Source organism: Pseudogracilibacillus auburnensis (assembly GCF_003201975.1).
GTDB lineage: Bacteria > Bacillota > Bacilli > Bacillales > Amphibacillaceae > Pseudogracilibacillus > Pseudogracilibacillus auburnensis.
Genome location: NZ_QJJQ01000001.1, coordinates 173,015 through 230,685, shown reverse-complemented (window position 1 = coordinate 230,685; position 57,671 = coordinate 173,015). Strand labels below are relative to the sequence as shown.

Here is a 57,671-nt window from a genome sequence, read left to right as displayed (position 1 = left end):
TTTTAGTTTCTCCATCATATCGATTGCTTTGCAATAAGATTTTTCAGCATCTTCTAACATAAATGGATTTGCTAATGTTTCAGCATGTCCTCTTCTCGTATACCCAACTGCTTCAATAAAACCCGACTTTACTGCCTTTCCGATTTCAACACCTTTTTTAGCATTATGCAAGGCTTCATAGACTTCACCCGACATCCCATAAATTAACGATAATAGAACTTCCGTTTCCCTGTGTGAATCTGGTAACGTTTTTCGTATAGCAATATGTTCTTGTAATACTTTCTTCGCTTCAACAAGTTTTCCCATCCGTAAAAAAATACGCGCATCTAAATTTCCTTCCCGTAAAATTGTTACAGGTAATTGTTCTGCTTTCACCCAGGTAAGAGCATCTCTCGCTCTACCTAAATTAACTAAGTTTTCAGCAAATTGTCTTTTGAGCATCGCCTTTTCTTTTTCTTTCATACGATCTGATCGTTGTGCCCAATCAATTGCTTGTTTCAAATGCGTCTCTGCAAGCGCTGGCTGAATCGTATCAAGAAAAATATGTGCAATTCCAGCATGTGAACGACTTAAATAATATGCATCTTCATTTTGTTCAGCGTATACAATGCACTTTACATATGCTTGACGCGCTTGCTCATAAAATGCTCGGTACCTTTGGACTTCACCTTTAAAATAAAAAAGTGCATAAAATTCATTTTTAACTGTTTGAGCTAACTGATCATACATTTCGATAAACCAATCAAACTGTCCAGTGCGAATAAGTGGCAATGCAGTGCTAACTAAGACTTCCGCGATAAAATGATCGTCATTTGTCTGTGACGCGTGATAAGTAGATTGAAAAAAATCGCCTTTTCGATAAAAATAGTTTGACGCTTTTTTATGAAGCAGAGAAAATTTTTTAGGATTGATTTCTAACCATTTATTCGTTAAAAACCGCTTGTACAAGGCATGATATCGGTACGTGTCCTCTTCACCTAAGGATTGGAAGAAACCATGTTCCAAAGCTAGCTTTTCTAATCCAAAAACAGCTTCCTCTTCATAAAATTCGTTGATCAGTTGAACAGAAAATGTCGGAAAAATAGCAAATGATAATAGCCATTCCTGCTCTTTCGCTGATCTTCTTTGAAAAACTTCTTCCGATAAATAATCGAATAGATTTTGATAAACTGGTTTCATCATTTTGCTAAAAGATAAATCTGAAACTGAAAACTGTAAAGCGATCAGATTAATTGCAATTGCCCAGCCTTCTGTAATCTTACCTATTTCTCTTGCTTTTTCTTCTTCGATTTCTATATTAAAATAGTCTTCTAAGTATACTGTAATTTCTTCTTCGGAAAAGATTAAATCATCTTTTGTCATTTCAAAATAATGATTTTTTACTTTTAGTTTTAGTAAGTTAGACCATTTTGGACATGATCGTGTCGCAATAATGATGTTCACATGAGGGGGAAGTAATTCAATCATTTTTTCCATCATAACATTTATCTGAAAAACATGATCAACTAAGTGAAAATCATCAACTATCATCGTAAATGAATCATCTATATGACATAACTCATTGATAAATAACGCTAGCCATTGATGTAACTCTGCCTCTTTTAAGAAAGTGGAGGAACGCGCTAAGTTAGGCAAAGTATTTCCAAAAGTAGGAATGACACGACGAATGCTCTCTTTTAAATAGGAGACAAACGGGATAAAATTATCATCTTCTGCAGTAACGGTATACCAACTATATTGCATAGAAGCATCCTTGAAATATTGTGCGAGCCCTAAACTTTTTCCGAATCCTGGACCACTATGTAAAATGGTTAAACGATAATTGGAAGTTACTTTCATTTTTTTAATAAAGGAAGACCGACGCATATAGGTAGCTGATGGACTTGGAGGGATGAGCTTCGAGTTTATAATTTGAACATTATTCATCAATCGTCACCTCCTAATCTTACTTTTTGTTTAGTATAGCATATATAGAAGATGATTCATTAATAGAAAACTTGGCTTCTCACCAAGCTTTGACAGCGAAAACTAACGTTAACACTTATGCGAGTCAAGTAAAGTTTATACTTTCTTATCTGCCAAGAAACCCGAAGCCTGGTCGTTCTACTCAGATCAACATCCTTTTGATCAACTATTTTAGTCTCTCACTCTCCTTGAATTTCCTTTCTTATTCTTAACGCTTTTTCTGGATAATCTGTAATAATTGCTGGGCAATGTGCCGACATTAACTTTTTTAATTTGTCTTCATCGTTAATTGTGTAGACACGAACGGGAAATCCTGCTTCTTTTGCACCTATTAATAAAGTTGGTTCTGTTACTAATACATTTGGGTGTAGCGATGTTGCCCCTACTGTTTTGGCATAATCCCACGGTTCATACAATCGTTCCATATATAAAATCGCACACTCTATATTTGGATTTAGTTCGTTCACCTTTTTCAGAGCATAATGATTAAAGGAGGAGATAATCACTTGCTCCATCACATTATATTTTTCTATTGCTTGAACTATTTGTTCTTCAAACTGAACATAGTCTAACGCAACATATTTTAGTTCAATATTTAACTGTATATGTGGAACATCTTGTAACCAACTGAATACTTCTTGTAGAGATGGAACCCGTTCATTGCTAAATTCTCCAGAAAACCATGAACCCACATCTAATTGTTGTAGCTCTCTTAACGTGTGGTTCCGGACAAGTCCTATCCCATTCGTTGTCCGATCAACCGTATCATCATGGATTACAGCTAATTGATTGTCTTTCGTATAATGGACGTCTAACTCAATTCCATCTGCACCAACTTTTTCGGCTTCGATAAAAGCTGCCATCGTATTTTCCGGATGTGTTCCTGAACTTCCTCGATGCCCAAATATTTTTGTTTTCATCTTATGTACCTCTATTCTTTTAAAAGATTATTTGTTTTTTGTTCTATTGTTTCGTTGTTCGCACTTTGTAATTTGTTCATCCCGCCTCTAAGTAAGAAAAAGGCAATGACAAAAGTTACAGCCGCACTATAAAAAAGTGCTGGATGACCAAATAAATCCATCGTAAGCCCAAGTATTGCTGGAGCAAAGATGGAGGATGCCATCGAAAACAGATAATACATCCCAGTAAAAAAACCAATTTTAGTCATTCCACCTAAATCCGCTACTAAAGGATATGCTTGCACATTGATTAGCGCCCATGCAATACCACCAATAAACAATAAAGCTTTCAACCATAAAAGAGACGTAATCCATGGCATGATAAGAAAAATAGCGGGTAACAGTACTAACCCAAGAAGCATTGCCTGGGACTTCCCTAAACGTGTCCCAACTAAACCAGCTGGTATGGCGAATATAACGAATGCGAGGCTAAAAAAGCCCAGTGTAAACCCAGCTTCCCCACCTGTTGTTCCAAGATATTCTGTCGCATACACACTAAACTGTGCCTCTAATCCACTGTAACCGATAAAATAAAGAAAAATCGCCATTAAGATGAGCAAATGTCCACGAAAAGAACGGCGAAAAAGTTTTCCAATATCATGTTTCAATGATGTAAGTGCCATCGCTTCTTCACTTGCTTCCGATTCCACATTTACATATTTCGGTTTTCGATCCACAATAAAAAACAATAATATAAAAGCGAGAAATAGTAAAATACCACCAATAATAAATGGATACGTTCCTGATATATCGTAAAGCGGTGCTAAAGCAAACAATGCTAAAAGTGCGCCGACACCACCCATAAAGTTAATCATCCCATTGGCAGTAGAACGCTTTTCAACTGGGGTATGATCAGGCATTAATGCGATAACAGGAGCTCGATAAATGGTCATGGCTAGTAAAAATACAATATCCACACCGAGTAAAAGCCATAAAGTAAGTTCACTTGCAAAAGGAAGTAAAATAAAAAATAGTGCTGCAAGTGGCATCCCAACCGCTAGAAAGGGTAAACGTCCCCCAAGAGGATTGTTTAGCTTATCTGACCATGCACCAATAATTGGGATTAAGAGTACAGCCATTAAATTGTCTAACCCCATAATCGAACCACGAGCGGCCCGACTTTCTATATATTCACCAAGAATAAGTGGCATGTATGTATTATAAACTGTCCACACAAGGGTAAGGGCAAAAAAGCCACTTCCTATCGCTAAAATTTTTCCATACGAAAAAGTCTCTTTATTCACTCGTCTCCCCCCATTCGTTTAGTTATATTCATTATTTCAGAATAGTTTGTTAGTAGCAAGGATGTTTATGTTAAATTAAGGTTAATTAAAACGGTTTAAGCAAACAGAACGATCGAATTTTCTCATCGTCAATAGACGAATGATATTCACTCCTCCAAAACCGTTAAGATACTAGCTATCTAAAGTATTTGTGCTTATTTCCGTTACGAAGCAAGAAAGGGGTAAAACGGGATGGCAAGAAGCATATATTCATTGCAAATACTATATTGAACTTTTAGTCTGAAGTTTTTTCCTATTCATGTTACGATAAAAGGGATGAATCTATAAAAAGGGGAAAGAAAATGGAAAAAAAACAGACACTAAAAGAACGAAACTATACTCCTATCATTATTACTTTGACGATTGTCATCAACGTAATTGTCACCATTTTATTTTTCTTACCAAAACAGGATCGTGATATTCCGTTTGACTTGACAATTTTACCTAGACTTAACGCAGTTTTTAACTCATTTACATTTATTTTTCTAGTTGCGGCATTATTTTTTATATTACGTAAAAACATCCATATGCACCGTAACTTTATTTTTGCAGCATTTACTACGACCACATTGTTTCTCGTCACCTATTTAACCTACCATTATTTAGCGCCTAGCACGACGTATGGTGGTGACGGATTTTTAAAATCATTTTATTACTTTATTTTGATTTCACATATTTCCCTTGCGCCAATTGTCGTTGCCCTAGCACTGTTTTCGCTCACTTGGGGACTTACAGGAAACATTTCAAAGCATCGAAAAATTGCGCGTTGGACAATGCCTATTTGGCTCTATGTGAGCTTATCTGGTGTACTCGTTTTTATATTAATCTCTCCGTATTATTAACAGAAAAAAAAGGCTACCATCCTATTGCAGGGTTAGTAGCCTTTTAGCTCTTCTTTATTTGTTCTTTACAACTATTTATAAACCGATGTGGAGAAGATTTTACCGTATAAGAATATACACTATGATTCGTATGTAGAAACAATATCCCTCCAGCAACACCAATTTTTCGATAAGATAGATCTAATACGTCAGTAAGGGAAAATTCACGATGTTCCGTAACGATTTTATCTGAAAACAAATACATCGTTCTTTCGTGTTCAATCTCCATTTTCTTAACACTGCTCACTTCTCGGATAATTTTGATATAAGGTTGCTCTGCAATAATAGACATTTATTCTAGCCTCTTTTCAAATAAATGTATTTTTGACCATCCCCTAATGAAGATCTTTTATTACATCATTACGATACCATGAAGGTAGGAAAACATTCAATTGAAAATTATACGATCATGTAATGAAAAAAGAGATAGTTATGTATACTTAGCTATTATTAACTTCGTGCAATTAAAAGTTTATGAATTGTATAAAATTTACGTTACATTGTTTTCCTGCCATAAAAAGAAAAATATGCTAATCTAGTATTACAACAATTATAAATGGGTTGATACAATGGATAATGAACACAAATTGGAATTAATTAGAAATCGAATTATTGAACAGGTTGCAGAAAACATGAAGTATTATGGTTACGCGAAAACAATTGGGTTAGTAATTGCTATCATTTATTACGAAGGAAAGCCGATGAACTTGGATGAATTAGCCGAAACTACAGGAATGAGTAAAACAAGAATGAGCCAAGTGTTAAGGGAGATGGAACAATTAAACATTGCAGAAAAAATTTTTATAAAGGGATCTAGAAAAGATACATATATTGCAGAAAAAGATTTATACGAAACTTTTCTAACTTTATTAACACAAAATTGGCAAGATTTAGTTCATCGAAATCGGAAGGTAGATGAAAGACTTATACGTGATTTAAAAGAAATCATAAACGATGAACATGCAACGGAAGAAGAGCTTCAAAAGGCTAAAGACTACTACAACGATTCATTAAAATCCCTTCAATATTTTGATTGGATTGAGCGGTTAGTTCACTTTTTTGAATCGAAAGAAGTATTTAAACATGTTCCAATACAAGATGAGAATGAGTAATGATTTTTAGTCTGGGACAAAAGTGATTTTTCTTCAAGAAAAATCTAAACAATGATAGCGGTAGCTACAGATAACCCGCTCCAGAAATATACTTCGCGCATCCTAAAGCGGCTGGTGAGCCTCCCGACGTACGTACAATGTTTATTTTTGCACCAAGTAATCGCAAGTGCAAATCTTTACAGTGGGACGAGCATTTAGCGCAGTCCCAAAGGTCTCCGATGAGACGAGTTTTATCGCAGTCCCAAAAGCTTTTGGTGGGACAAACGAAGGACTGACGGTTGTCATCGACCTCGTACTAAAGCGTCTTTAGGGGGCGCACTGATGCCTTTCCTTCTGCGACGCACAATGTTTATTGTGACGAGTAATCGCAGTCGCAAATGTTTTCGCCGGGACGAACGAAGGGTAGTCCCTGGACATGCTAAAGTCGGCTAGAAATGGTCACATGGAAGTGATCGTTTCTAGCCGACTAAGCGTTTTCTATACTCAGGATTGCATCGTTTTAATTATGTTCAAACCTCTTCTTTTATTGTTGCTGTTCATCTTACAAAAACGATTAATTTTCATTTGCATCGATAATAAATTCATCTGTATCAATTACTTCACGATTTCTAAAGATGAAAATTTGAATCGGTGTTGAAAAACCAATCGTAATAATGGCAATAACGATATGTAGTGTTGGATTATCCGAATATTTTTTCGCGATAAAGTAAAATGCATACAAATACATCGCAAATGGAATTAAGGAAATGAATGCAATAAAATAACCTAAAATGAACGATAATACGACTGCGATTCCATAAAGTAACGTAAATTTCCCACGAAGTCCTGGGTGCACGTTACGCTCTACTAATAATGTCACTAAAAACTGACTAACAATCGGGATCCATGCAAGCCACGCGATATCGCCCTTTCCTTCTCGTTTTGCCATTTTAAACAACCCGATAGCTTGAAAAATAAACAAGATAAGTCCTACAAACAGTAAAACGACAAAAAATGCCAAAAACGCAAAAATAAGCCCTAATAGAAAATCATCCTCCATCATTTTCCTACCTCCTTCCTATTTATTTACTATGTAGTTCAATCCAATAATAGCACCCTTTTTATAATAATTCTAATCATTCACTTTGATTTCACATACTCTTTACACACAACAATGCTTTAAATCTACGATGCGGGTTAAGTTCGCGACGTCCTTGTCGCAATACCCACACTAGCACGTCCTGTGCGTCGGAGGCTGAAGCCGTGCCCGCGGAAAGCGACTGTCCGAAGCGCAAATCAACGTTGCTGTAACTAGGTTTGTAGATGAAAATTAATCTAAGTTACTGCACAGTTCATGGAAATAATGAAAAGTTCAATACGAGAGTGGGCAGTTCCAGCGAATAATGTAGAGTTCTATACGGGAATGCGCAGTTCATGCGAATAATACAGAGTTTAATACAAGAATGCGCAGTTCCAACGAATAATGCAGAGTTCAATACGAGAATGCGCAGTTCCAGCAAATAATGCAGAGTTCTATACAAGAATGCACTGTTCTAGCGAATAATATAGAGCTCAATACGAGAATGCGCAGTTCCAACGAATAATGCAGAGTTCAATACGAGAATGCGCAGTTCCAGCAAATAATGCAGAGTTCTATACAAGAATGCGCAGTTCCAGCGAATAATGCAGAGTTCTATACAAGAATGAGCAGTTCCAGCGAATAATGCAGAGTTCTATACCAGAATGAGCAGTTCCAGCGAATAATGCAGAGTTCTATACAAGAATGCGCAGTTCCAGCGAATAATGCAGGGTTCTATACAACAATGCGCAGTTCCAGCGAATAATGCAGAGTTCTATACAAGAATGCGCAGTTCCAGCGAATAATGCAGAGTTCTATACAACAATGCGCAGTTCCAGCGAATAATGCAGGGTTCTATACAACAATGCGCAGTTCCAGCGAATAATGTAGAGTTCAATACGAGAATGCTCAGTTCCAGCAAATAATGCAGAGTTCTATACAAGAATGCGCAGTTCCAGCGAATAATGCAGGGTTCTATACAACAATGCGCAGTTCCAGCGAATAATGCAGGGTTCTATACAACAATGCGCAGTTCCAGCGAATAATGGGTTCTATACAAGAATGCGCAGTTCCAGCGAATAATGCAGGGTTCAATACACGAATTCGCAGTTTATTTCTTATATGTAACAACAAATCTTTTTAGTAGGAGAAGTATTGGAAATCGGTTAAATTATATTATGGTTGTCAAAGATATAATTAGAAGCACCCGAACCTTACCCAAGCGAACTGTTTGCACTCATTTTATTGGTACGAAAGTTGAGAATAATGATTATGTCATTAGAGATATTTTTTTATTAATAGCGATAGTAAATATAAAATAACTCCAATTCCTGCAAAAGCAATTGTTGGAATACTGACTGACCTTCCAAACTCGGGCATCAAGTAAATAACAAGCATAAACAATCCAATCGATAGTGTACATACTAGCCACATCTGAATAAACTCTATCCACTTATTTTTCTGTTTATCTGGTTTAAATGCGGTGGACTTTAACCATTTTAAAGCTCCTAAAATAAAAAGATAAAGAATGTTTAAATCAATTAAAACAATCGCAATGCCAGAGCCAAGATGAAATGTGCTTAGACCAGTTCCAAACTGAAAAAAATAATGGAATCCAAATCCAACGATACCATTAAGAAAACTTACTATAGCTAAAAATAGCAAACTAATGTATCCTGCAAATTTTATTTGCTCTTTTCTTGTTTCACTAGGAATTTCCGCAATTAATTCCTGGCAATATGCTTTCGGATTTTTACCAAATACCTCTTCTGCAATTTTTCCTTCTTTCTGAGCCTCTAGTAAATGCTCGAGTAACTCTAGTAATATTTCTTCCGTGTGCTGCTCTGATTTAGAAGAACTTAAGCGAATATACAACATCATCTCCTCGTAATATGCTAAATTAGGTTCATTCAGTTGTTCTCTTTTTACATTGTTTAATTGAATCATGTCTTTCACCTTCATCTCGCCTTACCTCCTTTAATAATTCGGTCGACTGGACTTTTGATCGCCTCCCAATGATCTTGAAATTCTTCTAGCGCCTTAAGCCCCTCTTCTGTCAAATAATAATATTTTCGACGTGGTCCAGTTTCTGATTTCCTCATTTCACCTTCCACTAAATTTTCTTTTTGTAATCGTAGTAAAATCGGATAAATCGATCCTTCACTAATATTCGTTAGTCCAAATGCTTGTAATTTGAGGGAAAGTTCATAGCCATATGTTGCTTCTCGTTTAATCATGGATAAAATACATCCCTCTAATATTCCTTTTAATAACTGACTTCTTATCGACATTCTTCCACCTACCTTGTATAACAAGATACTTTTTCAAAAAAAGATGCTACCTTGTTATACAAAGTAGACTTACACTAAGTATATTTACTATTTTTATAAATGTCAATGTTTCTTTTTTCAACTTCATGGTACCCTAATGTAAAAGGGAGGTATTTTTCATGTATGAACCAATTGATCAATCGTTTTTTGAAAAAGACACATTGGAACTTGCTCAACAATTACTTGGTCACTATATCGTTCACGAACAACAAACTGGATTACTCGTTGGGCGTATCGTTGAAACCGAGGCATATCAAGGTCCCGAAGATAGGGCAGCTCATAGTTTCAGAAACCGAAGAACAAAGCGCACGGAAATTATGTTCCAAAAGCCAGGATATGCTTACACATATCAAATGCATACACATACATTACTCAATGTTGTTGCAGGATCTATCGAAACTCCCCACGCCGTATTGATTAGAGCAATTGAGCCTGTACTAGGGATGGAACAAATGCGATTAAATCGTGGAGCACATGTAAAAGAAGTTAACTTAACGAATGGTCCTGGCAAATTAACAAAGGCACTGGGGATCACGATGCAATATTATGGTCATCATTTACTCGATCGTCCGCTCTTTATTTCACAAGGGGAAGGTAGGAAAGAAATAGCTGTTAGTCCCAGGGTTGGTATTGGAAATACTGGTGATGCAGTTCATTACCCATGGCGCTTTTATGAAAAAGATAATCCATTCGTGTCAAAATATCGATTGTAATAAACGGAGATTCATGATGACAACTGCATGTAAAAGCCCAAGCAACTAATCTGCAAAAGATCCATCAATCATGTAAATAAGTAAATTTCATACATGTTCAATTCAGCGACCATCTCTAGAGTGGAAACTAGTCACTAATCCGTTGTTCGGATTTTTTAACTGAAATATTGAATGATGAAATTGATTCAAATAATAAAAAAGCAAAAACCTTCCACATTTTATCATGAAAGGCTTTTAAACAAACTTTTATTGGATGTCTCGCTAAACATTTATAACTTTTTATTTGAAGTAACTTTATTTTTCGCTTGGTAAATAACGATTTTTTAAACGAGTCGATAACATTTCTAACAAAATTGCTACGAGTAAAATGGCATAAGTGATAAAGCCAACCTCGCGCAAATCGAAATAAAACCCGGATGCCATGAATAGTTCAAAACCAATTCCACCAGCTCCAGCTGCAGCACCCATTGCGACTGCAACACCGAAATTAATTTCAAACCGCAAAAATGTCCAAGACATAATATAGGTCGATGTAGATGGAACGATTCCATGTTTGACAATATGCCACCAACTCGATCCAGTGGCACGTAATGATTCAATAATACCTGGACTGACTTCCTCAAACGCCTCAGAATATGCTTTTACTAAATATGCAATGGAATGGAACAACATCCCAACAACTGCCGCTTCACTACCAAGACCTGCAGATATGGCAAAAATAAGTACCCATAATACTGTAGGTACTGCACGTATAAAGGCAACAATCACGCGAACAGTGCGTGAAATCCATTCCTTTGATAAATTTGTCGCAGCGAGCAATGCTAAGAAAAAAGCGATTAATGCTCCTAGAATGGTCGATAAAACAGCCAAGCCTAATGTAATGGTTACTTGAAAAATTGCTTCACCAAAACCAAAATGACTTAATTTGGGCATAAAAAACATTACTTTTAAATTATGAGCTGTTTCTACTATCGCTTTTTTAAATTGAAAGCCAGTAAAATCGAAAAAGAAAAAAGCTGCAATCGTTAAAACGACAAACGAAAGAACCGTCAGTTGAATCACCTTTTCAGACTTTTCACCTGATTTTAAACTGATTTTTCCTGTTCTCGTTCGTTTCATATGTGTAGCAAGATCATATTGCATTATATAATCACCTTTCGAATGTAGTTTGACATCAACTCAATTAATATAACCGTAATAACGATGGTGAAAGTGATTAATGCGACCGTATTATAATCCATTGATTTATAATATAAATCAAATGAATAACCGATCCCGGTACCTGTTAGTATTCCAACGAGTGTAGCACTTCTAATATTTGTCTCAATCATAAACAACGTCCAACTAATAATTTGAGGTAAACTTTGTGGTATAACGGCTTTACTTATAATTTGAAAATATGTTGCCCCTGTTGCGGTCAATGCTTCAACGGAACTTTGATCTGCCTCATCAATCGACTCGATAAAGGCTCTCGTTAAAAACCCAACTGAACCGATAAATAAAGCTAAAAAACCAGTAAGTGAATTTTGACCGAACGAAATTAATAAAATTAGTGCCCAAGCTACGATGGGAATGTTTCTTGAAAATGATGCAATCACACGAGCAATGACACTAAAAACATTGTTTACTTTCGTCGTTTTCGATCCCATGACACCGAGAAAAAGGGATAAAGCAGCTGCGGTAGTTGATGCTGCGATCGCCATAAAGATCGTTTCGTTTAATTTTGTAAGGATCGTTGGTAACTTTTTAAAGCTTTCTTCTGTAATCATTAAATTGGAGAAAATCCACGTAAATGCAGATGGAAAAGTTGTCATGCTATGAATAAAATTAAATTTAGTGATAGATGAAGATATGAATGTGACGACAATAATAACGGTAAAAAATAATGTTGTTTGCCATTTTTTTTGACGAAACTTTTTTTCACTCACTTCGATTACCCCTTATACTGTTATTAATTCACGTGTTTCCATTCCATAAACATGATTCATTCGCTCTTCTGTTAGTTGCAAATGCGATCCGTCAAACACGACAGCGCCTTTATTAAGAGCAATAATCCGGTCGGAGTATTCGCGAGCAACATCTACCTGGTGTAAATTAACGATACAAGTAATATTCATGTCCCTCGTAATTTGCTTTAAATAAGTCATAATTACTTTTGATGCATTCGGATCGAGAGATGCAATTGGTTCATCACATAAAATTAATTTAGGATTCTGAATTAACGCGCGCGCAATTCCAACCCGTTGCTGCTGTCCACCACTTAATTGGTCACAGCGTTTATATGCATGCTCTACAATGCCTAACGTATCAAGAAGAGAAAAAGCATTCTCTTTTTCAACTTCAGTAAACATGCTTAGGAGTCCTTGAATAGTAGATTTATAACCTAAACGTCCATGGAGCACATTTTCAATCACTGTTAATCGCGGAACTAAATTATAATGTTGAAATACCATACCAATATCCGTACGCAATTTCCGTAGTTCTCTTTTTTTATAATGGGTCGTATCTTTCCCATCAAAAATAATTTTCCCGTCATCAAAATTGACCATTCGGTTAATACATCTTAATAACGTTGATTTTCCCGCCCCGGATGGGCCGATAACTGAAACTAAATCTCCGCTTTCAATTTCGAAATTAATATCTTTCAACACGTTCGTTTTGCTATCATACGATTTATTGAGATGTTTAATTTCTAATAAAGACATTTTCTAGGCTCCTTTTTTAATGATTAGAGTATGCAACAAGTGCACACTCTAATGATTTAATACATATTCACTAGATCTGGTTAGAATCTACTAAACAACTAAGTTGCATATCATCCTACCGTTGTCTTCCGCGAAAGGTGACAGTGCTTTTTAGCGGGCACGACTTCAGCCTCCGACGCACAGGACGTGCTAGTGCGGGTGTTGCGACAGTGCTTTCCGGTGGGGCGAGCATTTAGCGGAGTCCCATGGACGTCGCGTACTTAACCCGCCTCGGAAGAAAATCACTTCCTGCGGGGTCTTCAGATTCGTGCTTTTCCCGCAGGAGTCAGTCACTTTCGCTCCAGACAATTAGAGTAGTTCATTTCAATGGGATTGATGTGCAAAAGGTTTATTGGTAAAACAGTCAAGCCCTTTACACTTCTATCACGTTCGGTATTGCTCCAATTTATCTTGGTAATACCCTTCATAAACATGTTCTAGTTATTTTTATCTTAGCATTGCTATCGTACGGCTCCCTAAAAATCACCTTGCACTTTATAACGATAAAAACGAGTAAAAACTATTGATTTAGATGGAATTTCTGTTTATTAAGTAGACTCAACCAATCTTACTTGTTAGACAACTCACGGATTGGGTTAAACCAATCATCCTCTACAGGAACAAACCTCTCTTGATCTGATTTAGAAAATAACCCTTTTTCCTCTGAATCCTCAGGAACGAAAATTCCTTCATTGTTTGCTGTATCATCAGAGGCAAGTGCTTCTTGTACTTTCTTAAAATCTTCTTCTCCAATCACTTCTAAATTAGCTGCAATCGGTGCGTTTAATACTGGTGTCACGCTCATTAGGATGAACTCTTCTCCTTCAACTGTATTAAATGGCTCAGCCGCTCCTTCTATCACACGGTAAACAGCGCCTGCTGTGTTTTCTTCCCCTTCCGCTACTTCCACATAGTTTTCAACACAACCATCACAAAATGCTGCAACATCAGCATTGCCATTGATTAAATTTACAGCCGATCCTTGGTGGGAATTACCAAATAAAACTTGAGAAAAAAGAGATCCACCTTCCATTAAATCTTCAGGAGTTAAATCTGAATAATCCGAGCTATCTGCAAAATAGTCAATAATAGTGGAAGAAGGTACGACAAACCCTGAAGTAGAACTATTTGAAACAAATGACATTCTTTTATCTTCTAACGTATCAAGTGAAAATTCTCCATCTATTTTAAAATCATCTTGTGCATCTACATCCACTGCTAGCCAGCTGTAGTAAATGGCATCATCTAATGTACCCGATGCTCCTGATTGGACTACTACAGGCTCAATGGAGTCATTACCATTTTTAGCTTCAATATAGCCAACTGCACCCATAAAAGCTAAAGCAGCATTATTATTCACTAACGTTTCAATGGCAATCGCATAATCCGTCGTTAATTGATGTTCGACTGTTTTTCCTGTTGCCTCTTCAATAATTGCTCCTATTTCGTCTCTTGAAGCTTTCAAATCGTTTCCAGACTCATTTGGATACCAAACGATATTAATCACATCATCAGAATTACTACTACCAGAATCCGAACCTGAAGCATCTGTCTTTTCTTCGGCTCCACCTTCACCACATGCAGCTAAAATGACTAAAAAAATGGTTAGTACAAGAAGAAAAATCGATTTGTTTTTCATTAATGTAAACGCTCCTTCATCATTTTAAATTTATGAACAAATTTACTAATTCCATAGCTCGTATTATTCGATGAGCATCCCCCCCTTAAATGAACAAACAACAGCTTCAGAGAATTTTTCTAGGTGGCTGGGACAAAAGTGTTTTCACCAAAGAAAAATCCCAATGGTAGCTACATATAACCCGCTCTGGAAATATACTTCGCTCATTTTATGCATTGTTCGTCTTTAGATTGCCGTTTTAGTTTTGTCTCAGCCTCCTAGAGCAAAGCGTTGCAAACGTACAAAGCAATTAAATTTTATCGCTTAATAACTCAGGACTTCTTATTTCCCCTACCTCAATGTCTTTCCCATATAACCCGTGAAAATCAGATCCACCCGTCATGATCAAATTGTATTTAATTGCTAATTCCTCTGTATGTTTTAAATCATGCATTGTATGGTCATGGTGGTTTCGTTCAATGCCTCTTAGACCGTGCTGAACTAGTTGTGGAACAAAGTCAAACGAATCTAGTTGACCAGGATGCGCCAGTACTGCAAGACCACCGTCCGCGACAATTGCCTCCACTGCCTCAATGGCACAGACATACGTAATATCTCCAGCTGCCACACCATTTCCTTTAAAAAGGGATCTGTATAACTGTTGGTAGGAAGATGAGCTATACGGTGCGCCAATTAATGCACGCATAATATGTTGTTTATAGATGACTTCGCTATATGCCGCATAGGACAAAACTTCATCTAGATCAATGTCATGTGCAGCATCTTTAATTTGCTCAATTTGTTTTAACGAATGTTCATGCCTTCTTTTTAAAATGATTTCACACAAATCTTGAATGTTTTGGGCTCTTCCATCGTACCCATATCCTAAAATATGGACTTTCCGATTTCGTTTAAAATCATAAGCTGATATTTCAATGCCGGGGATAATGGCAATATTGTATTTTTCGCTCAAAAGTTTTGCTTGTACACGATTTGTCACACAATCATGGTCAACAAAACTAATTTCTGTTACTCCTTTTCTTTTAGCCCTTAAAACAACGTCTTCCATTGAATGAAATCCATCAGAATAGTAACTGTGAACATGAAGATCAGCCGCCATCTCATACACGATCCTTTACGAATGTATTCGTTTGTTGGGCTTCCATTTCAAAAACTTTATCACAAAGTCCTTCCATAAATGCTAAGTCATGAAAAATTCCGACTAAAGTTGTTCCTTGTCGCTTTAACTTTTCAATGATTTGTCGCACTTTTTCTTTAGAGATCGCATCTAAACTTGCTGTCGGTTCATCTAGTAATAGTAATCTTGGTTTCTTTACCGTTGCAATGGAAATATTAAGCCGTAATTTTTCTCCGCCTGAGAAAGTATTCGGGTATGCATCCCATAATGCCTCATCAAGATCAAAATGACGTAATGTCTCCTCAGCACGATCTTTTGCTAATTCAATTGGGTAATCGACTTCCAGTAATGCATTTTCGACGAGCTGGCGTGAGGTAATTCGGGGCATCACATTTAAAAACTGGGACACATAGCCAATCTCATGTTTTCGTAAATAAATGATTTGCCTTGCGGTTGCTTTTGCTAAATCTAAACAACCAAAACGGGCTGATTCGTACAAGATTTCTCCCTCTTCAGGTAAATAGGTTCGATAAATACTTTTTAAGATCGTCGATTTTCCACTACCACTTTTTCCAACAATCCCGATAAATTCGCCTTTATGTAACGAAAAATGAATATTTTTTACTGCTTGCATCTTTTTTTGTAAATGGTGAATCTGAAAAGACTTACTCAACTGTTTCACTTGTAAAATAGCCACTTTTTTAGCTCCTTTACTTTTAAATACGATAATTCGTTTCCGTGATAATGACACCATCCACCATCGTTGTTGTCAGCATCGGATATCCATCATTCATTTTTTCAATAATGAGTAGATCTGCTTTTTTTCCTTCTTTGATCGAACCAATTTCGTGATCCATTTTAACTGCTTTTGCAGGATTGATTGTCACCATTTGAAACATATCGTGCAAATCATAGCCATATTTCTCATGGAGATGGAATACTGCATGTAATAAGGCAACTGGATAATAGTCACTACATAAAATATCTGCACAACCTTGTTCAATTGCTTCAATTGCCGATAAGTTTCCCGAATGAGATTTACCTAATAATACATTTGGTGCACCGACAATCGTATATAAACCTAACTTTTTCGCTTCTCTAGCCACCTCAAGCGTAATTGGAAATTCACTTATTGTCGTACCAAACGATCGAACTAAATGAAGTTTTTCAATATTATCATCATCATGAGATGCAACAGCTATCTGTTTTTCAGTAGCTAGTTTTGTTATCCTTTGAATATCTTTAAAAGAAATCGTTTCAGCCGTTTGTTTTTCAAGAATGATCGTTTGCACTTCATCGTATGTAGCTCCACGATAGCCTCGTAAGTTTTCATAGTATTTTTGTAAATTTCGGTATTGTCCTTGGCCTGGTGTATGATCCATAAAAGATAATAAATGCACTTTATTTTGTTCAATATTGTCAATTAATTGATCGACTCCAAATGTATGATCGATTTCAAAACGAGCATGTAGTCGGTGACGAATTAAATGAAGTTCATCACTCGTTTCATGAATCATTTCGACCATTTGTTGGACATTTTCCGGGGTACGCATCGGGTTTTGGGTAAACACATCTTCCTTATGAAGGGACAAAGAATGAAACATCGTCGTTATCCCGTTGTTAACAAGAATTTTCTCTGCTTCTCGTAAGCTAATATTAAAATCCATCATACTCGTTGGGCGAGGTGATGCGATCGTTTCAATATAATCGGAATGAATATCGATAAACCCTGGGGTCACATAACCACCTTGGGCATTAATCAATTTTGCTTCTGGGTATTCTTTCATTTGGGTAGCCGGGATAATAGAATGAATATAGCTTCCTTCCGTTACGATCGCCTGATCATCTACTATTCCTTCTTCCGTTACAATGAGACCATTATGGATAATGTACATCGTGCGAAACCTCCTGTATGACAGTTAAATTAATGAATAAACTAATTGCTGGGTATATAGATGTTGCGGGTCTTCTAATATTTGATCTGTTAATCCTTCTTCAATTACTTCACCGTCTAACATCACTAATGTTCGATCAGCGAGCATTCGAATGACAGCTAAATCATGGGAGACGACGATCATACTAACCCCGTATTCCATTTGGATATTTTTAATTAAATCTAAAACATTTGCTTGTACAGATAAATCAAGTCCTGTCGTTATTTCATCCAAAAATAAAATCGGTGGATTATTCGATAATGCTTTCGCTATTTGTACTCGCTGTTGCATACCACCTGAGAAATGAAGTGGCTTTTCTTTGGAACGAAATACTGGAATTTCTACTTCCCTGAGTAGCATATTGCCGATGCTTTCCATTTTGGCGACGTTTCGGTCTCCAGCTGCGATTAGTTTTTCGCCAATATTACTAATGGCTGAATAGTGCATTTTCAATCCATGGATCGGATTTTGATAGACCATGCCAAATTTTTTATGACGGATAAGTCTTTTTTGCTGTGCAGATAAATGGAATAAATTTTTCTCTTTCAGCCCAGGATGATCAAAATACATGATCCCTGATGAAGGTTCAACGTCAAAATATAAACATTGCATTAAAGTTGATTTCCCGCTACCACTTTCACCAACAATACCGAGAATTTCTCCAGTATATAAATCAAATGAAACGTTGCGACATGCATAGACCGTTCGACATGTAGAGCAATAATTTTTAATTAGTTTAGTAGAACAGTAGGACATGCATTTTTGACAGCCGGCACCATATTTTTTTGTTACATTTTTCACTTGTAGAAGCGGTTGTTCAAACATACTCTCCCACCTCTTCTGTCGTTTCGTTGTTTAATCGTTCCAGACAATAACTTGTATCATTACACTGGTATTCCGTTTCTTTCGTTGTTTCATTCACTAGTTCATCTAAAAAAACATCTTCCGCACCACATAAGCGACATGTTTTCCCCTTAAAATTTTCGACTAAAAATGCATAATCATCAAAAGCAAGCGATCTTACACTCGTGTATGGCGGTACTGCGTAAATTTTCTTTTCCCGTCCAGCACCAAGTAAAATTAATGCTTCTGATTGATGCAGTTTTTCATTATCAAAACGGGGAATTGGACTTGGTGCCATGACATAACGGTCATTAACGATAACTGGATGGTTTGCATTAGTCGTTGTCCTTCCAAACATCATAATTTGTTCGAATAATTGCAGCCATGCACCACTATAATCTTCTTCCGCGTGCAACGTTTTCGTTTTATGTTCGCTTTTTTCTATACTTCGTAAAGGTTCTGGCTCTGGTACTTGCAGCACAATAACTTGCTCCTTCGTTAATGGGACTTCTGGGATACGGTGACGTGACTGAATAATCGTTGCTGCACTCGTTTGATCTGTACATCCCACTCCAGTTGTTGATTGAACGAGTTTTTTGATACTAACTGCATTCACTGATTCATCAGAGCCTTGATCAATTACTTTTAGTACATCCTTTTTTCCAATTAATGATAAAGTGATTTGTAATCCTCCGGTACCCCACCCTCGGCCAATCGGTACTTCCCGTGAAGCAAAAGGGACTTGATACCCAGGTATAGCGACTGCTTTTAAAGTCGCTCTTCTTATTTCCTTTTTTGCTCCTTCATCAAAGTAGGCAAAATGTTTAGTTAGCTTCATCACTGGCTTTCTCCTTTTTCACATTTCGTATCGCATCTAGCTTAGATTGAAACGTCACATAATGTGGTAATTTTAAATGCGAAATGAACCCTGTTGATTCAACAGTATCAATATGTAGTAGCACATACTCTTCGTCATGGGTTGGAAAAGCTACTTCCGGATGTTCCAAACATTGGTCTAAAATGCTCATTGCAATTGCTTTCGTTTCATTTTTGCCAAAACATGCCCCATACCCGATTTCGAATTGTAATTCATCGACCCCGTCTTTATCTTTAGCTGTAATAGGCACGAACGACTCAACTTCCGTAAGATTAATTTCGCCAATATAATATTGATCCTCTATATCAGTTGATGTTTCTGTCGGTACATGAACATGGATTGGCACTTTCCCATAACGAACTTCGCCAACAGTAGGGTGTATCGCACCGTATCCCCGCAAAGATGCATAACCTAAAGACGTCACTGCCCCTGTTTGCCCACGAGTTAATATTTGCAAACGGGCACTTCTTTCAATTGGAAACTGAATATTTTCTTTCGTAATATCTATTGGATTTTTATTATTTAGTTCATATGTCGGAAATAGCCCTTCCGCTCGTAAGTAACTAACTACTTTCGGATAATGAATGAGTTGTTTTTCATTCTCTATTACTGGTAAAGCTTCTTTAAATGTATTCAACCATTTTTCATTTTCAATGAATGATTCATCGACTAAATCAAAATCAAGTAAACGGTGTTTATAATCTGTCGTTGCTCCTAAAACTTGCCCACCAGGAATATCTTTAAAACTAGCAGATATGCGGCGTTCCATGAACATATCCTTCGTATCGATTACTTCACTATGATAAAGTCTAGGCATTGTAGATCGATGTGCACGCAAAAGAAATACCGCTTCTTCCATACTTCCTTCTGCTTGCTTAATGGCTAGTGCCGCTAAAAATGGAGAATATAAACTACTTTCAGACATGACTTGATCTACTAGACTACGCATCGTGGTCATGATTGTTTCAACCTCAATTATTTTTCCAGCTTTTATTCGCTCATAGTTTAAAAGATTGAGCGAAGCTTCTATCGCTTTGGTTCCACCTTTTACAGCTACATATGCCATTATTTGATCCCCACTCTTTCAACCATTGTCGTTCTAGGTATGCATGTAATTTCATTTCGATTATTTGTAAAAACACAATCTATTCCTAGTGGAAATTCTTTATTCCGTTCCTCTCGAAGATCCCAAAAAATGTTGGGTACTTGAAGTTGTATCGTTGCTTCTGTCTTTATTCCTGGCCCCGATAAGGTTAACTCATCTCTAGAAAATCGATCTGCTTCGAAAATCCAAGTCGCTGATAAATGTGGATCTCTTAATGTACCAACTTTACATTTTTTTAACGCATGTTCCATCTTAGCTTGATCGCCGTTAGCAAGGACAATAATAAAGTCCGCCTCTTTGGCAGGTACATGGTTTGCTAATGTATAAGCAGTAATTTTAGTCGAAATATTAATTGAATCTTCAGATATAAGATGATAAGTAACATCTTGATCTAATAGGGTCAACAGTAAAGATGATGTTGAAAGATAACAGTTAAATGATTGTATGAATCGATTTTCTCCATCTGTTAAGGTAGTAATGTCACCCGGTCGAGACATCGAGTCCAATAATTTACGGTATACATGTTGAGTAAAATGTACTTGCTCTAAAGTCATCATATCCTCCAAATAACGAGTTATTTACACTTCCATCGTGTCGAAATTTACCTTTGTATCCAAAAATAATGCTTGTTTTTTTACTTTCGTTTCATTTATTTTTTCTTGCGCGATGTGTAATGGTTCTTTCCAATTGACTGTTTCAGGGAGATTTGCTTCATATGCAGCATCAATGATCGCTAGATGTTTCGCTAGCTCATTTTTCATGCCGACTACTATACCAATACCGATATGACTTTCAATTTCTATTTTGCATTCTGTCACGAGAACTTCACCAATATAAAACAAACTATTTTGTGCAGATTCCCTCATTTTCATCATCGTCAGGCCGTAATGTGGTGCAATAATTTCAAAACAATCGTATCGATCCGTAATTTCAGCTGCAAACTGTGCTGCTAAACAAGAATCATATTGAATGAGAATTTCCGTCCTTTCTTTCCGCCTCAACATCCATCACTCTCCTTACCATTTACAATACTTTACAATTATTGAATTAAAGTAAATTCAAGATGAAATACATGTAAAAAACTCCCTCAACGAAAGGAAGCTTTACATAATCATGCGTATTTATGAAATAGTGTATATCAAATAAGATAAACACCTCAAACAGACGTTGCTTTATAAGTTGTCCCTCCTAATGTTAATGATCTTGCTAAGTTGCAATGGCTTCTTATGCTCTATACAATCATTAAACATATCCATATGCTTTTTAAGTTTTAACCTAACGATTTCATTCTAAAGACCAAATTTACCTTCCATAGTTACTCTCTTTTAAATTAATAATAAAATCGTACGAATGGAAAGGGGGCAGATTTGGTTATAGATAAATACTGTCTTTTTGTTAGGTGGATGGTGGACACATTCTATTTTAATTTCGGTAGAAATAACGATGGAAAAAATAAAGGAAGAAATGTCCTATTCCTATTATCTGCTGGTACAAAAACAAAAAAAAGATGTACTACTATATCGAATCAATGGACACCCATTTTATATTTGTGAAGGGCTAGGACAAACTAGGATAAATATTCGAATTGGAAGTAGGTCGGAATCACCTTCCTTCATTTGTATGTTTATTATGAAATGCAAGGAAAAAATGAGACAGTCAGAGTAATTTGTTTAAATTGAGGAGGTACTACGCATTAAAAAAACAGCTAGCAACTAGATTAGTGCTATCTGTTTTATATGTGCAAGCATCAGAAATTATTAGTCTATTCCTTCTCCTTTTTTTCAAGTACTTCTTTTAGCAATTTACGGAGTTTCCTTTCCACTGACCATTGTTCCATATTTTTCGTTTTACAAATGACACGAATAACGACTTCAGCTGAATCAACCGCCTGTACACCAACAACATCAGGTCCTTCTAAGATGGTTCCTTCACTAGCTGCTAATTTATTACATGCATCTTGCATCACTTTCATTGCTTCATCAATGTCATTTTCGTAAGGTATCGAAATATCAACAAGTGCACGCATATTTCCTCTAGAGTGGTTACTAACACTTGCAATTTCACGATTCGGAATAAAGTAGAGTGTTCCATCAAATCCTCTTAATTGGGTTGTTCTTAATCCGACATCCTCAATAATGCCATCATAGGTTGCGACAGTCACATAATCGCCAACATCTATCTGCTTTTCTAATAAAATAAAAAATCCAGTCACTACATCACTAACTAGACCTTGGGCTCCAAATCCAATAGCAAGCCCTACAATCCCAGCTCCAGCAATGAGCATTTTAATATCAACACCGAATAAATCGAATAAAATACCAACAAATATAAATAATAAGGAATAAGCCAAAATATTATTGGAGATTGATTGAAGTGTTTTTCTCCTCCCTGGCGAAAGCTGATCATTGGTATTTTTCCGATCAAACGCTTTGACAATTGCCTTTTTTCCAATCGCTTTGACCACTAAATAAATAAAAAATAAAACAATTACCTTCACTATAATGATTCCCCAGTTAACAAATAACTGATACCAGTTAATTTGGTCGATCCATTCTACCATCTACATCACCTCTGTACAATTTTTGATGAATAATGAAACAATACAAACACTTTACCCTTTTTTGTCCTCTTTAAAAACAAAAATACCTTTCTAGTAGAAATTATGATACACTACTTTTGTCTTATGTACTTTGACACTATCTTTTTTTCGTCTATTTTGTTTTGATTAGTATAGTATAGTAGGAGATTTTGTGCATGAATGAAAAGGAGTTACCCAAAAAAATGAAAAAAATGTTTGTAAGTATGTTTGCTTTTATAATGATTTTATCAGGTTGTAGCTATTTTTTAAAAGAAGACCCCTTATTTTCAACTGGCTTTTATGCAGAAGAATATTACAATGAAGGAAATTATCATGAGGCTTTAGAGCATGTGAATAAACGATTAAAAAGGTATCCGAAAGATCCATACTTATTAAATGAAAAAGGGTTAATTTATATCGAACTTAAAGAGTATGAAAAAGCTCTTGACGTATTAGATCAAGCATTACAATTCGATGAAAAAATCGATAGTATATATAATAATAAATCCGTTGCATACAATGAACTTGGTAGATTTGAAGAAGCAATTGATCAAGCGAAAAAAGCAATCGATTTAAAACCTGATGCTCCTGAAGAATTTATTAATATGGGAAATGCTCTACTTAATTTAGATCGTTATGAGGAATCTTTGACTTATTTTGAACTTGCGCTTGATCTCGAACCCGAAGAGCCAATCAGCTTTTATGGTCAAGGTGCATCCCTTTATTTTCTTAACGAATACGACGAAGCGAAAGAATCTTTTACAAAGTATTTAGAGAAGGTACCGGATGACATTGACGCTTTTTGGTATTTCGTTCATATTCATGAAGAGCTTGAAGAGTATGAGTCAGCCATCGAATACTTGGATCAAATTATTGCATCATCCGAAGGAGAAGATTATGATGCACTAAATTACAAAGGAGTATTTCTCTCTTATATAGACGAAATGGCAGAATCGCTAGAAGTGTATGAGCATCTAGCTGAGCAATATCCAGATGATGGATATATATTTTACGGAAAAGCGATCGCTCTAATTAATCTAGATAAAACAAAAGAAGGGTTAAATGTATTGGAACAAGCGATTGATTTAGAACCTTCTATTATAGATTGGGCATATGAAGATCCACTATTAGAAAAAGTATCTAACCATAAGCGATTTGTTGAAATGATGGAATTGGATTAATTAATCATTTGCTATCTATCCGTTCAAAGGGGCTGGGACATAACTAAAACGACCAAATCTAAAGACGAACAATGTATTACCTTAGCGGAGGAAATATACGTAGACTCCTGGTCGGCTAAAAGCGGTCACCTCCTGGGACTGCACTTCGTTCGTCCCATCGAAAACATTGTGTGTCGGAGGCTCACCAGCCGCCCGCGGTAAAGGAGACACTGTGAAAACAAGCGATAGCGCAGGTTGAACAGATGTCGCTTTTATGCCCTGTGGTAAAAGCGTAGTATATTTCCAGAGCGGGTTATATGCAGCTACAATTGTTCGGGTTTTTCTTTGTTGAAAACACTTTTGCCCCGGCCTCTACTTTCTTTTATTTTCGTAAAAAATGATCGCTTTATTTCTAGTAATTTCATTTCGGTTTGATATAATATGTAAGCATGGGATATTTTTTGTTTACGTTCGGAGGCTTACGATGGCAAAATTATTTTTCTATTATTCAACAATGGCAGCAGGAAAAAGTATGGAAATTATTAAAGTGGCATATAATTACGAAGTACAAGGAAAAAAAGTGGTTGCAATCACTTCCAAATTAGATAACCGATACGAATCAGGGAAGATCTGGAGTCGAGCAGGTTTTGAAATGGATGCGTACACATTTGATGTTCATACCGATATGAAAGATCTTGTCCTATCAATGGAGACGAGACCAACTTCTGTCTTAATTGATGAGGCACAATTTTTAAATAAAAAACAAGTAATCGAACTTACTGATCTAGCAGATGACTATCATATAACCGTTATGTGTTACGGACTAAAAAATGATTCCTTTAACAATCTATTTGAAGGATCTGAAAGTTTGCTTATTTACGCAGATAATATTAAGGAATTAAAGACGGAATGCTGGTTTTGTCACAAAAAAGCGACGATGGTGCTACGTTTTGATGAGGAAGGCTATCCTGTCTATGAAGGAGCACAAATTGAAATTGGTGGCAATGAAAAATATTTACCCGTCTGTCGAACATGTTATAAGTCTGTGGAACATATTAATCAAAATAACGCCTAGACAAAGTCTCGGCGTTATTATTTTGATTAGATGGTTTTTCTGAATTATTCAATATAAATGGCAACTGTTTCACCGTCATCGGATTCGATGTCGACAATTTTTCCTTCCATTTCTTGATCGATTGCATGCATAATGAGATCAACATCAATATCTTTTACATATTCCTTTGCTTCTGGAATATTTGCTGCGATTCCATGACCCATTTTAAGAAGAAATCGGACAAATCGAACCGGAATATTTACTCTTACATTTTCTTGTGTATCTGATTTCACGCGAATTTTTAACATTTTTCCTAAATAACTTCCACTGGAAGATGCTGGTGATGAATCCTCCTTTAATGCTTGAATTAATTCCCCTGCCTCCTCCGAATCAATTTTCCCCTCTTGAACCATCACAATAATTTTTGCAATTTCATCCTTCATATTGATCATCCTTTCTTATTTTTTAGTAATTCAATTGCTTCTTGAGTAGAAATTTCATCATTTTCCAACATGTTGATTACTTGTGATTTACTTACACTTGTTTCATCTTCTGTTTGTTTATCATGTCCCAGTATCGCAATAATTTCATTTAACTTGCCCCGAACAGTCGGATAAGAAATACCAAGAGCCTTTTCCACTTCCTTGATATTTCCTCTGCTGACAAGAAACACTTCCACAAAATTCATCTGCTCTAATGTAAGAGATGTAAATTTTGATAACGTAAAATCATTTTCGATTGATGTTTGACAATGTGAACACGCTAATTTTTTTACATGTAATGTATGATGACAAACTGGGCAAGCATGTAAAACTGGATATGACATGGTAAATCCCCTCTTTCTAAATAAAGTATATAACAAAATATAAATATAATCAATAGTATAATCATTATAATTAATTTATTTTCATTAAAAAGTAAATATATTTAATTAACAAATTAATTTATTTAATCAAAAATGTCAAAGAAAGTTGTATCTTAACCAACTTATGTAACTTTTTCATTCTTTCTCCCTTTATCTCTATGTATGTTCTTAGGGGAAGAACGAAAAACCCCTTATGATAGGGGCCTACTAATTTAAAAAAATTAACGTACTATTATGTTCTTTCCTTTTGCCAACGCTTGTTTTAATTCTTTTTTACTCGGTTGTTGATAACGAAACAGATTAGAGTTTGCTTTGATAAACAGAATTTTATGACAAAAACGAACTCCAATGTAAATAAAGAAAATACCGAGCAACAACCATATAAACGCCGTAATATACTCTGCAAATGGATTATTTTTTACGTAAAAGTGGTAAAATGAATACCCATTGCTCGGCAGAAAAAGCAGTATAACACCTAAAAAATGTAATAATTTACTTTCCATTTCACGCTTTACATCCGAAAAACGACGATAATAATAATAAATAAAATAAATAATAAATCCTACATACAAAAGACTGGAGATAATGAGAAACGCATAAGATGTCGCTCCAGCATCAGCATAAGCAATTTTCTGCGCAACGATAAAGTGACAATATAAACCTACTAAACCATTTGCGGCAATAAAATAAATAGTCTCCATTTGAACAGAGTAAAAATTCCGGAAAAGAATCGCCAAACCCCATATATTAAGTATGGCAATCGGAATAATTACCGCTAAAAAATAACTTTTTACAAACGTATTTCCAACAACAGGTAATACACAAAATACATTCAGCCAAATGAAAGTTAAAGAAATAATCCATGTTTTCACTTCACTTACATTAATAGTACTTATATGTGTCCAGACAAAATGTGGTATATACTTCCTTGTAATTGATTGATCTATTTTTAACATGATTTCCTCCGTAACTCTTAAAAAAGACATTTGCTTGCATAATCCTCATGATTGGACTACTTTTTAACTCAGGAATTTGATGATGAAAATATCCCGATAAATAATGCTGGGCATCATCGATCCGTACGCGGAATGAATGATGACGGATAAAGAACCCATCTAATATTAATTGTCGATTTTTCATATACATAGCAACCTCTGGATAGAAAAAACCAACTCTTTGATATTCGGCGCGATGATCGGTCGTATTTCTAATAATGATCCGTCTATATATTGTAATAAATCTTCTCTTTGTTTTCATCTGTACTATTCTCCTTGCCAAAGCTTGGACGATGTTTTTATCTAGTAAAGCCTTTTAAACGAGAAAAATATACAACTTAATAGCTTTCATAAAAATTCTACAAACGAGTGATTGTTGGAACTTATCAAATAATTAGAACTAAGCCTAATAATAATCTTCAGCGGATTTAATTTTACATACTCTTATCATCAAATTTGCATTCCTTTTACAATGATAATTTAAAATGAGAAGTGTAAGAAGAAAAAGAAGGAGAGAAGTAAATGGAGCGAATAAAGAAGTCGTTTTACGAAATGGAATGTCAATTGTTCCGCAACGTTAATCAATATTTTGACAGAAAATACTGGAACACTTTCTTTCGTACCATAACACATTGTGGTGGAGCAACATTTACTATATCAACATTGTTACTCATGATGGTATTTGGAACGCAAGCCGTTCAACTTACAGCTTTTGCTGGTGCAATTTCTTTAGCAGTAAGTCATATTCCTGTGGCGGCTCTAAAAAAAATGTACCCACGAAGAAGACCTTATTTAGTACTTGAAAAAATTAATGTGACAGATAACCCTTTAAAAGATCACTCTTTTCCATCTGGTCATACAACAGCAATTTTTTCAGTCATCGTCCCATTTGGACTCTTTATGCCGGCATTCATGATCGTTTTAATGCCACTCGGTTTTACTGTTGGAATATCCCGTATGTATCTTGGTCTACATTATCCATCTGATGTCTTAGCAGGAATAGTATTAGGAAGTTCAATGGGTTTATTCTCCTTTTTAATGATGAAACAGTTTTTTCCGTATGTTTTCTCGTAAGTTTGGTTTAATGAAATCATGACTATTTAATGGAGGTCCAACATGAAAATTGCTATTTTTACAGATACTTTTATTCCTGAAGTGAATGGGGTAGCAAGAACGTTAAAACGTTTTACCGATTATTTAGAAGAAAATAAGATCGAATATCGAGTATTTGCACCGAAAAGTTCAAACAAGAATATCTTTACAACACATGTTCATAGCATTACTAGTTTCCCCTTTTTCCTATACCCTGAATGTCGGGTTGCCTTACCAAATTTGCTCCAACTACGCGATGAAATCCAACGATTTAATCCAGATATTATCCATGTGGCCACCCCTTTTAATATGGGACTGAGTGGTCTACATCTCGCTAAAAAACTAGCCATTCCTGTTGTAGGCTCCTATCATACTGATTTTGATAAATATTTAACGTATTATGAATTACATTTTTTATCTGAAATGCTTTGGAAATATATGCGTTGGTTTCACCATCCATTTAGAAAGGTATTTGTACCGTCGTCTGATACATTGAATCGCTTAAAAAGTAGGGGTTTTTCTAATTTATCTATTTGGCCACGAGGGATTGATCGCACTATTTTTCATCCTCATTATGATGAACAAACAGTAAGAAATGTATATCAGATTGAAGAGAAATACATTTTAACGTACGTCGGAAGAATCGCCATGGAAAAAGATGTTTTACTTTTACCTGAAATAGCGAACATGCTACCGAACAATATAAAAAACGATGTACATTGGCTTATTGTTGGTGATGGACCATTAAAAAAAGATCTTGGAAAAATGGCACCTCCTAATATGACTTTAACCGGATTTGTTGAAGGAATAAATCTTGCAAACATTTATGCAGCATCTGATGTATTCGTCTTCCCGTCCCCATCTGAAACATTTGGGAATGTCGTATTAGAGTCATTAGCTTGTGGTACTCCTGTTATTGGTGCCAATGCTGGTGGTGTAAAAACAATTATTCAAAATGGAATAACTGGTATTTTATGCACCGAAAAGGATATAACAGAATTTGTTCATGCTATTACTAGTTTATTAGGTCGTGAACAAACGAGAAAAATAATGGGTGAAAATGGCAAAATACATGCCCAAGCACAAAGTTGGGATACTATATTTAATAACCTCTTATTAGAATATGAAGAAGCATTAGAGATCGAATCATTTCAAGAACTTGCTTAATGAATGATCCGTAAAATAAACTCTTTTAAATTGATTATCCGAGGATATATTGGTGCCTCTACTGTCCCAGCAATGATAAGTGGTACGAGTGATTCTTGTTTATGTAAAGATCCGTGTGCTGCGCGAAAATGAGGAGGCGTATGCTGTGCTTTAAAATCATAACCCGGTTTGGCATTTACAACGAGAAAGCGACCAGTATGAGAATGTAGTGCACCATGGAGTCTAGCCAATACATCTGGATAATCATCAAAAGAGATCTTATTTCCTTCTGTTATATCTAAATCTAATAAATCAAGATCTCCTTCTATATTCCAGTGTTGCTCATATACATCCGTAATCGCACATCCTCGATCATAACGTAAAAATCCTTTTTTTGACCCTGAAGTAACATTAACCCCATCTTTTCCTTTCCATGCAATAATGTCTATGCGATCATCTTGCCTTAATTGTTTGATGATCTGTTCAAATGATATCGCTTCATCTAACAAATAAATATAAGCCATTCGCTGATTGACACAAAAAACAAGTTGATCTTTCCGACGAATAGGACGCTCGATTTTTGCAACTTTATAATCTTTTAACACTTTTCGCAAGTCAATGATTGCCTCTTTATACTTATGACGCATTGGAGCATGGCCATTATCCCCCATCACTAACCATACCACTTCATCGATCGCTTTTTCCCAGGTTGAAAACATATTTAAGATTTTTTGGATTTCTTTATCTATTTTACTAATCCCTTTCATATCCATCGGCCCTTTTAAATGAATACGTGCATCTAAATCTTGAAAGGTGCATAATGTAAATTTAGGGAGATGCCGTTTTCGAATAAGATGACGAAGTTCTTTCGCCGTATATTTATAGTTTCCGGCTGCAATTTGATATGTAAAGCTCCTGGAGCGGATTTTTGAAAAGGCTCCTAACGATATAATAGGTGGTGCTTCTGCCGTCCATTTTCCGTCTTTAAATGTTGTTAAGGTTTGAAAAAGGCGTGGAACTTTCATTTTTTGGGGTGTATTACCACGATAAACAAACGTATTAATAGATGCCGAACTGATTCCTTTTTTGGCCAACTCTTCATAAATCGTTGTTACTTCATTACTTAAATGCTTGTGATTTAAATCATAAAGCATTTGATGAATGGTTTTTCGCATCCCAAGGCGAAACGTTTCAGTAAAACCAGTTCCATAATTGACAATCTTTTTCTCTTTATCATCAAACCATGTTAACCCTGGGACCTGATGTTTATTCGCATATGTTCCTGTTAACAAACTACTATCAATGGTAACGGACATCGTCGGAAATGAACTCACCATGTTTGGATAATAACTTCCTTTTTCCATTAAAAATTGTAATGCGGGTGCCCGCCCTGTTTGTATCGCAATTTCAAGGGGATTGGGCATTAATGAATCAATATTTAGTAAAATAACTGGTTTATCACTCATATTTATAATCATTCCTTTCACTCACTATAATTTTTACTAAAAAGGGATTTATATACTTTTAGGTTGCACTAACATGGGATGTTAATGCTCGTCATGAGCGAAAGCGGGTTTTAGTATTTGAATTTTTGCAAAAAAGCCAAAAAATCTCCACCATTTACGAGTCAATGTAAACTGGTGGAGATCTTTTTACTCAATTATTACTGCCGTTCCATATGCAATTACTTCGGCAGCACCTGCCATCACTTGAGCTGTTTGGTAGCGCATGCCAACAATCGCGTTCGCTCCAAGGTTCTCTGCTTCTTTGACCATTCTACCCAAGGCTTCAGTTCTTGCTTCTTTCATAAGATCAGAATATCCTCTAATTTCACCACCGACTAACGTTTTGAAGCTGGCACCAATATCACGTCCAACATGTTTCGCCTTAACTGTACTTCCTTGTACAAGTCCTTTTACTTCGACAATATTTTGATTGGCAATTTCATTCGTTGTTACTATAATCATCGTCCATTCCCCTTTTTATATTTTTTAACATGTACGAACCGTCTTTTGTTCATATCGAAATAACCATCATCCCACTTTTTATTTTATCATTCCTGCATTGAACTACAACAAAAAAATTGGATTTACAGTAAAGAAAGTTAAATAATCGGTAGTTTCGCTATCCATAAACTTTAAAGGCAGTTTTATCGAATTTATCGTTTGATCAGGACTACCCTTCGCAATTATATGGCGAATGTTCACTTTGATATGGCGGAGTTACGACGTTATATGGCGAATGGTCGCTCTTATATGGCGGATCTGCGGCGTTATATGGCGAATCCAAGCTGTTACTGCAGTTTAGTTCTAATGGGCAACATCGTGTACCAAAGTAGTTAAATGAAAAATCCGAACTTATAAACAAATTTTCATTGAATAAATTTGAATATAGTTCGGATTTTTCTATGGCTATAATGCTTATGTGCCTTTTTATTTAGTCAAAGTTATTTTCATTTTTTTCAGAATTACATACCTCTAATCCTCTTCACACCACTCCACAATCGTCGCAGCAATAATTTTTGCTGCTTCAAATATCTTCTCCAGTTCGATCGCTTCATTTGGAAAATGGGCTAAATCGGTTATACCTGGACCGAAAACGACGGTAGGGGTTTCCGCAACTTGCGACAGTAATCCACCATCTGTCCCCCAGGGAGAAGCTACAAGTGTCGGTTTTTCACCCATTACACTTACAAAATTATTCACTAATGATGCTACGAATGGATGATCTGTTTCAATCTCACCAGGAACCCAGCGCGCTCCAAACCATTCGACTTTTACTGGATGTTCCTGAAACCAAGGATCTATTTCCGACAACGTTTTTATCCAGTCTTCCATCTCCTGTTGAACCTCTTCCATCGTTTCACCAGGTGCAATACCAATTCGTCCTTCCAACTGGACGACATCCGGTACAGATGAAGGCCAATCTCCCCCATTCATACTGCCGATATTAATTGGCACCGGGACTGGAATCGTATCATAAAGCGGATCAGTAATGCGGTCATTTCTTGTTTTTTCCAATTCCTTGACATGTTCGTTCACGATAAACGCTTTGTCAATCGCACTTACACCTAAATATGGTGTTCCCCCATGTGCAGTGCGACCTGTCACAATTATTCTAAACCACTTAGATCCTTGCTGTTTTGGAAAAATTTTCATATTCGTTGGTTCAGGAATAATGGCGGCATCTGCTTTATATCCTTGTAAAATGGTATCTAATGTCCCAGCTCCACCACTTTCTTCTTCAACAACGCTTTGAAAAATAACGTCCCCTTTTAAACGAATATGAAGCGCCTGTATTGCTTCAATCGCCATTAATAAAGCAATGTTTCCGCCTTTCATGTCTGTGGCTCCACGCCCAAACATCTTTCCGTCGATCACTTTTCCGCTATAAGGACCATGATCCCACTGCTTGTGATCCCCTTCAGGAACAACATCGACATGTCCATTTAAAATGATCGATTTACCGCCACCAGTCCCCTTTAAAACCCCGACAACATTTGGACTGCTTTCAAAAGTTTCTCGATTTGAATAGAAGTATGGATGCTTTTTTAATCTATCACCATCTAAATCCCACATCTCGACTTTTAGTCCTAATTCATGTAAAAAGTTCGCAACTAATTGTTGAACTCCTTTTTCATTTCCTTGGGTACTTGGTTGTTGGACTAATTTTTGTAAAAAATCAATATATCTCTGCTCATTATTCTGAATCCAATCGTTTAATTTATCCTTTATAGACACGTAATCAAACTCCTTTCTTTCATAGAGTCATATTTTCATAAATGACAGTAATCCCCATGCCACCAGCCATACACATCGTTACAAGCCCGTATTTCGTTTTTGATCGAATCATTTCATGGATCAGTGTAACGGAAAGCTTTGCACCTGTTGCACCTACTGGGTGACCAAGGGCAATGGCACCACCATTTACATTTACTTTACTTTCATCTAAATGAAGTTCTTTGATGACGGCAAGTGCTTGAGCGGCGAAGGCTTCATTGAGCTCAATTAAACCAATATCATCAAGTGATAATCCCGCTTTTTCAAGCGCTTTTTTCGTGGCCGGAACTGGTCCAACTCCCATGACGGAATGATGTACTCCAGCACTTGCATATGCTTTTACTTTTACGAGTGGATTGAGTCCTTCTTTTTCTGCCCGTTCTTTTGACATCATTAATAGTGCAGCTGCCCCGTCATTCATCGGACAAGCATTTCCAGCTGTCACCATACCACCTTTTTTGAATACTGGTTTTAAGGTGGCTAATTTGTCGCGATCAATTGGATTCTTTACGCTTTCATCTTTTGTAAAGGTAACGTTTCCTTTGCGACTTTTTACTTCAATCGGCACCATTTCATCTTGAAATTTTTCATCTGCCATTGCCTTTGCTGCTTTTATATGGCTGTTATAAGCGAAATCATCTTGTTCTTCACGAGATATATGATAGTTTTCGGCTAAACGCTCAGCTGTAACACCCATATGTTCATTACCAAGCGAACAAGTTAACCCATCAGCCATTAACACATCTTCCATTTCAATATTTCCGAACTTTGTTCCCCAGCGATTTTTCACGATATAAGGGACATTACTCATGCTTTCTGTTCCACCGACAACGATTACATCATTTTGCCCAGTTTGAATGGAGGCAGTTGCATTCGTAATCGCCTTCAAGCTGGAGCCACACGCCTTAATGACGACATATGCAGGTGTTTCTTCTGAAAATCCTGCTTGTTGTGAGGCGATACGTGCTGAGTTTAATCCACCACCATGTACATAGCCATGTCCGAAAATCACTTCTTCTACTGCACTTTTTGGAAAATTCGTCTTATCCATTAATTGTTCAAGTACTTGTCTTCCGAGTTCTTTCGCCTCGACATTTTTCAATGTTTTCCCAAATGCTCCAACTGCTGTTCTTACTCCTGCTACAATGACAGCATCCTGCATAAAGATACCTCCAAACTATGTTAAATGTTCTGCAATGATTAACTTTGCTTCCGTTGATTTTACTACTTGTTCCACTGTAAAAGGTTCCATTACTTCGATTAAATGTAGCCCTTCTTGTGACACTTCAATCACTGCCATATCCGTAATAATGACATCGACACATCGTTTTGCTGTAAGTGGTAATGTACATTCAGAGACAATTTTTGGATTGCCTTTTTTATCGACATGATTCATTAAGACGATTACTTTTTTCGCTTTTTGGGCAAGTTCGATCGCACCACCCATTCCTGAGACAATCTTTTTCGGAACGATCCAATTAGCAAGATCCCCTTTTTCACTCACTTCAAATGCACCTAATATTGTTACATCTAATAAGCCACGCCGGATAATACTAAAGGCATACGTACTATCAAAATAGGAAGCACCTGGAACGACTGTAATCGGAAGGCCACCAGCATTACAAAGATTCTCATCCTCTTCCCCTTTTACAGGTGTAGGTCCTGTTCCTAATACACCATTTTCAGCATGAAACATGACATTGATGTGTGCTGGAAGATGATTCGCAACTAAAGTAGGCATCCCAATTCCAAGGTTGACGACCATTCCATCTTCAATTTCCTCTGCCGCTCGTTTTGCGATCATATCACGTACGCTTATTCCCACACCCATTTCCAGTTCACTCCTTCACTTTTTACGACAATATCGACGAATGCACCAGGTGTGACAATTTCTTCTGGATCAAGTTCACCGATAGGAACAATTTCTTCCGCTTCAACGATCGTTAAATTTCCTGCCATCGCAACTAATGGATTTGTATTTCGAGCACTTTTATCAAAAATTAAATTTCCGTATGTATCTGCTTTTTTTGCAAAAACGATTGCTATATCCGCTATTAAAGGTGTTTCAAGTAAATATGTTTTCCCATCGACATCCACTTTTTGTTTATTTTCAGCGACAAGACCATCAATCCCAATATCTACTAAAATTCCACCGAGCCCTGAACCTCCCGCACGCATTCGTTCCACTAATGTACCTTGCGGAGAAAATTCGATTTCAAGCTCCCCATCATGCATTAATTTTCCTGCATTCGGATTTGACCCGATGTGAGAGGCGATTAATTTTTTCGCTCTTTTTTCAGTAATTAATTGCCCGATTCCGACATGTGGAAATCCTGCATCATTTCCGATCAACGTTAAGTCGCGTATGCCTTTTTCTAATATGGTTTTAATGATCGTTGGTGGATTGCCGATTCCGCCAAATCCACCATACATAACCGTCGTACCATTTTCTATCCGCGAAACCGCATCATGGACAGCTTTTACCTTTGTCATTGAATCAACTCCTTTCCCATTAGGTTATGTTCTACTTTTGCAAGACTCCGTGCAAATCGATCGACTAATTCATCTATCTCCGTTTTCGTTATGATAAGTGGCGGGGCAAGTATCACTGCATCTCCATTTACTCCATCCACTCCAGCGTTTGCTGGATAGACGAGTAGTCCTTCTTGAAAATTAGTCGTAACGATTTTACTTACAACCTGATCGGTCCGTGCGAAAGGTTGTTTCGTTTCTTTATTTTGTACAAATTCAATACCGACAAATAAACCTTTTCCACGTATATTCCCAATGATGGCACTTTTTCCGGCAAGTTGTTCAAGCCTTTCTCGTAAATATGCTCCTTGTTCTGCTGACTTTTCTACAAGTCTATTATTTTCAATATATTCGATGACAGCAAGTGCAGTTGCTGCTGACTGTGGATTTGCACTGAATGTATGCCCACTCATAATTAAATTTGATCCGTTTAAAATCGGCTCCATTACCTTTTCACTAACAACAGTCGCTGCAATTGGCGTGTAGCCTGCACTCATCCCTTTTCCTGTCGCCATAATATCTGGTACGACATCAAAATGTTCCATCGCAAACATCTTCCCTGTTCTGCCAACACCTGTCATTACTTCATCCGCAATAAATAAAATATCATACTGATCACAAAGTGCTTTCATTTTCTTAAAGTATTGATCAGAAGGGGTCAATGCTCCACCTGCAGCCCCAATGATTGGTTCTGCGATAAATGCTGCAATATTATCTTTTCCTACCCGTAAAATCTCTTTTTCAAATTCTTTCGCATACATCTCATCACATTGTTCAACACTTCGACCATGAGTATCTCGATAATAATAAGGAGGAGAAACCGCTGGATACTTTTTCAATGTCGTTTCAAACCATTTACGCCGATCAATATGTCCTGACATCGATAAGGCACCCATCGTAATTCCATGGTAACTCATCCACCGTGAAATAATTTTTGTTTTTGTTTTCATTCCTTTTTCTTGCCAATATTGAATCGCAATTTTCATCGCTGTTTCTGTTGCTTCAGAACCACTGTTGACAAAAAAAGACCAATTTAAATCTCCAGATGCTATGTCACTCATCTTTTTCGCTAATTGTTCAGCGACTTCTGTTGAAAATTGCGAGCGATAAACAAAGGAAACTTTTTCAGATTGTTCTTTCATTGCATTAATAATTTCTTGTACACCGTGTCCAATACTTGCAGTTACAGCTCCAGAAGATCCGTCAATATATTTCTTACCTTGATCATCATATAAATAAATCCCTTTACCATGTGTAATCAAAGGATATGTATGATCTAGAATCGGTTTAATTAAATATGTTCGTGTCATCCTTTTCCACCTCAAAAACATGAAAATTTTTAATTCAAGTAAACGGTTACTATGTTATGATATAGACTACTAGCATTATTTTTCTGTATAATAAAATTATATCGGACACAATTACTTCTATCTATTCGACTAAACATTAAAAATGAATGGATTTTATTGTACATCATGTATAAGAAGAGCATGGAGGTTGATTCAAATAGCTATTAGTGTAAAAAATGCCTTACAACTACCAATCATGAAACAAACAAATTTAGTAGCAGGGTTTAAGGGGATTGAAAACAATATAAAATGGGTAACGATTGTGGAAATATTAGAAGATTTTGGTCGGTTACAAGAAGGGGAATTTTTAATTACGACTGGATTTGAATTGCTAGAAGATGAAGAAAGAATGGAAGTCTTTCATAATTTATTTAAATCAAAATTATTATCTGGTGTTGCCATTTATACTAGTTTTTACATGGAAAAAATCCCTGAAAGTTTAATCGATTTAGCTAATAAAAACGATTTGCCGTTAATTGAAATCCCGACAGATATTAATTTTTCAAAGATTACAAAAGCAATTCTAGAACAGATTGTCAATAAACAAATGCACTTACTGGAGCAATCCGAAAAGATTCACCGTGAATTAACAGATTTAATTTTAAATGATCAAAGTTTAATGGAAGTAACCGCAAGACTTGCCCAATTAACTTCCTCAAAAATTGTTATTTACAATGAATTCTATGAGATCATGTATTGGAAAGATTTTCATAACCATCATATGTCTGTTGAATTCCAGCAAACATTCATTTCTGTCAATGAAGAAAGAATAGATCTTTCTAAACATCTATTAACTAGTTTAGATAAAGAATCAAAAGTGAATTTAACGGTTGAACATTACATTTTTACTATCTATCCTATTATTGCTAAACAATCTTGTTTCGGTTGGATTATTTTAGCAAAAAAACGAGATCAATGGCAAGAGCTTGATGACCTAGCAATTGAGCGAGCAACTACCATTTATGCAATGGAGTTTTTAAAAAAACAGGCAGTGGAAGAAACACAACTGCGAATTCAAAGTAATTTATTAGAAGATATTTTTAGTAAAAATTATTTAAATGAACGAATTATCAAAGATCAAGCGCTCAAACTAAATTATGATCTTTCCTTAAATCAAGCTGTTTTTCACCTTACCTTTAAGGATCTAAAAAAGATCGATATGAATATTATGGACAGGCTGTACCATATGACGGAACAGATGCTTATCCAAAAAAACAAGCAACATATTATCCAAACAAAATTACATTCCATTATCTTTTTAACGAATGTAGTTGGGGAGACAAAAGAAGCTACATATAATCATTGTGCAAGCCTGGCAAATGATTTGTGGAAAGAATGGAACTTTTATTTTCCAAAAATTGAATTAATGATAGGGATTGGCAGAGATTATGATTTGGTTGATCATTTAGGAAAAAGCGGTCGGGAAGCACAATATGCGGTTCAATTAGGTGAATTAGTTAATCCGAAAACTTCTATCATTCATTATCACGACTTAGGAATGTATGATTTACTTTTAGAAATGAAGCGAACCGGCATCAATTTAACAGCAATTTATGAAGAAAATATTAGTGGTTTACTAAAAGAATCAGATAAAGAGATTGATCTAATCGAAACGATCGAAGTGTATTTTAAAAACAATCAAAGTATTCAACAATCTGCTGAAAAACTATTTATTCACCGTCATACGCTAAGATATCGACTCAACCAGATTGAGCAACGTACAGGATTAGATTTAAAAGGGACGGATGATTTATTAAAGTTACAACTTGGGGTGATGGCGTATAAATTAGCCACTCTATTAGAAAAAAATGAGCAAGGGAATTGAAGAGGTAGCGAGTATTTCCATGACGAACTCCAGGTAAAGAACTTTTTTCAGTGGTTTATCCAAAGGGTGAGCAGTACTTTATGAAAAATGGCTCCTTCATACCGATTGTACGGATGTAATAAAAAAGAGCCATGACGGCTCTTTTTTCCCTTTTACTCTCCAGATATATCTGCTCCAAAGTATTTTTCACTAATTTCAGCGTATGTTCCATTTTCTTTGATCGTTTGTAATGCTTCATTTACCTTATCAAGTAGTTCTTCATCCTCTTTTTTAATTGCAATTCCCATCTGATCTAAATAAATAGGCTCATCTACTTGTTTAATTGCTAAATTATTTTCATTGATTGCATACATACCAACGAGTTGATCAGTTATGACAGCATCTAGGCGTCCTTTTACTAATAAATCTTGTAATGCGGTTACATCACTATCATACGTAATGACTTCATCCGTATATTCCTTCGCATTTTCTTCAAATGTACTTGAAACAACCACACCAATTTTAGCACCATTCAAGTCATCAATCGACGTGACGTCATTATTATCTTCTGCCACAAATACTTGAGCACCTGACTCGTAATAAGGCTCAGTGAAGTTCACTTCTTCTAATCTTTCATCTGTAATTGCCATACTACCAATAATGGCATCAAATTTATCTGAGTTTAATGCTGCGATGATCGTTTGCCATGGATTTGTAACCGGGTCAGGATTCATCCCCATTTCTTCTGCAAGTGCTGTTCCTATTTCAATATCAAACCCTACTAATTTATCATTATCACTGTAGTTGAATGGTGGATATAAACCGCTTGATGCAAATGTAAAATCACCACCGTCACCGCCATCTCCACTTGAATCTCCTGCAACCTCTTCACTATCACCGCCATCAGCACCACATGCAGCAACAATTAGAAGTAAAATACCTAGTAATGTCGTTAAAAGAAACTTTCTCATTTTATTTCCTCCTCAAAATTTATATAGATGTGAATCAATTTCATCATTCAATATTTAAGTTAAAATCCGAACAACAAAAATTAGTTATTGATTTCCACTCTAGGTGTTAATTAGGGTCTGCTGAACAACTAAATTGTGTTTCATCTTACCGTTGTCTTCCGCGAAATGTACAGTGCTTTTTAGCGGGCACGGCCTCAGCCCTCCGACGCACAATGTTTATTGCGACGAGTAATCGCAGTCGCAGGACGTGCTAGTGCAAATCTTTACGGTGGGACGAGTAATCGCAGTCCCAGGTGTTGCGACAAAGCTTTTCGATGGGACGAGCATTTAGCGCAGTCCCAGTCCCAGGACGTCGCGTACTTAACCTTCCTCGGAAGAAAACCACTTCCTCCGGGGTCTTCCGACGTACAGGATGTACTAGCCTAGACGAAGACATAAGGACCTGGCGTTCTTAGTCTGCGTTCCTCTGTTGCTTTTCCCGCTGGAGTCAGTCACTTTCGCTCCAGACAACTAGAGTAGTTCATTGCATGTGCAAAGATTTTTTGGTAAAACAGTCAATACCCTTGCACTTTATATCGAGAAAAACGGTACAAACTATCGATGTAGATGGAATTTCTTTTTATTCAGTAAACCCTAATTACAATAAAAGAATATTAAGATTTCTTCCATTTGTCATGTTCGGATTTATCCTTGGAATTTGCATTGATGACATTGACTCATGTTATAAAACATTACGTAAAAATTGTTTCGCTTTTTCATTTTGTGGATTCGTAAAAAATTCCTCTGGTGTATTTTCTTCTGCGATTACTCCACTTTCCAAAAATACAACTCGATCAGCCACTTCGCGGGCAAAACCCATTTCATGTGTTACAACCACCATCGTCATTCCATCTTCAGCCAACTGTTTCATTACTTGTAATACTTCCCCTACTAATTCAGGATCAAGTGCTGATGTAGGTTCATCAAATAACATGACTCGTGGATTCATTGCTAACGCTCTTGCGATGGCTACCCGCTGTTTCTGTCCCCCAGATAGTTTTTCTGGGTAAACTTGCGCCTTATCTGCAAGTCCTACTTTTTCCAGCAATTCCATCCCTTTCGCCGTTGCTTCCTCTTTTGGTATTTTGCGAACAATGGTTGGTGCTTCAATAATATTTTCGATGACCGTTTTATGTGGAAATAAATTGAAATGCTGAAACACCATGCCAATATCTTCTCTTACTTTGTTCAACTTTACTTTGTCCGGATCTATTTCTTTATCTTCAAACCAGATTTCCCCCTTATCCTTCATTTCTAAAAAATTTAGACACCGAAGTAATGTGCTTTTTCCAGAACCACTTGCTCCAATCATGACAACTACTTCATTACTCTTAACCTCAAGGTCAATCCCTTTTAATACGTGTAAATCTTTAAAATATTTATGCAAATTCTTCACTTTGATCACGTTTATGCCCTCCCCGTGTCAAGTCGTTTTTCAATCTTATTGACAATAATGGTAAAGATTACGACTAATATTAAATAATATACTCCCGCAATTGTATAAAACTCTAGTTGTCTAAATGTAGCAGCCGCTTGACTCATAGAAAGGTTGAAAATTTCCGTAATACCAATAAATGCCACAAGGGAAGAGTCTTTTAACCCAATGATAAATTGGTTACCCAATGGAGGAATGGAACGCTTAAATGCTTGTGGAAAGATAATTCGAAACATTGCTTGTCTTTTCGTCATACCAAGTGATTCGGCCGCTTCCATTTGGCCTTTGTCGATCGATTGGATCGCTCCTCTAAATATTTCTGCAATGTATGCTCCACTGTGGATAGCTAGTGCAATAGACCCCGCCCAAAATGCCGATAATACAACAATTTGAGTAATACCAAAATAGAGCCACATTATTTGTACAATGAGAGGTGTTCCCCGAATTATTCCAATATAAATATTAGCAATCCAATTTAATGGTTTCGTATTCGATAGTTTCATTAAAGCTACAATTAGCCCAATAAAGCTTGCAATTATTAATGATACGATTGTTAGTTGTAATGTCACTAAAGCGGCTTGTGAAAAACCACTTACTGTTGAAAGCAAACTATCCATAAACTGACTCATAGCATACATCCTTTTTTCTTTTTTTAGCAGATAAGATAGATAAAACTATCTTACTGCATAAGTGTAACTAAAGCTTTCGCCATTAAAGGCTTAGCGATTAACAAAGTTTTCTAACATTTTTTATAAGTAAGTACATAGTAACAAGAAAATGATAGCGATTTCATTATCCAAATCATTATAATGTTAGAATTCTTTTTATACATTGTGTACAAATGATTTCTTTTTCCTCTCAATCTATTTTACATAGCTATCGTTCCTCCTAACTTTTTAGCAAACGTAATACGTACTATTTTAACTTTTGTTGTCTGTTTGTACAATGATGTAATAGGGAGTGTGTATTTGCTTTGAGAATCGTTCTTTATATCAGAATTAACATAGGTAGGCTCATTTTTGTGTGAAATCAAATGCGATTTCCAGACAAGGAAGGTAAGTGTGAAAAGTGCGACTATCACTTTTTTAAAAAAGCAAAAGGAGACGATGGAAAACTCATCTCCTTGATGTAAAACGACGATTAGTATAAAAAGAAAATTAAAATACTTGTTACTACACCTACCAACGTACTTAGCAGGATACAGTAACCCATAATATCTCGAATATGAAGCCCAACAACAGATAAAATCGGTAATGCCCAGAAAGGTTGGATCAAGTTAGTCCAACCATCACCCCAGGCAATCGCCATTGCCGTCTTGGCAGGATCGACTCCAAGTTCAATCGCCGCTGGAATTTGTAAAGGCCCCTGTAATGCCCATTGGCCGCCTCCAGAAGGTGCTAAAATATTGACAAAACCTGCCACCCAATAGGTAAAAAGATTAAATGTTTCCGGTGTGGCAACTGAAATCATCCCATCAACAATGAATTGACCCAATCCTGAACTGCCTAATAATGCGATAATTCCCGCGTAAAAAGGGAACTGTAAAATAATAGGTGAAATAGATTTTGCCACATCCGTAAATGCCCGTGCAAACTGACCTAATGAACGGTGAAAAAATAACCCTAAAGATAAGAAGAAAATATTTATAATATCTAAATCGAGATCACGTCCGCCCGTAAACGATATGACCGTATAAATAATCCCTACTGTCCCAATTAGCATACCAAGAATCGGTGTATGCTCTAATTTGAATGCTGGAGTTAATGGACCTTTTGGTACTTCACTTGTAGAAGATGCCTCATTCGGTTTTTCTTTTGGTTGATACGCAATGATCTTTTCTTTTGGTATCATAAAAATAATAAAGATCGACATGGTTACGACTAATGATAGAAAAATAATGATTGTCGCTGGATCAAAAATTGTTTCTGATGTCGGAATGACTCCCATGACATCTTCTAAAAAATGCCCTTCTGTCGCAACCGTCAGCCCAATAGAACTAGAAATGCCACCCGGAAAAAGCACAGTAGCCGAATATGCACATGCTACTAATAATGGAAAATGGGTATTTTTATTTCTTTTCCCGATTTCCCTTGCAATAATGGCCCCTACTACGACAGCTAATCCCCAGTTTATATAATAGGCACTAGCGGAAACGAGGAAAGTGATCAAATAAGCTTTCCACGGTTTGTTAGCGAGATGCGCTATTTTAGCGAGTCCCCTATTAATAAATGGAACAGATGCTAACGTCATTCCAGTCATTAATAATAAAACCATCTGCATCGTAAAAGCTAAATATGCCCAAAACCCATCTCCCCACGATTTAAAAATCATTCCTGGTTCGGTAGGATTCATTAGAAGGGCAATCGCTAAAACGATTACAGTCATAAGAACAGCAATAACTAATGCATCTGGCAAATATCGTTGAACAATTTTTGAAAAACGATCTGCAATTTTTGATAACATATTTTTACCTCCGTGATTCATATTTCATCATGGCGTGATTTTTAGCAAGTCCTGCCTACACCCAAATGATTATTCATCATATTATAATAGTTTAATAAAAATAAGAATTATCAAAAAGTACAACTTAGGAAGAAAGTTATTATACTTTTCGTATAGGAATATCGACTTAAGTAACGATTTTTATCCTAAAATTCGACACACATCTATACTAAAGGGGGAAGTTCCAGTAGGAGAAACGCTCCACTTTAGGTCCTTCAAATAAGTGCCTCAAATTCCTATCATCCATCTGAATGAGCTTACAGCATTTATGGCATCATGAAGTTCGAATCATTACTAGAAAACACTTTAACATACGATTAGATACTATTTTCCGTAAAACTGTTTAATAGTCTACATCTATATTTAGATGAATATATTTCTCTTTCAAACCTTTTAACTTCAAGCTATACTAAAAACAAATGCATTTAAAAAATATGCAAATTCATCATACATCAATAAAGATTGGATGATAAAATGACAAAACAAATTTTAAAAAACGATTGGGCACCAAAACTAGCGGATGAATTTACCAAAACATATTATGTGAGACTTAGAGAATTTTTAAAAGAGGAATATCGGACGAAAACAATTTACCCGCATATGAATGATATTTTTAATGCACTTCACTTCACCCCTTTCTCTAATGTAAAAGTAGTCATTCTAGGGCAAGATCCTTACCATGGACCAAACCAGGCACATGGTCTCAGTTTTTCTGTACAACAAGGAGTCAAACAGCCGCCTTCTTTAGTAAATATTTTCACCGAATTACATAATGATTTAGGTTATGCTCCTCCAACACATGGCTGCTTAGTTGATTGGACAAAACAAGGGGTACTTTTATTAAACACAGTCTTAACAGTCCGAAGAGGACAAGCACATTCTCATCGTGGCAAAGGGTGGGAAAACTTTACCGACCGCGTCATTGAAACGTTAAACGAAAAGGAACATCCAGTCGTTTATATTTTGTGGGGAAGTGCAGCCCAAAGTAAACAAGCGTTAATTGATACAACCAAACATTCCATCATCAAATCGCCACATCCTAGTCCATTATCTGCATATCGAGGATTTTTTGGAAGTAAGCCTTTCTCACGTACGAATGAGATGTTACAAAAGGTTGGATTGTCAGGGATAGATTGGGAGATTAAGAGTTAATATACTCTATCCACCGTTTCAAAACGGAGTAAGACAGTAATCTAAAGAAAAATCTCCAACCATCGTATATTGGATTGGAGTTTTTATATGCTGTTATTGCACTTCAGGCTCTTTTGCTTCATAGCCTTTTAGATCTATTGTCATCGACTCAATTACTTGATCTTCAATGGGTTTTTCTTGTTTTGTTTCACTTGTGGCAATCGCATCAACGACATCCATCCCGTCGATCACTTTACCAAATGCGGCGTATTTACCGTCAAGATGTGGTGCTGGATCTGTCATAATAAAAAATTGTGAACCTGCCGAATCATGGTGCTGGGAACGAGCCATGGAAAGAACGCCTGTATCATGCTCTAAATTATTTTCAAAATTGTTCTCGCTGAATTCACCCTTAATAGAATACCCTGGCCCGCCTGTCCCATTTCCCTCTGGATCGCCCCCTTGGATCATGAAATTAGGAATGACTCGATGAAAAATTAATCCATCATAAAATCCAGCTTCCACAAGTGAAATAAAGTTATTTACTGTATTTGGCGCAATATCGGGATATAATTCCATTTGGACAACTCCCCCATTCTCCATAGTCATTGTCACAATTGGCTTTATTCCAGTAGGCTCGGGTTTTTCCATATCATTATTTTCTGTTATTTGTTCATCGGCTTCATTCTTTTTAGGCCCGGACTGACAGCCTATTAGAAGACTTGTTAATATAAACACACTTAGAACAAATAATACTTTTTTATGTATAAATTTCATTGCTATGTCCTCCTTGTCATTCATCTTCCATAGTATAACTTATTTTGATTCTATTTTTCTATTATTTAAAAGCTAGGAAGACATGATCTTTGTTTGATTTTTGAATGCGGAAAACACCTAAAGACATAAAATTTACTTTGCTCATAACGAGGAACATGTCATGGCAAACAAATGAGTTCAGCGTGAATTAGCATGGATTCAGCGGGAAACAAAATTATTCAGCGCGTACCAAAAAGATTCAGCGGGAAACAAAATTATTCAGCACGGACCAAGAAGATGCAGCGGAAACCAAAATTATTCAGCGCGTACCAAAAAGATTCAGCGGAAACCAAAATTATTCAGCGTGTACCCCGACTACTAAAGATTTGAGCGATACCAGTTGATAACAGCAAAAAGCTGATTCATTTATGGAACCAGCTTTTTAGGACGTATTTTTACATTTTCCATAGCCAAACTATCTTTTACTCATTTGGATCATCAATATTAAAATGCAAGTCGTGGAATAATTGGGTTACCCCCCTAGCTTCTTTATCGTAAGGGATGTTACCTTCAAATTGTAAAAAATCAACTGTATATTGAACAGTAGCTGCAACCCCATATGTAAGTGCACCTTCATCAATATCAAAATGTGCATTATGGTGTTCTGCTCCTGTTCCTTTTTCTTTATTTTTAATTCCAACAAAGGCAAAAACTCCAGGAAAATACTTTTGATAAAAAGCAAATGGTTCAGACGCCATCCAAGCATAGTAAGGAGTAAGTACATTTTCACCTAGTGCTGTTCGAATGGAATTCTTTGCAATTTCTGAACATTTTTCATCATTATAGACAAATAGATTGATTGGAAATAGGTTGTCTAGAAGCTCATACGCGCAATGGTGTTTCTTAGTGGCCGCTGCAAGTAAACGAGTAAATTCTTCAACGGCTTGTTGACCTTGTTCCTTATGGAGAAACCTTGCTGTACCACTGAAAGTGAGTGTATCTGGTATGACATTTGCAGAATGTCCAGAATGGATGCTTCCAATTGAGTACGTTATCGCTTCAAATGGGTTTAATTTTCTTAGTCTCATTGCTTGAAGGTCATTATAAAAATCGTTAAAACAATCAATAGGAGAAATTGCTAAATCTGGTCTTGATCCATGACCACTTTCTCCCTCAATCAAAACATGAAATGGTAACATTCCAGCCATTCTTGGACCAGGATCAACAGATATTTTTCCAGTAGGTATATCATTCTTCACATGAATCCCCCATACACCGTCTGCACCAATATCGACCAATCTTTTGATCATACGATAAATTCCTTTACTATCTTCTTCTCCTTGTTCAAAAGCAAGAATGACCCGACCTTTTAACATGTTTTTATGGGTAGATAAAATTTTTGCTGTTCCTAAAAGCATGGCAATATGTGCGTCATGCCCACACATATGAGCTGCGTGGTTTTTCTTTGAAACTACCTTCTTAGGAAATTTCATATTTTTGCCCGATTCTTTCATTGGCAATGCATCTAAATCACTTCTTAATATAATAGATTTTCCGTGCTTCTCCCCTTCAATGAGGCCAATTACACCGCCATATGGAATAACTTCATAGTGAATCCCCATTGTTTCCAGTTCCTTAGTTACTAATTTAATCGTCCGCTTTTCCTCCATACTAACTTCCGGATACATATGAATGTCTCTGCGGATTTTTATCATATAATCTTCTACTTCTTTTGCTAAATGTGCTACAGCCATTTTAACGTCCCTCCATACTTTCATATAGTGGTTTTGTATAACTATACCCCGAAAGGACAAGTACATAACTTCTAAGATCTAGCCCACTTTCGCCTCAATAATTTGCACATTAAATAATATACAGTAATTCCGATTGTTGCGCCGATACTATCAATAAGTACATCCCGAACTTCTCCACTTCTCCCTGTTATAAAAAGTTGATGCACTTCATCTGAAATGGCATACATGACGCAAATAACAATGGCGAGGTAAATATATTTATTTTTTAATGCATGTATTACTAACACTCCTAATACAAAATAGGCAAAAAAGTGGGCACCTTTTCTAATAAAAAAATGGAAACTAGTCGATTCAATTTCAAACGGAAAAATAGCTGTAATTGTTTGAATAAGAAAATTTGTAATACTAGCGCTAAGTTGACCTGACGATGTTGCGGGTTGATGTGACAAGAAAAAGATCATTGCCATCCAAATAATAACAGCACTCCAGGCGATTATTTTATTATTTTCTCTTCCAATAGACATGTTCATCATCCAGACTTATTATTATTGTATCCCGTTATGTTCATTCATTTTTTCAGCAAAAAAAAATGATATCCTAGACTACTATATTCATATTTTCATTTTTCCATGAAGAGGACTTGGTTTAGAATGGTGTTTTCATTACATTTACTATAAGCAGTCACACTTATTCGAAACTTGATGATACTTATCCAGCTTATAAAGGGAGAAGTTTTAGTAAGCCTTGAGAAAAAACCGTTTCATATAGTTTGCTTTCCAATAATTTCAATCAATCCATTCTACCTTATTGTACGCTTCTTTTTTTAAAAATTCATTTTCTACCTATTTGTCCACTAACGAAAAAAATCCTAACCCAGAATGACCGAATTAGGAAGTATTAAAGTTTACTTTCAAGTTTTCATTACGATTTTATAGGGCCTTTGTTTATCTCGGTTAGTTTCGTATTGATTCCAAAGATTTTGCCGTTAACTTCTGGAATTCCAAATCCTTCCAACCTTTTTCTATGCATGTCCAAATACTTTTCAGCAGATTCTTTCGATTCAAAAAGATATATTCCACCTGCTTCATTTGTCTCGGCATTTTCCGTCCAAATTTTCCAGACAAACCCTTCTTCTTCATTAATACTTTTGGCTAAATCAGAAAAGGCATCTGCCATTTCATCGCCAAATGGTCCATTCATTTTAAAATCTACTTGTATCATGTACGCCATTTGTATTCTCCTTTCACCATTTTTCAGCTATCATCTTTATTTCTTCTCAATATATACTTCCCCAAGAATTTTCTTTTCTACATATTGTTCAGTCAATAGTTCTTTCTGGATAAAAGCCGAAACTTCTTGTTGTTCAATTTGATAAAACTCTTCTATTTCTCGCGTAAATAATCGACCTTCTTCTTCCATTAATTGTGATAAGGATGGTTTTTGTTTAGCATGTAGTTCATCCATTTCTAATACTTGCTGCAAACCTTGTAGATAAAATTCAAACGGTCTTGCTCCGACAATTTTTACCCCTTTATTTTCTTCATTTACAATAATAATAGTCGGAAAACCTGTTGCACCAAGACTTCTTGCTAAGGAAAAATCTTGATTTAACAGCTCCTGACTGCTTTCTTCATTCGCTTGTTTTACTATTTTCTCTCCATCTAACCCGATATTATTCACAATTTCAATGAGCACTTCATCTTCAGCGATATTTCTATTAAAGGCAAAAACCGCTTCCCGAACTCGGCGTAAAAAAACATGTGCTAACTCATCGTTCTCCTGCTGGATTACTTTATAAACACGCGACGGTGGGTACGATGAGAAAATAGGATTTTGAAGCCAAACAGAACCATCAATTGGCATACGTGAATGTTCACCGACTTCCCTCCAATGACCAGCAACATCTGCTGGACCGGAAATACCATTTTTCACATCGGCAAATCCTTCCCATTTTTCCAATAATCCGCCCATAACGGTTTGCATATGAAAGTAATGGCTATATTGTTTTTCAAAACGGCGAAGCACGGGTTCAAGTGCCCAACAATGTGAACAAATTGGATCTGTCACATAATAAAGTGTCAGCTTTTTTTCCGTTACTGCATTCAAATCAATCATTTCCACTTCACTCTCTCCACTCGGCCCACAAACACCTGTTTCTAAATCACAAATCATATGATTATTATTCATTTCTTCCCTCCTGAACATTAACTGTTGAACAATATCAGTTTATAACTAAACTGATAAAAAAACAACTACTCTGCTCAGTCTTGAATTTTTTTCAGTAATTGAAGTAGTTGTTTCTGTTCTTCTACATTTAGACGACCAAATTGGCATGCTTGAAAACGTTGCTGTTCCAAGACAACATCGTCATAAAGTGCTACACCTTTATCTGTTAACGAGAGATAGTTCGTTTTCCATTCTCTATCACGCCTAACGAGTCCTAATTTTTCAAGCTTGCTTAATAATTGTGTAATATTCCCCTTTGTAACGACAAGTTTTTCTGCTAATTCCTGTTGTGTTATCGGTTCGCTTTTTCCAATATTTGAAATAACATCAAATTGGGCTGCTGTAAGACCCCACTTTTTTAAATGATTGTTCGTCCTTTTTATATTTTTATTATAAAATCGTGTCATGCGAAACCATAATAATATCCCGAGTTTAATCTCCTGCTTCGAAAAAGAACGATCTTTTTCCGATTCCTTCACAACTTCCCACCCACCTTCGATTAAGAACATAATTATTTCCCCAAACAACATTTCTTATATTTTTTCCCTTTTCCATACGAACATGGATCACATTTCTGCCAACTTTTGAATGAGAGTCATAGAAAACGAATTTCGCCTCTTTCGTAAATAGTTTCAAATGTGGCTTTTTTAAAAAAACATCTCTAGTGGAGTATGTCCCTTAATCCAGTGCTTCGCTTGCAGCACCCTTTTATAAAATTATCTTTAATGAAACCTGCATTATACCGACGATCCGACTCAACAATTTTCCTGTATATCGCATTTCAGTTACTCCATTTTTATTGCTCAAATGCCAGCGTCGTTAAAAAGTGTTTCAAAAACCGTTCATCATCAACTGCAAGACAAACGTTAATTGTATAATTGGCTGCTTTTTCCCCTTCATACGTTTTTCCAATTTCTTCTCCTTCTATATCTACGTTGATCGTCATCGTTTTCGTATCAACAAATGTCGGATCTAATACAACGCCAACTGCAAGTGGATCATGTAAACTACATCCCCGAATGCCAGGCTTAAAATTTTTATATGCACTTATATAGTAATCGGTAATGTTTGCAAAAAATTGGGAGACAGCCGAACCGCTTTTTTCCCATTCAGTTACATACTCTCTCGGAAGCAATGTTTCCATCGTTACATCAAGTCCGACAAGGGTAATTGGCAGCCCTGATTGGAGAACGATTTTTGCTGCATCGGGATCAGCGTAAATATTTGCTTCCGCATGTGGACGAACATTTCCTGGTACGGTAACAGCACCACCCATTATGACGACTTCCTTGACGAGCGGGATCACTTCAGGTGCTAGCTCCACTACTTTTGCTAAATTGGTCAGTGGCCCGACGAAAATAAGCGTCACGTCATCTGGGTATTTTTGAATAGAATCAATTATAAAACGTATGGCGTCTACTTGGGGCGAATCTCGTCTTTCATCAACGGTGGGCAGACAATTTCCTAATCCGTCCATCCCATGAATTCGTTGGGCCACTTCTAAATATAACTCTCCACCATTGAGGGGCTCACTAGAACCTTGATAGACAGGTAGATCCTCCCCCAATAACTGCACAACATATGCTGTATTTCTAGTTGCATCTTCTACTGTCACATTGCCAAAACATGTCGTCATCCCAAGTATATCAAGGCATCTCGATTTTATTGCATAAGCAATCGCAAGTGCATCATCGATTCCTGTATCGACATCAAAAATAACTTTCTTTTTCTTCATATACACCCTCCTTCATTTGTTTCTTTACTTGGCTAAACTCTTTATAAAACTTTCAACTTCCTCTTTGTTCGGCATCGCTGATTGTGCACCTTTTTTTGTCACCGTTAAAGCCCCTACTACATTTGCATATTCCGCACTCGATTTCAAGTCTTTTCCAGCTACTAAACTTGTGATAAAAGCACCTGCAAATGCGTCACCTGCCCCAGTTGTATCCGCAACATCGACTTTTATGCCGGGTATCCATTCTGCTTGATCTTTTTGACAAATAATGAGCCCATCGCCCCCTAATTTCGCAATGACCGTTTCTACCCCTTTATCTAAAAGAATTTGACTTGCTTCCATCGCACTTTTTCTATTTATTACTTTCACATCTGTAAGTTGCTCCAATTCCTTTTCATTTGGCAAAATATAATCAACTTGTGCTAGCAAATGATCTGGCAAAACCTGTGCCGGTGCAGGGTCTAAAAAAACAGGCACTTCATTTCGATGGGCTATTTCAATACTCTTTTCTACTGATTCGATTGGAATTTCAAGTTGAATTAGCACAGCCTTCGCTTGCCCGATTACATGCAAATGATCATCAAGATAGACAGGAGTTACATGATTGTTCGCCGCTTGTGCAACGATAATACTGTTTTCACCATGTTCATCCACCGTAATCATTGCAATTCCCGATGTTTCATTTGCAATTTTTTGTATGTATGTCGTATTCACACCGGCATCTTTTAAATTTTGTACTAGTTCTTCCCCAAATAAATCATCACCCACACATCCAAGCATCGTTATTTCGCCACCGACATTGGCTGCACAATATGCTTGGTTGGCTCCTTTACCTCCTGGATTTGTAAAGAAATCTTTGCCTAACATCGTCTCCCCACCAGCTGGTCTTTCCTTCACATTCATGACTAGATCCATATTAATACTTCCAACCACAACGATTTCATTTTCCATGCCTACTCCCCCCACATTTTTTACTTTCATTATTAGAAAACTTGGCTTATCGCTAAGTCTTTCTAAAGTTACACTTATACAGTAAAAGAGTTATATTCTTTTTCTTATCTGCTAAGGGCAACTTATTCGCTATCTCGAAATTCAAGTAATTGATGGCTGATCTTTTTCGTATGATCATAAACTGTTTGATATATATTGAATAACTGTTTATACTTTTGTACATTTTCTTCAATTGGATGAAATTCTGATTTAATTTGAATACATTTTTCTGCCCCTTCTTCCAAAGTGGCAAACCATTTACAACCGTAAGCTGCAATAAGAGCAGCCCCTAGTCCAGGTCCCTGTTCACTTTTAAGACTTACAACACGTGTATGAAATATATCTGCCTGCATTTGTAGCCAAAGATCATTTTTAGCTCCTCCACCAATAGAAACAATCGTTCCAATTTCTTTGCCTTTTTCACGTAAAAGATGAATAGATTCGTTTAATGAAAAAGTAATTCCTTCCATTACCGCTCGAACAAAATGAGTTTTGGTATGTAATGCACTTACCCCAATAAAACTACCACGAATGAATGCGTCTGAATATGGTGTTCGTTCTCCAACTAAAAAAGGAGCAAACAGTAGTCCATCGGAGCCAATTGGAATATCTTTTATTCCATCAATCATTTTAGGAAATGATGTATCTTTAAAAAAGTTATTTTTAAACCATGATAAGCTTAAACCAGCAGATAATGTAACACCCATCGAATAAAATGCATCCGATTTTGCATGATTAAAAAAATGAACTTTACCATCTGCTTTTTCATCAATTGATTCTTCATACGCTAAAATGACCCCTGATGTTCCAATACTTGATAATTGATAATTTGTCGATAATATACCGGCACCAACTGCCCCACACGCATTATCTGCTCCTCCAGCAAATACTTTAGTATTTTGGGATAAACCAACCTTGTCTGCAAACTCTGGTAATATAGTTCCGACAAATGAGTGGGATTCTACTAAAGGAGGACAAATCGACTCGTCAATATGGAACAGATCACATATTTCTTTACTCCATTTTTTCTCTTCTATATGAAGTAAAGATGTACCAGCTGCATCGGAATAATCTGTATGAATCTTCCCTGTCATTCGATATCTCACATAATCTTTTGGTAATAGGAAGACTCGTAATTTTTCATAAATTTGTGGCTCATTTTCTTTTACCCATAAAATTTTAGGTAAAGTGAATCCTTCTAATACTTTGTTTTTGGTAATTTCTATTATTTTATCTCCCAATAATTTTGTGATGTGATCACACTGACTTTTTGTTCGCGTATCATTCCATAGTATTGCATTTCTAAGTACCTGATTATTTTCATCTAACATAACTAGTCCATGCATTTGACCAGAAAAGGATACTCCTTCTATATCCTCTACATTTCCAGTAAATTGTCTCGTAACTCGTTTTAACACTTTTTTCGTTTGCTTGATCCAATCTTCTGGATCTTGTTCACTATATCCTGTTTTTTCTTGGATAAGGGGATAAGCGGCTGATGTCTCCATTACCATGTTGCCACTTTGATCGATTAAGATGGCTTTTACAGCACTTGTACCTAAATCAATTCCTATCACATATTTCACTAAAATCACTCCCGCCACTTTCACCTAACTAAGTATGTTTGCAATCAATTTCAATATTTCCGTTCAAAATCCGGACAACGAAGATGAAGATTTCTTCCATGTGTCATCGGATTTATCCTTGGAAATAGCATTTATGAAATGGACTCTTGTAAAAATGTTATATGAATTCATGTTCAACTATAGCGATCTTCAAAATCCTTGTCTACTATTATAATGTAAAAAAGCTCCAAAGATTGGAGCCTTCCAATTTAACGATAGTTACTTTTCATCTGACATAAAGACATCAACTAATACTTCTTCTTCAGGTTTTGTACCATCTTTTAAATAAGTATCTACATAATTAACAGCTTCTGCACCGATAAATTCGAAGTCTTGTACTGCTGTAGCAGCCATTTTTCCTTCATCAATTAAGTCATATGCTTCTTTTGCACCGTCAAAACCTAGAACAAGAATGCCGTCATCTTCTCTACCAGCAGTTTCTATTGCACGTACGACACCGACAGCCATCGTATCATTCTGTGCAAAAACAACGTCAATATCATCGTGTTTAGATAACATATCTGACATGGCAGCTTCTGCAGGTGCCATGGAAAACTCACCTACTGCAGTATCAAGAATCGTAAACTTACTATCACTATTTTGAGCTGGATCAATGACACTTAAAAATCCGCCCCCACGTTCACGTTGTGGTGCAGTTCCGATAATACCTTCCATATGGATGACTTTACCACCTTCTGGCATTTTTTCCTCTAACCATTTACCAACTAATTCTCCACCTTTTGTATTATCCGTCACTAAGTAAGATAGAATTCCTTCTATATCAACTTCTCTATCAACCGTAACAACAGGAATATCTTGTGCAATTGCATCTTTTAAAGCGTTTGCCGTAGATGACTCATCTGCCGGGTTAATAATGATCGCATCAACACCTTGCTGTAAAGCATCCTCTACTTGAGAAGGTTGTTTAGATGCATCATTTTGTCCATCATATACTAGCACTTCATATCCAAGTTCTTTCCCTTGTTCTTCAACTGCATCACTTAACACGTGGAAAAATGGGTTACCTAAATCGGCCATTAAAAGCGCGATTGTTCCACCGTTTCCACCATCATCATTTGTTGCTTCGCCCTCATTATCTCCTTTATCATTTCCACTTCCACAAGCACTGAGTACTATTAACAATAAAGCTAAAACGAAAAGTGATATTCTTTTCATTTCCAATTCCCCCTTAAATGATTAAATATATAGTGAAAAGCAAGTTTTGCTTTAACTATTGTGAGTTTTTTCGATCTAATATAACGGCAAGTAAAATAACAACCCCTTTAATGAATTGTTGATAAAACGCTGATACTCCAATAATATTTAGCCCATTATTTAAAACACCAATTATTAATACGCCAATAAATGTACCAAAAAGTCTTCCTCTACCACCTAACAGGCTTGTACCACCAATAACAACTGCAGCGATTGCATCTAACTCAAATGTCATCCCTGCTGTAGGCTGTGATGAACTTAATCTCGATGTGAGAATCACTCCAGCTAATGAGGACATAAAACCACTAATAACATACACCATCGTTTTAATCCTATCGGTTGGTATGGAAGAAAGCCTGGCAACTTCTTCATTCCCTCCAATGGCATATACCCCTCTACCAAATGATGTATTTTGAAGAAGTACTAATAAAATTAGAAATGAGGCAATAAATAAAATCATCGGAAACGGAATTCCGAGCACACTACCTTGACTAAAAAAGTCTAGAATTGGTGCGTTACTTGTTACATTCATCGCAGGAATACCATCTGAAATAATCATTGTAATCCCACGAAATGCTGTCATCGTCGCAAGTGTAACGATAAATGCTTGTAATTTAATTTTTGAAATTAAGACCCCGTTAAATAATCCTAATAGAGCACCCATTAGTAATACGGCGACAATGGCAATAAAGTCAGGCGTTCCTGATGTGATCATTAACCCTAAAATCATTCCAGTTAAGCCTAAAATTGCACCAACAGAAAGGTCAATACCAGCAGTTAAAATAACAAACGTCATTCCAAATGCAATTAAGCCATTAATAGAAACTTGTCTAAATACGTTTAAAATATTGTACATCGTCATAAACTTAGGGTTAATTGAAGTGACAATTAATACTAATACGAGTAGAACAACTATCGTTCCATACTTATCATAAAGACTTCCAATTTTTTTCATTTTTTATTCCCCTCCTCCAGTCGCATATTCCATAACTATTTCTTGTGTTGCCTCTTCCCTCGGGATAATTTTTTTAATTCGTTTTTCATGCATCACAACAATTCGATCACAAATACCTAAAACCTCAGGCAGTTCACTAGAAACGACAATAATTGCTACCCCGGCTTCTTTTAAACGATTAATGATTCCATAAATCTCTTTTTTCGCCCCAACATCTACCCCTCTAGTCGGTTCATCTAAAATTAATATTTTAGGATTAGTCAATAACCATTTAGCAATAACAATTTTTTGTTGATTTCCACCACTCAATTTCTTTGTTTCAATCGTTTGATTTGGCGTTCTAACATTTAACTTTTGAATATATTCAGCTACGGAACTAGCAATTTTTTTCGGTTGAACAAGCTTTTTGTGAGTAAAATTTTTAATTGATGGTAACACCATATTGTCTGCAACCGAAAAGTCCAAAATTAATCCTTCGTGTTTCCGATCTTCAGTGATTAGTCCGATACCTAAATTTTTCGCCTTGATCGGTGAATCAATTTTTACTTCTTTTCCATCAACAGAAATTGTCCCACTGTCAAAAGGAACACTCCCAAAAATCGCATGCATCACATCGGTACGTCCAGATCCCATTAACCCTGAAAAACCTAAAACTTCTCCTTTTTTCAAATCAAAATGAATATCCTCAAACTTTCCTTCTTTGGTTAGCCCTCGAACAGACATAATCGTTTCACCCGGATCAACCTCTACTCTTGGAAAACGGTCATCCAAATCATAACCTACCATCATTTTCACAATTTCATTGAAAGAGGTATCTTTCGTACTTTTTTGGCTAATGAATGAGCCATCTCGCATAACGGTTATTTCATCACATAATTCAAATATTTCTTCCATTCTGTGTGAAATATAAATAAAGGAAACACCTTTATCCCTTAAATCTCTAATAATCTGAAAGAGTAAATCAATCTCTTTATCTGTCAAAGCAGCAGTAGGTTCATCCATAATAATTAACTCTGCATCCATTAAAAGTGCCTTAGCAATTTCAACGAGTTGTCGTTCCCCGACTGCGATGTTTTTAATCAATGTCTTTGGGCTTACATCAAGACCAAGCAATTGCAATTTTTCCTTCACTAATTTCGTCATTTGTTTTTGATGAAGAATGCCAAACTTCTTCTTCATCTCTTTGCCCAAAAACATATTATCAACGATACTCATTTCGTTTAGTAGGTTTAATTCTTGATGGATGAAGGCAATTTTCTTCTGTTCACTATCTTTAATAGACTGAAACTCTTGAAGTTCTCCATTGATTTTAATGGTACCGGCATCTTTCGAATAAACACCCGTTAAAATTTTCATCAGTGTAGATTTTCCAGCTCCATTTTCACCCATTAATGCATGAATTTCTTTCTTTCCTACTTTTATTT

General features: G+C 36.2%; 55 protein-coding genes and 1 pseudogene (2 of these 56 running past the window's edge). 9 read left to right on the top strand and 47 right to left on the bottom strand.

Annotated features, from left to right (window positions below; genetic code table 11):
* From DFR56_RS01030 to DFR56_RS01020, 3 genes are all read right to left on the bottom strand, one after another.
* Positions 1–1,926, bottom strand: partial view of a BTAD domain-containing putative transcriptional regulator gene (locus tag DFR56_RS01030; protein ID WP_110393568.1) — the 5' portion only. Its footprint begins 1,284 nt before the window's first position; 1,926 of the gene's 3,210 nt are visible here — the first part of the coding sequence; it begins with the start codon at positions 1,924–1,926; its stop codon lies beyond the left edge, outside the window.
* A gap of 218 nt (positions 1,927–2,144) precedes the next feature.
* Entirely contained in the window at positions 2,145–2,885 is a 741-nt protein-coding gene (locus tag DFR56_RS01025) for a glycerophosphodiester phosphodiesterase (RefSeq protein ID WP_110393567.1), read from the bottom strand.
* A gap of 11 nt (positions 2,886–2,896) precedes the next feature.
* Positions 2,897–4,168 carry an MFS transporter gene (locus tag DFR56_RS01020; protein WP_110393566.1) on the bottom strand — a complete coding sequence of 424 codons (1,272 nt, stop codon included), beginning with the start codon at positions 4,166–4,168 and terminating at the stop codon, positions 2,897–2,899.
* Positions 4,169–4,509: 341 nt separating this feature from the next.
* On the opposite strand from DFR56_RS01020, the gene DFR56_RS01015 reads away from it, so the two are divergent.
* On the top strand, positions 4,510–5,049 hold the full coding sequence (locus tag DFR56_RS01015) for a DUF420 domain-containing protein (RefSeq protein WP_110393565.1): 540 nt from the start codon (positions 4,510–4,512) through the stop codon (positions 5,047–5,049).
* Between the two features lie 43 nt (positions 5,050–5,092).
* On the opposite strand, the gene DFR56_RS01010 is transcribed toward DFR56_RS01015, so the two are convergent.
* Positions 5,093–5,380 (bottom strand): hypothetical protein, encoded by a 288-nt coding sequence (locus DFR56_RS01010; RefSeq protein WP_110393564.1) that lies wholly within the window; start codon positions 5,378–5,380, stop codon positions 5,093–5,095.
* A 277-nt stretch (positions 5,381–5,657) separates the two neighbouring features.
* Between DFR56_RS01010 and DFR56_RS01005 the strand changes: the two genes are divergently transcribed.
* The gene (locus DFR56_RS01005) at positions 5,658–6,200 is read left to right on the top strand and encodes a GbsR/MarR family transcriptional regulator (RefSeq protein ID WP_110393563.1); all 543 of its coding nucleotides are present in this window, start codon (positions 5,658–5,660) and stop codon (positions 6,198–6,200) included.
* Between the two features lie 553 nt (positions 6,201–6,753).
* Here the strand turns inward: DFR56_RS01005 and DFR56_RS01000 are convergent.
* From DFR56_RS01000 to DFR56_RS00990, 3 genes are all read right to left on the bottom strand, one after another.
* Entirely contained in the window at positions 6,754–7,242 is a 489-nt protein-coding gene (locus DFR56_RS01000) for a hypothetical protein (protein ID WP_110393562.1), read from the bottom strand.
* Between the two features lie 1,293 nt (positions 7,243–8,535).
* Complete coding sequence (locus DFR56_RS00995) at positions 8,536–9,219, bottom strand: DUF1129 family protein (RefSeq protein ID WP_110393561.1); 684 nt, start codon at positions 9,217–9,219, stop codon at positions 8,536–8,538.
* Positions 9,216–9,548, bottom strand: coding sequence for a PadR family transcriptional regulator (locus DFR56_RS00990; RefSeq protein WP_110393560.1), 333 nt, complete (start codon positions 9,546–9,548; stop codon positions 9,216–9,218). Before DFR56_RS00990 ends, DFR56_RS00995 begins: the two co-directional genes overlap by 4 nt.
* Positions 9,549–9,706: 158 nt before the next feature.
* Here DFR56_RS00990 and DFR56_RS00985 point away from each other — a divergent pair, with 158 nt between their 5' ends.
* Complete coding sequence (locus DFR56_RS00985) at positions 9,707–10,300, top strand: DNA-3-methyladenine glycosylase (RefSeq protein ID WP_110393559.1); 594 nt, start codon at positions 9,707–9,709, stop codon at positions 10,298–10,300.
* 294 nt (positions 10,301–10,594) lie between these two features.
* Here the strand turns inward: DFR56_RS00985 and DFR56_RS00980 are convergent, their stop codons facing one another.
* The 13 genes from DFR56_RS00980 to DFR56_RS00915 all read right to left on the bottom strand — a co-directional run bounded on the left by DFR56_RS00980 (position 10,595) and on the right by DFR56_RS00915 (position 23,119).
* Positions 10,595–11,443 carry an ABC transporter permease subunit gene (locus DFR56_RS00980; protein ID WP_110393558.1) on the bottom strand — a complete coding sequence of 283 codons (849 nt, stop codon included), beginning with the start codon at positions 11,441–11,443 and terminating at the stop codon, positions 10,595–10,597.
* Entirely contained in the window at positions 11,443–12,228 is a 786-nt protein-coding gene (gene phnE / locus DFR56_RS00975; RefSeq protein ID WP_110393557.1) for a phosphonate ABC transporter, permease protein PhnE, read from the bottom strand. The genes DFR56_RS00980 and phnE overlap by 1 nt, the downstream gene beginning before the upstream one ends.
* A gap of 12 nt (positions 12,229–12,240) precedes the next feature.
* Positions 12,241–13,005, bottom strand: coding sequence for a phosphonate ABC transporter ATP-binding protein (phnC, locus tag DFR56_RS00970; protein ID WP_110393556.1), 765 nt, complete (start codon positions 13,003–13,005; stop codon positions 12,241–12,243).
* A gap of 607 nt (positions 13,006–13,612) precedes the next feature.
* Positions 13,613–14,683 carry a PhnD/SsuA/transferrin family substrate-binding protein gene (locus DFR56_RS00965; RefSeq protein WP_110393555.1) on the bottom strand — a complete coding sequence of 357 codons (1,071 nt, stop codon included), beginning with the start codon at positions 14,681–14,683 and terminating at the stop codon, positions 13,613–13,615.
* Positions 14,684–14,972: 289 nt separating this feature from the next.
* Positions 14,973–15,782, bottom strand: coding sequence for a PHP domain-containing protein (locus DFR56_RS00960; RefSeq protein WP_110393554.1), 810 nt, complete (start codon positions 15,780–15,782; stop codon positions 14,973–14,975).
* A gap of 1 nt (position 15,783) precedes the next feature.
* A complete protein-coding gene (locus DFR56_RS00955; RefSeq protein ID WP_110393937.1) occupies positions 15,784–16,497 on the bottom strand; it encodes a phosphonate C-P lyase system protein PhnL in 714 nt (237 codons plus the stop codon).
* A gap of 19 nt (positions 16,498–16,516) precedes the next feature.
* Complete coding sequence (gene phnM / locus DFR56_RS00950) at positions 16,517–17,695, bottom strand: phosphonate metabolism protein PhnM (RefSeq protein ID WP_110393553.1); 1,179 nt, start codon at positions 17,693–17,695, stop codon at positions 16,517–16,519.
* A gap of 24 nt (positions 17,696–17,719) precedes the next feature.
* Positions 17,720–18,559, bottom strand: a complete 840-nt coding sequence (locus DFR56_RS00945) for an ATP-binding cassette domain-containing protein (RefSeq protein WP_110393552.1) — start codon at positions 18,557–18,559, stop codon at positions 17,720–17,722.
* A complete protein-coding gene (locus DFR56_RS00940) occupies positions 18,552–19,415 on the bottom strand; it encodes an alpha-D-ribose 1-methylphosphonate 5-phosphate C-P-lyase PhnJ (RefSeq protein ID WP_110393551.1) in 864 nt (287 codons plus the stop codon). The genes DFR56_RS00945 and DFR56_RS00940 overlap by 8 nt, the downstream gene beginning before the upstream one ends.
* Complete coding sequence (locus DFR56_RS00935; RefSeq protein ID WP_110393550.1) at positions 19,402–20,520, bottom strand: carbon-phosphorus lyase complex subunit PhnI; 1,119 nt, start codon at positions 20,518–20,520, stop codon at positions 19,402–19,404. The genes DFR56_RS00940 and DFR56_RS00935 overlap by 14 nt, the downstream gene beginning before the upstream one ends.
* A complete protein-coding gene (gene phnH / locus DFR56_RS00930) occupies positions 20,520–21,113 on the bottom strand; it encodes a phosphonate C-P lyase system protein PhnH (RefSeq protein WP_158525451.1) in 594 nt (197 codons plus the stop codon). The genes DFR56_RS00935 and phnH overlap by 1 nt, the downstream gene beginning before the upstream one ends.
* Positions 21,114–21,137: 24 nt before the next feature.
* Positions 21,138–21,563 carry a phosphonate C-P lyase system protein PhnG gene (gene phnG, locus DFR56_RS00925; protein ID WP_342353133.1) on the bottom strand — a complete coding sequence of 142 codons (426 nt, stop codon included), beginning with the start codon at positions 21,561–21,563 and terminating at the stop codon, positions 21,138–21,140.
* Positions 21,564–22,321: 758 nt separating this feature from the next.
* The gene (locus tag DFR56_RS00915) at positions 22,322–23,119 is read right to left on the bottom strand and encodes a mechanosensitive ion channel family protein (RefSeq protein ID WP_110393547.1); all 798 of its coding nucleotides are present in this window, start codon (positions 23,117–23,119) and stop codon (positions 22,322–22,324) included.
* A 194-nt stretch (positions 23,120–23,313) separates the two neighbouring features.
* On the opposite strand from DFR56_RS00915, the gene DFR56_RS00910 reads away from it, so the two are divergent.
* Positions 23,314–24,318, top strand: a complete 1,005-nt coding sequence (locus tag DFR56_RS00910) for a tetratricopeptide repeat protein (protein ID WP_110393546.1) — start codon at positions 23,314–23,316, stop codon at positions 24,316–24,318.
* A gap of 463 nt (positions 24,319–24,781) precedes the next feature.
* Complete coding sequence (locus DFR56_RS00905) at positions 24,782–25,372, top strand: thymidine kinase (RefSeq protein ID WP_110393545.1); 591 nt, start codon at positions 24,782–24,784, stop codon at positions 25,370–25,372.
* Between the two features lie 44 nt (positions 25,373–25,416).
* Here DFR56_RS00905 and DFR56_RS00900 read toward each other — a convergent pair whose 3' ends face one another.
* The 4 genes and pseudogenes from DFR56_RS00900 to DFR56_RS23350 form a co-directional block, all read right to left on the bottom strand.
* Positions 25,417–25,794, bottom strand: coding sequence for an SHOCT-like domain-containing protein (locus tag DFR56_RS00900; protein ID WP_110393544.1), 378 nt, complete (start codon positions 25,792–25,794; stop codon positions 25,417–25,419).
* A 5-nt stretch (positions 25,795–25,799) separates the two neighbouring features.
* Entirely contained in the window at positions 25,800–26,177 is a 378-nt protein-coding gene (locus tag DFR56_RS00895) for a DUF2089 domain-containing protein (protein WP_110393543.1), read from the bottom strand.
* A 260-nt stretch (positions 26,178–26,437) separates the two neighbouring features.
* Positions 26,438–27,172 (bottom strand): hypothetical protein, encoded by a 735-nt coding sequence (locus tag DFR56_RS00890; protein ID WP_110393542.1) that lies wholly within the window; start codon positions 27,170–27,172, stop codon positions 26,438–26,440.
* Positions 27,173–27,245: 73 nt separating this feature from the next.
* Positions 27,246–27,422: pseudogene (locus tag DFR56_RS23350) on the bottom strand (poly(glycerol-phosphate) alpha-glucosyltransferase); the annotation flags it as partial.
* Between the two features lie 311 nt (positions 27,423–27,733).
* Here DFR56_RS23350 and DFR56_RS00880 point away from each other — a divergent pair.
* Together DFR56_RS00880 and DFR56_RS00875 are read left to right on the top strand one after the other, a co-directional pair.
* Positions 27,734–28,285, top strand: coding sequence for a phosphatase PAP2 family protein (locus tag DFR56_RS00880; RefSeq protein WP_207520012.1), 552 nt, complete (start codon positions 27,734–27,736; stop codon positions 28,283–28,285).
* Positions 28,286–28,327: 42 nt separating this feature from the next.
* Complete coding sequence (locus DFR56_RS00875) at positions 28,328–29,470, top strand: glycosyltransferase family 4 protein (protein ID WP_110393541.1); 1,143 nt, start codon at positions 28,328–28,330, stop codon at positions 29,468–29,470.
* On the opposite strand, the gene DFR56_RS00870 is transcribed toward DFR56_RS00875, so the two are convergent.
* The 7 genes from DFR56_RS00870 to DFR56_RS00840 all read right to left on the bottom strand — a co-directional run bounded on the left by DFR56_RS00870 (position 29,467) and on the right by DFR56_RS00840 (position 37,070).
* Entirely contained in the window at positions 29,467–30,927 is a 1,461-nt protein-coding gene (locus DFR56_RS00870) for an alkaline phosphatase family protein (protein ID WP_110393540.1), read from the bottom strand. The genes DFR56_RS00875 and DFR56_RS00870 overlap by 4 nt on opposite strands.
* A gap of 174 nt (positions 30,928–31,101) precedes the next feature.
* Positions 31,102–31,416: a YbjQ family protein gene (locus DFR56_RS00865; protein ID WP_110393539.1), complete on the bottom strand. Its 315-nt coding sequence runs from the start codon at positions 31,414–31,416 to the stop codon at positions 31,102–31,104.
* 510 nt (positions 31,417–31,926) lie between these two features.
* Complete coding sequence (locus tag DFR56_RS00860) at positions 31,927–33,189, bottom strand: peptidase (RefSeq protein ID WP_110393538.1); 1,263 nt, start codon at positions 33,187–33,189, stop codon at positions 31,927–31,929.
* Between the two features lie 19 nt (positions 33,190–33,208).
* Positions 33,209–34,390, bottom strand: coding sequence for a thiolase family protein (locus DFR56_RS00855; protein WP_110393537.1), 1,182 nt, complete (start codon positions 34,388–34,390; stop codon positions 33,209–33,211).
* A 15-nt stretch (positions 34,391–34,405) separates the two neighbouring features.
* The gene (locus tag DFR56_RS00850) at positions 34,406–35,059 is read right to left on the bottom strand and encodes a 3-oxoacid CoA-transferase subunit B (RefSeq protein ID WP_110393536.1); all 654 of its coding nucleotides are present in this window, start codon (positions 35,057–35,059) and stop codon (positions 34,406–34,408) included.
* Positions 35,044–35,721, bottom strand: a complete 678-nt coding sequence (locus DFR56_RS00845; protein ID WP_110393535.1) for a CoA transferase subunit A — start codon at positions 35,719–35,721, stop codon at positions 35,044–35,046. The genes DFR56_RS00850 and DFR56_RS00845 overlap by 16 nt, the downstream gene beginning before the upstream one ends.
* Positions 35,718–37,070, bottom strand: coding sequence for an aspartate aminotransferase family protein (locus tag DFR56_RS00840; protein ID WP_110393534.1), 1,353 nt, complete (start codon positions 37,068–37,070; stop codon positions 35,718–35,720). The genes DFR56_RS00845 and DFR56_RS00840 overlap by 4 nt, the downstream gene beginning before the upstream one ends.
* Positions 37,071–37,257: 187 nt before the next feature.
* Between DFR56_RS00840 and DFR56_RS00835 the strand changes: the two genes are divergently transcribed.
* Complete coding sequence (locus tag DFR56_RS00835; RefSeq protein WP_110393533.1) at positions 37,258–38,934, top strand: PucR family transcriptional regulator; 1,677 nt, start codon at positions 37,258–37,260, stop codon at positions 38,932–38,934.
* Positions 38,935–39,086: 152 nt separating this feature from the next.
* On the opposite strand, the gene DFR56_RS00830 is transcribed toward DFR56_RS00835, so the two are convergent.
* The 4 genes from DFR56_RS00830 to DFR56_RS00815 all read right to left on the bottom strand — a co-directional run bounded on the left by DFR56_RS00830 (position 39,087) and on the right by DFR56_RS00815 (position 43,821).
* Positions 39,087–39,884: a transporter substrate-binding domain-containing protein gene (locus DFR56_RS00830; RefSeq protein ID WP_110393532.1), complete on the bottom strand. Its 798-nt coding sequence runs from the start codon at positions 39,882–39,884 to the stop codon at positions 39,087–39,089.
* A gap of 721 nt (positions 39,885–40,605) precedes the next feature.
* On the bottom strand, positions 40,606–41,328 hold the full coding sequence (locus DFR56_RS00825) for an amino acid ABC transporter ATP-binding protein (RefSeq protein ID WP_110393531.1): 723 nt from the start codon (positions 41,326–41,328) through the stop codon (positions 40,606–40,608).
* Positions 41,329–41,330: 2 nt separating this feature from the next.
* On the bottom strand, positions 41,331–41,987 hold the full coding sequence (locus tag DFR56_RS00820) for an amino acid ABC transporter permease (RefSeq protein ID WP_110393530.1): 657 nt from the start codon (positions 41,985–41,987) through the stop codon (positions 41,331–41,333).
* 511 nt (positions 41,988–42,498) lie between these two features.
* Positions 42,499–43,821 carry a short-chain fatty acid transporter gene (locus DFR56_RS00815; protein ID WP_110393529.1) on the bottom strand — a complete coding sequence of 441 codons (1,323 nt, stop codon included), beginning with the start codon at positions 43,819–43,821 and terminating at the stop codon, positions 42,499–42,501.
* 513 nt (positions 43,822–44,334) lie between these two features.
* Between DFR56_RS00815 and DFR56_RS00810 the strand changes: the two genes are divergently transcribed.
* The gene (locus tag DFR56_RS00810; RefSeq protein ID WP_110393528.1) at positions 44,335–45,012 is read left to right on the top strand and encodes a uracil-DNA glycosylase; all 678 of its coding nucleotides are present in this window, start codon (positions 44,335–44,337) and stop codon (positions 45,010–45,012) included.
* A gap of 93 nt (positions 45,013–45,105) precedes the next feature.
* On the opposite strand, the gene DFR56_RS00805 is transcribed toward DFR56_RS00810, so the two are convergent.
* From DFR56_RS00805 to DFR56_RS00750, 12 genes are all read right to left on the bottom strand, one after another.
* Positions 45,106–45,768 (bottom strand): peptidylprolyl isomerase, encoded by a 663-nt coding sequence (locus DFR56_RS00805; protein WP_211320585.1) that lies wholly within the window; start codon positions 45,766–45,768, stop codon positions 45,106–45,108.
* A 461-nt stretch (positions 45,769–46,229) separates the two neighbouring features.
* Positions 46,230–47,501, bottom strand: coding sequence for an amidohydrolase (locus DFR56_RS00800; protein ID WP_158525450.1), 1,272 nt, complete (start codon positions 47,499–47,501; stop codon positions 46,230–46,232).
* Between the two features lie 71 nt (positions 47,502–47,572).
* Complete coding sequence (locus DFR56_RS00795; RefSeq protein ID WP_110393526.1) at positions 47,573–48,025, bottom strand: VanZ family protein; 453 nt, start codon at positions 48,023–48,025, stop codon at positions 47,573–47,575.
* Between the two features lie 397 nt (positions 48,026–48,422).
* Entirely contained in the window at positions 48,423–48,731 is a 309-nt protein-coding gene (locus tag DFR56_RS00790) for a monooxygenase (protein WP_110393525.1), read from the bottom strand.
* A 36-nt stretch (positions 48,732–48,767) separates the two neighbouring features.
* On the bottom strand, positions 48,768–49,688 hold the full coding sequence (locus DFR56_RS00785) for a DsbA family protein (RefSeq protein WP_110393524.1): 921 nt from the start codon (positions 49,686–49,688) through the stop codon (positions 48,768–48,770).
* A 74-nt stretch (positions 49,689–49,762) separates the two neighbouring features.
* Complete coding sequence (locus DFR56_RS00780; protein ID WP_242694541.1) at positions 49,763–50,134, bottom strand: MarR family winged helix-turn-helix transcriptional regulator; 372 nt, start codon at positions 50,132–50,134, stop codon at positions 49,763–49,765.
* Positions 50,135–50,523: 389 nt separating this feature from the next.
* Positions 50,524–51,462, bottom strand: a complete 939-nt coding sequence (locus tag DFR56_RS00775; protein WP_110393522.1) for a nucleoside hydrolase — start codon at positions 51,460–51,462, stop codon at positions 50,524–50,526.
* A gap of 24 nt (positions 51,463–51,486) precedes the next feature.
* Positions 51,487–52,413, bottom strand: a complete 927-nt coding sequence (gene rbsK, locus DFR56_RS00770) for a ribokinase (protein WP_110393521.1) — start codon at positions 52,411–52,413, stop codon at positions 51,487–51,489.
* Between the two features lie 122 nt (positions 52,414–52,535).
* The gene (gene xylB / locus DFR56_RS00765; RefSeq protein WP_110393520.1) at positions 52,536–54,038 is read right to left on the bottom strand and encodes a xylulokinase; all 1,503 of its coding nucleotides are present in this window, start codon (positions 54,036–54,038) and stop codon (positions 52,536–52,538) included.
* Between the two features lie 258 nt (positions 54,039–54,296).
* Positions 54,297–55,253 (bottom strand): sugar ABC transporter substrate-binding protein, encoded by a 957-nt coding sequence (locus tag DFR56_RS00760; protein ID WP_110393519.1) that lies wholly within the window; start codon positions 55,251–55,253, stop codon positions 54,297–54,299.
* Between the two features lie 55 nt (positions 55,254–55,308).
* Complete coding sequence (locus tag DFR56_RS00755; protein ID WP_110393518.1) at positions 55,309–56,247, bottom strand: ABC transporter permease; 939 nt, start codon at positions 56,245–56,247, stop codon at positions 55,309–55,311.
* 3 nt (positions 56,248–56,250) lie between these two features.
* Positions 56,251–57,671 carry the 3' portion of a sugar ABC transporter ATP-binding protein gene (locus tag DFR56_RS00750; RefSeq protein ID WP_146214227.1) on the bottom strand. 64 nt of this gene lie beyond the right edge of the window, so the window shows 1,421 of its 1,485 coding nt (coding positions 65–1,485); its start codon lies off the right edge, out of view — the gene reads right to left on this strand; its stop codon occupies positions 56,251–56,253.

Coding starts and splice junctions, on each gene's coding strand:
- DFR56_RS00985 (WP_110393559.1), top strand. CDS start 9,707: ATGTATGAACCAATTGATCAATCGTTTTTTGAAAAAGACACATTGGAA.
- phnM (WP_110393553.1), bottom strand. CDS start 17,695: ATGTACATTATCCATAATGGTCTCATTGTAACGGAAGAAGGAATAGTA.
- phnG (WP_342353133.1), bottom strand. CDS start 21,563: ATGTTGAGGCGGAAAGAAAGGACGGAAATTCTCATTCAATATGATTCT.
- phnC (WP_110393556.1), bottom strand. CDS start 13,005: ATGTCTTTATTAGAAATTAAACATCTCAATAAATCGTATGATAGCAAA.
- DFR56_RS00845 (WP_110393535.1), bottom strand. CDS start 35,721: ATGACAAAGGTAAAAGCTGTCCATGATGCGGTTTCGCGGATAGAAAAT.
- DFR56_RS00905 (WP_110393545.1), top strand. CDS start 24,782: ATGGCAAAATTATTTTTCTATTATTCAACAATGGCAGCAGGAAAAAGT.
- DFR56_RS00915 (WP_110393547.1), bottom strand. CDS start 23,119: ATGGTAGAATGGATCGACCAAATTAACTGGTATCAGTTATTTGTTAAC.
- DFR56_RS00760 (WP_110393519.1), bottom strand. CDS start 55,253: ATGAAAAGAATATCACTTTTCGTTTTAGCTTTATTGTTAATAGTACTC.
- phnH (WP_158525451.1), bottom strand. CDS start 21,113: ATGACTTTAGAGCAAGTACATTTTACTCAACATGTATACCGTAAATTA.
- DFR56_RS00850 (WP_110393536.1), bottom strand. CDS start 35,059: ATGGGTGTGGGAATAAGCGTACGTGATATGATCGCAAAACGAGCGGCA.
- DFR56_RS00870 (WP_110393540.1), bottom strand. CDS start 30,927: ATGATTATAAATATGAGTGATAAACCAGTTATTTTACTAAATATTGAT.
- DFR56_RS01000 (WP_110393562.1), bottom strand. CDS start 7,242: ATGATGGAGGATGATTTTCTATTAGGGCTTATTTTTGCGTTTTTGGCA.
- DFR56_RS00960 (WP_110393554.1), bottom strand. CDS start 15,782: ATGGCGGCTGATCTTCATGTTCACAGTTACTATTCTGATGGATTTCAT.
- DFR56_RS00810 (WP_110393528.1), top strand. CDS start 44,335: ATGACAAAACAAATTTTAAAAAACGATTGGGCACCAAAACTAGCGGAT.
- DFR56_RS01005 (WP_110393563.1), top strand. CDS start 5,658: ATGGATAATGAACACAAATTGGAATTAATTAGAAATCGAATTATTGAA.
- DFR56_RS00880 (WP_207520012.1), top strand. CDS start 27,734: ATGGAGCGAATAAAGAAGTCGTTTTACGAAATGGAATGTCAATTGTTC.
- DFR56_RS00775 (WP_110393522.1), bottom strand. CDS start 51,462: ATGAAGAAAAAGAAAGTTATTTTTGATGTCGATACAGGAATCGATGAT.
- DFR56_RS00995 (WP_110393561.1), bottom strand. CDS start 9,219: ATGAAGGTGAAAGACATGATTCAATTAAACAATGTAAAAAGAGAACAA.
- DFR56_RS00895 (WP_110393543.1), bottom strand. CDS start 26,177: ATGTCATATCCAGTTTTACATGCTTGCCCAGTTTGTCATCATACATTA.
- DFR56_RS00820 (WP_110393530.1), bottom strand. CDS start 41,987: ATGAGTCAGTTTATGGATAGTTTGCTTTCAACAGTAAGTGGTTTTTCA.
- DFR56_RS00800 (WP_158525450.1), bottom strand. CDS start 47,501: ATGGCTGTAGCACATTTAGCAAAAGAAGTAGAAGATTATATGATAAAA.
- DFR56_RS00785 (WP_110393524.1), bottom strand. CDS start 49,688: ATGAATAATAATCATATGATTTGTGATTTAGAAACAGGTGTTTGTGGG.
- DFR56_RS00875 (WP_110393541.1), top strand. CDS start 28,328: ATGAAAATTGCTATTTTTACAGATACTTTTATTCCTGAAGTGAATGGG.
- DFR56_RS00815 (WP_110393529.1), bottom strand. CDS start 43,821: ATGTTATCAAAAATTGCAGATCGTTTTTCAAAAATTGTTCAACGATAT.
- DFR56_RS00780 (WP_242694541.1), bottom strand. CDS start 50,134: ATGACACGATTTTATAATAAAAATATAAAAAGGACGAACAATCATTTA.
- DFR56_RS00935 (WP_110393550.1), bottom strand. CDS start 20,520: ATGGCATATGTAGCTGTAAAAGGTGGAACCAAAGCGATAGAAGCTTCG.
- DFR56_RS00900 (WP_110393544.1), bottom strand. CDS start 25,794: ATGAAGGATGAAATTGCAAAAATTATTGTGATGGTTCAAGAGGGGAAA.
- DFR56_RS01025 (WP_110393567.1), bottom strand. CDS start 2,885: ATGAAAACAAAAATATTTGGGCATCGAGGAAGTTCAGGAACACATCCG.
- DFR56_RS00855 (WP_110393537.1), bottom strand. CDS start 34,390: ATGCAGGATGCTGTCATTGTAGCAGGAGTAAGAACAGCAGTTGGAGCA.
- DFR56_RS00890 (WP_110393542.1), bottom strand. CDS start 27,172: ATGTTAAAAATAGATCAATCAATTACAAGGAAGTATATACCACATTTT.
- DFR56_RS00805 (WP_211320585.1), bottom strand. CDS start 45,768: ATGAAATTTATACATAAAAAAGTATTATTTGTTCTAAGTGTGTTTATA.
- DFR56_RS00980 (WP_110393558.1), bottom strand. CDS start 11,443: ATGCAATATGATCTTGCTACACATATGAAACGAACGAGAACAGGAAAA.
- DFR56_RS00795 (WP_110393526.1), bottom strand. CDS start 48,025: ATGTCTATTGGAAGAGAAAATAATAAAATAATCGCCTGGAGTGCTGTT.
- DFR56_RS00965 (WP_110393555.1), bottom strand. CDS start 14,683: ATGAAAAACAAATCGATTTTTCTTCTTGTACTAACCATTTTTTTAGTC.
- DFR56_RS00790 (WP_110393525.1), bottom strand. CDS start 48,731: ATGGCGTACATGATACAAGTAGATTTTAAAATGAATGGACCATTTGGC.
- DFR56_RS00755 (WP_110393518.1), bottom strand. CDS start 56,247: ATGAAAAAAATTGGAAGTCTTTATGATAAGTATGGAACGATAGTTGTT.
- DFR56_RS01015 (WP_110393565.1), top strand. CDS start 4,510: ATGGAAAAAAAACAGACACTAAAAGAACGAAACTATACTCCTATCATT.
- DFR56_RS00910 (WP_110393546.1), top strand. CDS start 23,314: ATGAATGAAAAGGAGTTACCCAAAAAAATGAAAAAAATGTTTGTAAGT.
- DFR56_RS00990 (WP_110393560.1), bottom strand. CDS start 9,548: ATGTCGATAAGAAGTCAGTTATTAAAAGGAATATTAGAGGGATGTATT.
- rbsK (WP_110393521.1), bottom strand. CDS start 52,413: ATGGAAAATGAAATCGTTGTGGTTGGAAGTATTAATATGGATCTAGTC.
- DFR56_RS00945 (WP_110393552.1), bottom strand. CDS start 18,559: ATGTTTGAACAACCGCTTCTACAAGTGAAAAATGTAACAAAAAAATAT.
- DFR56_RS00840 (WP_110393534.1), bottom strand. CDS start 37,070: ATGACACGAACATATTTAATTAAACCGATTCTAGATCATACATATCCT.
- DFR56_RS00830 (WP_110393532.1), bottom strand. CDS start 39,884: ATGAGAAAGTTTCTTTTAACGACATTACTAGGTATTTTACTTCTAATT.
- DFR56_RS00940 (WP_110393551.1), bottom strand. CDS start 19,415: ATGAAGCTAACTAAACATTTTGCCTACTTTGATGAAGGAGCAAAAAAG.
- DFR56_RS00865 (WP_110393539.1), bottom strand. CDS start 31,416: ATGATTATAGTAACAACGAATGAAATTGCCAATCAAAATATTGTCGAA.
- DFR56_RS01010 (WP_110393564.1), bottom strand. CDS start 5,380: ATGTCTATTATTGCAGAGCAACCTTATATCAAAATTATCCGAGAAGTG.